At 37.1% G+C, this 50731-nt stretch carries 41 protein-coding genes and 4 pseudogenes; 16 read left to right on the forward strand and 29 right to left on the reverse strand.

Annotated features, from left to right (window positions below):
* Positions 1-56 precede the first annotated feature (56 nt).
* Entirely contained in the window at positions 57-890 is an 834-nt protein-coding gene (locus ACFINI_RS02345; protein WP_375620667.1) for a peptidoglycan-binding domain-containing protein, read from the forward strand.
* Between the two features lie 1749 nt (positions 891-2639).
* Here ACFINI_RS02345 and ppdK read toward each other — a convergent pair.
* The 3 genes from ppdK to ACFINI_RS02360 all read right to left on the reverse strand — a co-directional run bounded on the left by ppdK (position 2640) and on the right by ACFINI_RS02360 (position 6720).
* Positions 2640-5306 carry a pyruvate, phosphate dikinase gene (gene ppdK / locus ACFINI_RS02350; protein ID WP_375645523.1) on the reverse strand — a complete coding sequence of 889 codons (2667 nt, stop codon included), beginning with the start codon at positions 5304-5306 and terminating at the stop codon, positions 2640-2642.
* Between the two features lie 174 nt (positions 5307-5480).
* Positions 5481-6137 (reverse strand): DsbA family protein, encoded by a 657-nt coding sequence (locus tag ACFINI_RS02355; protein WP_375611143.1) that lies wholly within the window; start codon positions 6135-6137, stop codon positions 5481-5483.
* Positions 6138-6219: 82 nt separating this feature from the next.
* Positions 6220-6720, reverse strand: coding sequence for a DUF721 domain-containing protein (locus tag ACFINI_RS02360; protein WP_375645524.1), 501 nt, complete (start codon positions 6718-6720; stop codon positions 6220-6222).
* A gap of 203 nt (positions 6721-6923) precedes the next feature.
* On the opposite strand from ACFINI_RS02360, the gene mutY reads away from it, so the two are divergent.
* Positions 6924-7982 (forward strand): A/G-specific adenine glycosylase, encoded by a 1059-nt coding sequence (gene mutY / locus ACFINI_RS02365; protein ID WP_375620664.1) that lies wholly within the window; start codon positions 6924-6926, stop codon positions 7980-7982.
* A gap of 755 nt (positions 7983-8737) precedes the next feature.
* Here the strand turns inward: mutY and ACFINI_RS02370 are convergent.
* Positions 8738-9826: a site-specific DNA-methyltransferase gene (locus ACFINI_RS02370; protein WP_375645543.1), complete on the reverse strand. Its 1089-nt coding sequence runs from the start codon at positions 9824-9826 to the stop codon at positions 8738-8740.
* Between the two features lie 370 nt (positions 9827-10196).
* On the opposite strand from ACFINI_RS02370, the gene ACFINI_RS02375 reads away from it, so the two are divergent.
* The 7 genes from ACFINI_RS02375 to ACFINI_RS02405 all read left to right on the forward strand — a co-directional run bounded on the left by ACFINI_RS02375 (position 10197) and on the right by ACFINI_RS02405 (position 21034).
* Positions 10197-10892, forward strand: a complete 696-nt coding sequence (locus ACFINI_RS02375; protein ID WP_375620663.1) for an HAD family hydrolase — start codon at positions 10197-10199, stop codon at positions 10890-10892.
* Positions 10893-12875: 1983 nt separating this feature from the next.
* Positions 12876-13232 (forward strand): hypothetical protein, encoded by a 357-nt coding sequence (locus ACFINI_RS02380; RefSeq protein WP_375611139.1) that lies wholly within the window; start codon positions 12876-12878, stop codon positions 13230-13232.
* A gap of 188 nt (positions 13233-13420) precedes the next feature.
* On the forward strand, positions 13421-13786 hold the full coding sequence (locus tag ACFINI_RS02385; RefSeq protein WP_375611138.1) for a hypothetical protein: 366 nt from the start codon (positions 13421-13423) through the stop codon (positions 13784-13786).
* 209 nt (positions 13787-13995) lie between these two features.
* The gene (locus ACFINI_RS02390) at positions 13996-14358 is read left to right on the forward strand and encodes a hypothetical protein (RefSeq protein WP_375611137.1); all 363 of its coding nucleotides are present in this window, start codon (positions 13996-13998) and stop codon (positions 14356-14358) included.
* Positions 14359-14995: 637 nt separating this feature from the next.
* Entirely contained in the window at positions 14996-16393 is a 1398-nt protein-coding gene (gene thrC / locus ACFINI_RS02395) for a threonine synthase (RefSeq protein WP_375611136.1), read from the forward strand.
* An 83-nt stretch (positions 16394-16476) separates the two neighbouring features.
* Positions 16477-17751: a M16 family metallopeptidase gene (locus tag ACFINI_RS02400; RefSeq protein ID WP_375611135.1), complete on the forward strand. Its 1275-nt coding sequence runs from the start codon at positions 16477-16479 to the stop codon at positions 17749-17751.
* Between the two features lie 397 nt (positions 17752-18148).
* On the forward strand, positions 18149-21034 hold the full coding sequence (locus ACFINI_RS02405) for an EAL domain-containing protein (RefSeq protein WP_375620659.1): 2886 nt from the start codon (positions 18149-18151) through the stop codon (positions 21032-21034).
* A 42-nt stretch (positions 21035-21076) separates the two neighbouring features.
* Here ACFINI_RS02405 and ACFINI_RS02410 read toward each other — a convergent pair whose 3' ends face one another.
* The gene (locus ACFINI_RS02410; RefSeq protein WP_375620658.1) at positions 21077-21661 is read right to left on the reverse strand and encodes a YqgE/AlgH family protein; all 585 of its coding nucleotides are present in this window, start codon (positions 21659-21661) and stop codon (positions 21077-21079) included.
* Positions 21662-21732: 71 nt separating this feature from the next.
* Between ACFINI_RS02410 and ACFINI_RS02415 the strand changes: the two genes are divergently transcribed.
* Positions 21733-22611: a protein-disulfide reductase DsbD domain-containing protein gene (locus ACFINI_RS02415; RefSeq protein WP_375645525.1), complete on the forward strand. Its 879-nt coding sequence runs from the start codon at positions 21733-21735 to the stop codon at positions 22609-22611.
* Between the two features lie 26 nt (positions 22612-22637).
* Here the strand turns inward: ACFINI_RS02415 and rnhA are convergent, their stop codons facing one another.
* The 4 genes from rnhA to cyoE form a co-directional block, all read right to left on the reverse strand.
* Positions 22638-23105, reverse strand: coding sequence for a ribonuclease HI (rnhA, locus tag ACFINI_RS02420; RefSeq protein WP_375613021.1), 468 nt, complete (start codon positions 23103-23105; stop codon positions 22638-22640).
* A gap of 5 nt (positions 23106-23110) precedes the next feature.
* A complete protein-coding gene (locus ACFINI_RS02425; protein ID WP_375613022.1) occupies positions 23111-24070 on the reverse strand; it encodes a homoserine kinase in 960 nt (319 codons plus the stop codon).
* Positions 24070-25125 (reverse strand): 4-hydroxy-3-methylbut-2-enyl diphosphate reductase, encoded by a 1056-nt coding sequence (gene ispH, locus ACFINI_RS02430; protein ID WP_375611130.1) that lies wholly within the window; start codon positions 25123-25125, stop codon positions 24070-24072. Before ispH ends, ACFINI_RS02425 begins: the two co-directional genes overlap by 1 nt.
* A gap of 182 nt (positions 25126-25307) precedes the next feature.
* Positions 25308-26243, reverse strand: coding sequence for a heme o synthase (gene cyoE, locus ACFINI_RS02435; RefSeq protein ID WP_375613023.1), 936 nt, complete (start codon positions 26241-26243; stop codon positions 25308-25310).
* Between the two features lie 343 nt (positions 26244-26586).
* On the opposite strand from cyoE, the gene ACFINI_RS02440 reads away from it, so the two are divergent.
* Positions 26587-27126 carry an invasion associated locus B family protein gene (locus ACFINI_RS02440; RefSeq protein ID WP_375628307.1) on the forward strand — a complete coding sequence of 180 codons (540 nt, stop codon included), beginning with the start codon at positions 26587-26589 and terminating at the stop codon, positions 27124-27126.
* Positions 27127-27236: 110 nt separating this feature from the next.
* The gene (gene tldD, locus ACFINI_RS02445; protein ID WP_375611127.1) at positions 27237-28661 is read left to right on the forward strand and encodes a metalloprotease TldD; all 1425 of its coding nucleotides are present in this window, start codon (positions 27237-27239) and stop codon (positions 28659-28661) included.
* A gap of 558 nt (positions 28662-29219) precedes the next feature.
* On the opposite strand, the gene ACFINI_RS02450 is transcribed toward tldD, so the two are convergent.
* The 8 genes from ACFINI_RS02450 to ACFINI_RS02485 form a co-directional block, all read right to left on the reverse strand.
* Positions 29220-30473, reverse strand: coding sequence for a class I SAM-dependent RNA methyltransferase (locus ACFINI_RS02450; RefSeq protein WP_375638051.1), 1254 nt, complete (start codon positions 30471-30473; stop codon positions 29220-29222).
* Positions 30470-31213 carry a TlyA family RNA methyltransferase gene (locus ACFINI_RS02455; protein WP_375613026.1) on the reverse strand — a complete coding sequence of 248 codons (744 nt, stop codon included), beginning with the start codon at positions 31211-31213 and terminating at the stop codon, positions 30470-30472. Before ACFINI_RS02455 ends, ACFINI_RS02450 begins: the two co-directional genes overlap by 4 nt.
* Positions 31214-31229: 16 nt before the next feature.
* On the reverse strand, positions 31230-33137 hold the full coding sequence (dxs, locus tag ACFINI_RS02460) for a 1-deoxy-D-xylulose-5-phosphate synthase (protein WP_375645526.1): 1908 nt from the start codon (positions 33135-33137) through the stop codon (positions 31230-31232).
* 241 nt (positions 33138-33378) lie between these two features.
* A complete protein-coding gene (locus tag ACFINI_RS02465; RefSeq protein WP_375611123.1) occupies positions 33379-33633 on the reverse strand; it encodes an exodeoxyribonuclease VII small subunit in 255 nt (84 codons plus the stop codon).
* Positions 33634-33640: 7 nt separating this feature from the next.
* The gene (gene ribB, locus ACFINI_RS02470; protein ID WP_375645527.1) at positions 33641-34744 is read right to left on the reverse strand and encodes a 3,4-dihydroxy-2-butanone-4-phosphate synthase; all 1104 of its coding nucleotides are present in this window, start codon (positions 34742-34744) and stop codon (positions 33641-33643) included.
* Between the two features lie 15 nt (positions 34745-34759).
* A complete protein-coding gene (aroC, locus tag ACFINI_RS02475; protein ID WP_375613029.1) occupies positions 34760-35848 on the reverse strand; it encodes a chorismate synthase in 1089 nt (362 codons plus the stop codon).
* 147 nt (positions 35849-35995) lie between these two features.
* Complete coding sequence (gene fabI, locus ACFINI_RS02480; RefSeq protein ID WP_273787904.1) at positions 35996-36814, reverse strand: enoyl-ACP reductase FabI; 819 nt, start codon at positions 36812-36814, stop codon at positions 35996-35998.
* 127 nt (positions 36815-36941) lie between these two features.
* The gene (locus ACFINI_RS02485; RefSeq protein WP_375629524.1) at positions 36942-37847 is read right to left on the reverse strand and encodes a DnaJ C-terminal domain-containing protein; all 906 of its coding nucleotides are present in this window, start codon (positions 37845-37847) and stop codon (positions 36942-36944) included.
* A 325-nt stretch (positions 37848-38172) separates the two neighbouring features.
* Between ACFINI_RS02485 and pdxH the strand changes: the two genes are divergently transcribed.
* Positions 38173-38796, forward strand: coding sequence for a pyridoxamine 5'-phosphate oxidase (gene pdxH, locus ACFINI_RS02490; protein ID WP_375628318.1), 624 nt, complete (start codon positions 38173-38175; stop codon positions 38794-38796).
* Between the two features lie 232 nt (positions 38797-39028).
* Here the strand turns inward: pdxH and ubiA are convergent, their stop codons facing one another.
* On the reverse strand, positions 39029-40033 hold the full coding sequence (gene ubiA / locus ACFINI_RS02495; RefSeq protein ID WP_375645528.1) for a 4-hydroxybenzoate octaprenyltransferase: 1005 nt from the start codon (positions 40031-40033) through the stop codon (positions 39029-39031).
* 90 nt (positions 40034-40123) lie between these two features.
* Between ubiA and purD the strand changes: the two genes are divergently transcribed.
* Positions 40124-41398 carry a phosphoribosylamine--glycine ligase gene (gene purD / locus ACFINI_RS02500; protein ID WP_375645529.1) on the forward strand — a complete coding sequence of 425 codons (1275 nt, stop codon included), beginning with the start codon at positions 40124-40126 and terminating at the stop codon, positions 41396-41398.
* Positions 41399-42482: 1084 nt separating this feature from the next.
* Here purD and ACFINI_RS02505 read toward each other — a convergent pair.
* From ACFINI_RS02505 to ACFINI_RS02515, 3 genes are all read right to left on the reverse strand, one after another.
* Entirely contained in the window at positions 42483-43010 is a 528-nt protein-coding gene (locus ACFINI_RS02505) for a DUF6101 family protein (protein WP_375645530.1), read from the reverse strand.
* Between the two features lie 144 nt (positions 43011-43154).
* The gene (locus ACFINI_RS02510; RefSeq protein WP_375645531.1) at positions 43155-44564 is read right to left on the reverse strand and encodes an FAD-binding oxidoreductase; all 1410 of its coding nucleotides are present in this window, start codon (positions 44562-44564) and stop codon (positions 43155-43157) included.
* A 2-nt stretch (positions 44565-44566) separates the two neighbouring features.
* On the reverse strand, positions 44567-45529 hold the full coding sequence (locus ACFINI_RS02515; RefSeq protein WP_375613034.1) for an L-threonylcarbamoyladenylate synthase: 963 nt from the start codon (positions 45527-45529) through the stop codon (positions 44567-44569).
* 278 nt (positions 45530-45807) lie between these two features.
* On the opposite strand from ACFINI_RS02515, the pseudogene ACFINI_RS02520 reads away from it, so the two are divergent.
* Positions 45808-46109 (forward strand): annotated as a pseudogene (locus tag ACFINI_RS02520) (type II toxin-antitoxin system RelB/DinJ family antitoxin).
* 9 nt (positions 46110-46118) lie between these two features.
* Positions 46119-46391: a type II toxin-antitoxin system YafQ family toxin gene (locus tag ACFINI_RS02525; RefSeq protein ID WP_375611290.1), complete on the forward strand. Its 273-nt coding sequence runs from the start codon at positions 46119-46121 to the stop codon at positions 46389-46391.
* A gap of 61 nt (positions 46392-46452) precedes the next feature.
* Here the strand turns inward: ACFINI_RS02525 and ACFINI_RS02530 are convergent, their stop codons facing one another.
* The 8 genes and pseudogenes from ACFINI_RS02530 to ACFINI_RS02565 all read right to left on the reverse strand — a co-directional run.
* Positions 46453-46671: a hypothetical protein gene (locus tag ACFINI_RS02530; RefSeq protein ID WP_375611113.1), complete on the reverse strand. Its 219-nt coding sequence runs from the start codon at positions 46669-46671 to the stop codon at positions 46453-46455.
* Positions 46664-46870 carry a hypothetical protein gene (locus ACFINI_RS02535; protein WP_375611112.1) on the reverse strand — a complete coding sequence of 69 codons (207 nt, stop codon included), beginning with the start codon at positions 46868-46870 and terminating at the stop codon, positions 46664-46666. Before ACFINI_RS02535 ends, ACFINI_RS02530 begins: the two co-directional genes overlap by 8 nt.
* A pseudogene (locus tag ACFINI_RS02540) lies at positions 46803-47029 on the reverse strand (hypothetical protein). The gene ACFINI_RS02535 and the pseudogene ACFINI_RS02540 overlap by 68 nt, the downstream one beginning before the upstream one ends.
* Positions 47026-47380, reverse strand: a pseudogene (locus ACFINI_RS02545) (lysozyme); the annotation flags it as partial. The pseudogenes ACFINI_RS02545 and ACFINI_RS02540, both read right to left, overlap by 4 nt.
* Positions 47375-48387 (reverse strand): annotated as a pseudogene (locus ACFINI_RS02550) (hypothetical protein); the annotation flags it as partial. The pseudogenes ACFINI_RS02545 and ACFINI_RS02550, both read right to left, overlap by 6 nt.
* 728 nt (positions 48388-49115) lie before the next feature.
* On the reverse strand, positions 49116-49592 hold the full coding sequence (locus tag ACFINI_RS02555) for a hypothetical protein (RefSeq protein WP_375611111.1): 477 nt from the start codon (positions 49590-49592) through the stop codon (positions 49116-49118).
* A 180-nt stretch (positions 49593-49772) separates the two neighbouring features.
* Positions 49773-50180: a hypothetical protein gene (locus ACFINI_RS02560; protein WP_375645532.1), complete on the reverse strand. Its 408-nt coding sequence runs from the start codon at positions 50178-50180 to the stop codon at positions 49773-49775.
* Positions 50177-50731: hypothetical protein (locus tag ACFINI_RS02565; protein ID WP_375645533.1), on the reverse strand; the 555-nt coding region annotated here is incomplete at its 5' end. The genes ACFINI_RS02565 and ACFINI_RS02560, both read right to left, overlap by 4 nt.

Genomic DNA, 50731 nt, shown 5'->3' on the forward strand with positions numbered 1-50731 from the left:
TTCCTAATTTATATTTGTTTCTTTGTAAAAAATAAACGCAACTGAAAATAAAAGTAATGGCAACAAAACGAAAGACCTACCGAAAAAAAACTGTAAAACACCGTAAATACTATAGTAGTATTGTTATAACACTTCTTCTTATAATTTTTCATTTTATTTTTTGGAGTGCAAAAACTATTTATTTCTATACACGAAAAAATACTTTATTTTTTGTTGGATCTTTTCTTTTTAGCATTAGTTTTTTATTTATTTCATTTAATGCTTTATTTTCGCAAATGACAACGCATCAAAATATTTTAACTCAAATGAAATTTTCCTCTGTTCAAAGTATAGGTAAGAGCTCTACTTTATCGGAAAAAGAAGAAAAATCACAAGAACTCTCCCGTGTAACTTCTGTACATTCTCAAAGTCATAAGTACACAAATTCATCTTTACCCTCTCAATCAGCAAGCATGCTGGAAAAGCAAAAAGAACTAGCAAAATTAGGACTTTATGATGGACCATTAGATGGACTGGAAGGACCTAAAACACGCCGAGCCATCACTTTGTGGAAACAGCAAACTGCTCAGAGAATGCAAAAGAATGTTCTATCTAATCCCGCAGCAGATGAAATCGCGATATTAATTAAGCAAAGCGAAATAGAAACAAACAATACAAAAAATATGACACACTTAAAAGAAGCTATTTTAGAGCCTTCTGTTGAAGATATTATACAAGTGCAAAAAGCTTTACATATTTTTGGGAATGAGGAGGTTATTGTCACAGGAATAGAAGATCAAAAGACGATAGAAGCCTTAAAACAGTTTCAAAAAATATTTGATCTTCCTGTAACAGGTAAAATTAATCACACAATTTTAATGAAAATGCGTGAAATTGGTTTATTAAATTGAAGCTAATCATAATAATCTCTTAATTTATAATGATAATTCATCTTTCGTTTGTTTAATGCTCCCCTCAAACATTCCTTCATCTCAAGCCCTCTTATTTTCAATCAATCAGAATGGTTTTCTTACACATTACATGTTGAGCCGTATAATTTGCTTCAAAAAAACCACAACCGATTGCAGAAAAAAGAATATTGCAAAATAGCAAACGCGCTTGTTCTAGCACTTTTATTGCCTCTGATGATAAAAGGACACGAAATTTTTGTAGTATCACGTAAACCTTTCATATTATCGAACCACGAATTGTCCATATATTATCGTCAATTTGATCTTTATAAATATGATGCAAAGAATTTGTGCAAACACCTGTAAGGATAAGTAGACGTAAAGCTAATTGTGTTATGGTTGTTGTTTTGCAAAGTGTCTGATAAAAAACCGGCCTTCTCTCTAATCTATTGCTGGAAAGTTATGTGTTTTATGACATTGTCTTCTTAAGAGAGCGTGTGCGTTTAGTATTGTCTATAAATCAACATCCAAACTTACCGCAGCAGTATGTTTGAAAAAAATGTTAAGACAGTTTAGTACTTCTCTCAGCTGTTATAGCTTTTATATGCCAAATGGAGGCAAGAATATTGCGCATCTCTGTTTGTATAATCTCTTAAAACAGGAAAACAGCCTAATTTGGGAAGAATATGAAATTTTAAGGTAAACACCATTTTTCATCTTTGCCATTTCCTTTTAATTCAGCTTTACGCCTTTCAAAGACATCTAAAGCAATATCTTTAAAATAACGGAAATTACCTATTGCCTCATGCTCTTACTTTATCACATGTCTTTTTGGTCTCACTCCCCCTCACCTAAAACAAAATGTCCCAAACGGAATATACTTGGATTGCCATTCACGGGCTTTCTTAAAAAACATCTCTAAAGCACCCAAAACCATTTCGCAACAACACCCGTGAATAATAATAGCAGGCCCCCCCCACAACAACTGCGCGACAGCGCACATCATCTTTACGCTTGTGAAGAAGCAAGCCGGCACCATTACACACTGTACCTACCTTCAATTTGTGATAGCTCTCACTTGAGACGTTTCATAAGAGGCATATCCTTGCTTTATTTTTTTACCTACAGACGCTCATCCCGCCTGTAACATACAAAAAACATGGTTTTGATTGATTCATTATAAAAGAAGTCGAAATAAGAAGATCTTATGATATTTACAGCTTTCATTCAATATGAGAAATAAAAAATTATCTTTATAAATCAATAGATTGTGTAACTTTGATATTCCTTTATAAATGTAAAGATGGGAGTGCATAATGGAGTTTATAAATTTTGGGAAGATTTTTATAAACTTACGGGGAGTTTTACATAATCCCCATTCCACGAATATCAATGTGAAATGGGGCATCACTGAGAAATGTCTATCTCAAACAGCATGATGCGCAAAAAAATGCATTTGTTTGCAGCATTCTACTTTGCGTGAGGAGCTCATTCCCCTATAAAAAAGCAAACGCGTAAATTGACTGCACAATAACACGTTTCTCTCTATCAAGAGGTTCGCTAATAAAAAGTGCATTAATAATACATCTTTGTCTATCCTGTGCTTTATATTTTCTCTCATAAACCTCTAACGCGTAACACAACTTATCGTGCATTTTAGAAGCATTTTTATTCCCTTTATTAAAGAAAATAAAAGAATATATAAAAATTTATTTCAGTAATAACGATACAACAAAAAATATTAACCCATTACATCCTTTTTGCTATTGCGGCCTGAGCTGCTGCTAAACGAGCAATTGGCACTCGAAAAGGAGAACACGAAACATAATCTAGGTTATTTTCTTCGCATAAAGCAATAGAGGCAGGATCGCCTCCATGTTCACCGCAAATTCCCAATTTTATTTTTGCACGCTTTGAGCGTCCACGCTGTGCAGCAATGGTAATAAGTTCCCCTACTCCATCACGGTCAATAGACACAAAAGGATCTTGCTCTAAAAGACCTTTTTGAAAATAGGTTGCCAAAAAAGGAGCTGCATCATCACGGGAAATCCCAAAAGTAGTTTGTGTCAAATCGTTTGTTCCAAATGAAAAAAATTCAGCAGTTTCAGCAATTTCATCTGCTCGAAGCGCCGCTCTTGGAAGTTCAATCATCGTCCCAACCATATATTGAATAGTGCTTCCCTTTTCTTTCATCACTTCCTCAGCAACCTGATCAATACGCGCTTTCACAAAATCGAGTTCAGATTTAAGCGCAACCAGTGGCACCATAATTTCAAGCATAACAGGAGATCCAGATTTTTGGGCAGCTTCTGCTGCTGCTTCAAAAATCGCCCGCGCTTGCATTTCTGCAATTTCAGGATAAGTAATAGCTAAACGGCATCCTCGTAATCCAAGCATAGGATTAAATTCGTGCAACTGCTGAGTGCGTTCAGCAAGCACTTCAGCAGCAACACCCATAGCTGTTGCAACATCAAGAATTTCTGCTTTCGTTTTAGGCAAAAATTCATGTAATGGTGGATCTAGCAAGCGGATAGTAACAGGTAAACCACACATAATTTCAAATAATTCACTAAAATCTGAACGCTGCATTGGCAAAAGCTTATCTAGTGCTTTACGACGACCACTTTCATCATGACTTAAAATCATTTCACGCATGGCAACGATACGTTCATCAGAAAAAAACATATGCTCCGTACGGCAAAGACCTATACCTTCAGCCCCAAAAGAGCGCCCCATACGGGCATCAGATGGTGTATCAGCATTAGCGCGAACTCTTATACGTCGCATCCCATCAGCCCATTCCATTAATTTTGCAAAGTCTCCGCAAAGCTGAGGCTGCAACATTGCAACTTTCCCTTTGAAAATTTCTCCACTTCCACCATCAATTGTGATAACATCACCTTTTTTTAAGCTTTCTCCTGAGGCAAACAACGTATTTGTGTTATAATCAATCCGCACACTGCCAGCACCAGAAATACATGGTTTTCCCATCCCCCGCGCAACAACAGCAGCGTGACTTGTCATACCGCCACGCGTTGTTAAAATTCCTTCTGCAGCATGCATACCATGAATATCTTCTGGGCTTGTTTCTACACGGACCAAAATAACTTTGCGACCTTCCGCCGACACAGTTTCTGCCTCTTCTGAAGTAAAAACAATTTCACCAGTTGCGGCTCCAGGAGAAGCAGGTAAACCACGTCCTATAACAAAACGTTCTGCTTTAGGATCAAGTGTTGGATGCAAAAGTTGGTCCAGCGACTTTGCATCAATACGCATCACAGCCTCTTCACGGTTTATTAACCCCTCCTCAACCATTTCAATTGCCGTCTTGAGAGCCGCACGAGCCGTGCGTTTTCCTGAACGAGTCTGAAGCATCCATAATTTACCTTTTTCAATGGTAAATTCGAGATCTTGCATATCCCGATAATGCTGCTCAAGCTTCTGCGCAATCTGACATAATTTCAAAAAAGCCTCAGGCATAATTTTTTCTAACGACGGTCTATTTGAACCAGCAACAATACGCGCACTTTCTGTAATATTTTGAGGCGTTCGAATGCCCGCCACAACATCTTCCCCTTGCGCATTAACTAAAAATTCACCATAAAGTTCTTTTTTCCCTGTCGATGGATTGCGTGTAAAAGCAACACCTGTTGCCGAATCTTCTCCCATGTTACCAAAAACCATAGCTTGCACATTAACTGCCGTTCCCCAACTTTCAGGAATGCTATGTAAACGGCGATAAGTAACTGCACGTGCTGTCATCCAACTTGAAAAAACGGCTCCAATTGCCCCCCATAACTGTTGTTCAGGATCTTGTGGAAAAGGGGTTCCTAATTTTTCTTCAACATAGGCTTTATAAGAAATAATAACATTCTTCCAATCATCTGCTGTCATTTCTGTATCAATAGTGTAACCATTGCATGCTTTTACTTCATCAAGAATCTCTTCAAAATACGAATGGTCTAGCCCCAAAACAACGTTAGAATACATTTGGATAAAACGCCGATAACTATCATAAGCAAAACGTTCATTATTGGCTTGTAAAGCAATTGCTTTTACAGTTTTATCATTCATGCCAAGGTTCAGCACTGTATCCATCATCCCTGGCATAGAAGCCCTAGCCCCTGAACGAACAGACAGCAAAAGTGGTCTTTGTTCATTCCCAAATTCACGTCCTGTTTGTTCAGCAACGTATCTTAGTGCTTGCTTAACAGATTCCTGTAGCTCTTCTGGATATGATTTGTCATGGGCATAATAAAAATTACAAACTTCTGTTGTCAGCGTAAATCCGGGTGGTACGGGCAAACCAAGATTACTCATTTCTGCCAAATTAGCCCCTTTACCTCCGAGAAGGTTACGCTCACTTGCACTTCCTTCTGCCTTTCCATCTCCAAAACTATAAACCCATTTTTTCACTGTACAAATCCTCCCATATCAGCTTCAAAACATCATTCAACCCAGGCTCACTTAAAAGCAATGATTTGATTCAAAATTGGCTCAACGATATCGCTTCATAAATGCATAATATTAATCCTTACAAAAGAGATAATGACCAAAAGTATCACTATCCATCTTCTGGAAGATTAAGATTCAGTTTTTTAGAAAACTATCAATCACCGAAAAAAATTCTTCTACTTTCATGGCACCTTCATATTTACTACCATTAATAAAGAAAGTAGGTGTTGCTGTGACACCAAGCTCTTTACCGCGTTCAAAAGATGCATTTACTTCATCTAAAATGGACTGATTTTTCAAACACGCAGTAAAACTTTCATCTGTAAAACCAGCCATTAAGCCAATTTTCTTCAATGGTGTTAGAGCATTTTTTCCGAAAGCCCATTCATTTTGTTTTTGAAATAAAACTTCTATCAAAGGAAAATAGCGATCTTCCGGTGCACACCGTGCCAACATAAAACCTGCTGTTGCCCGAGGATCAAAAGCATATTCTCGGAAAATAAGTTTTACTTTTCCTGTTTTGATATATTTTTTACGAATTTGGGGAAGTATATCATTATAAAAATGCGCACAATGGGTACATGTCAACGAAGCATACTCAACAATGACGACTGGTGCATCCGCCTCTCCCTCAAAGCGATCCTTTACTTTACCCGATTGGAGAAGCTCTGCCATATCAACAGTTGCCACTGATTTGGGATCACGCGCTAAAGCAACTGTTACACTGTTTTGTACAATCGTTATGAAGAGAAAAATTATCCCGAAAGATAAAAAAGAACGATATTTTACCATAAATAATACTTTTCTGTTGTTATTAACGAATAGGAATCCAATGCTTTCTCATATATTAAAGAAAAATATATAAAATATCTTTCTATTTATTATTTTTTTCCCAAAAAATGCAACAGCCAAGTTGATAAAGTGCTTGGTGCAAACTTTTATCTTCAATTCCTTCAAGCATTTTTTCCACGCATTTTTTGTCTTGTTCACTCAAAGGCGGTTTTAGAGGCAAGTGATTCATAAAAACCGACATACTCCTTTGCTCAATCTTGATGCGATCAATAGCAATATAGCCAAAAAATCCGTTAATTCTATGAAGTAATTCCTCTGTTTCATGCATCAATTTTAACGCAGCAAATCCTTCACATGCGACAACAAGTGTTGCTGGCTGAAAAACTTCATCTTGATCTGCACGACGTTTCCAAATAATTTTAAGCGGCATTGTATGTTCACTGATATCATAGCCCGCAATCTGTGGCCAATGTTCTATAAGCGCTACATTAAGCCCTGTCCGTTTGCGTAAAACTGGATCAAGTATTTTGTATACCGCCTCAGAAAGAGAATAAAAGATACGTTTTTTAAGTTGTTTTCTCATTTTTAGATCATTGTTCAACCGCTTACTAAATTAAAATCATTTGTTTCATCTAAAAATTGTTGCCTCCTCAATTTATGAAATATCAACAAAATAAAAAGCCTTTTCTCACCAGAGCCTTGACAATAAAAGAGCAAAAAACATGAATTACAAAATAAATAATTTTTTCTTTTGCATTTTATATCTCCCTATGCTTGAAAGCAATCATGTATGAAATTTCTTCGCACCTCCTTGCTTGGTACGATCAAAATCACAGACATCTTCCATGGCGGATTACCCCCGAAAAGCAAAAACAAGGTATCCGTCCTGATCCTTATCAAGTTTGGCTTTCTGAAATCATGCTTCAACAAACAACCGTTGAAACAGTTAAGCCTTATTTTAAAAAGTTTCTAAAACTATGGCCTGATCTTTCCTCTTTAGCAAAAGCCTCCCAAGATGATATCATGAAAGCATGGGCTGGACTTGGTTATTATTCACGCGCACGTAATCTTAAAAAATGTGCGCGACAGCTTGTTGAAAACTACGCGGGACAATTTCCACAATCTGTAAAAGAATTGCGAACTCTAGCCGGTATTGGAGATTATACTGCCGCAGCCATTGCTGCGATTGCTTTTAACCACCCTGTAGCAGTGGTTGATGGTAATGTCGAACGTGTGGTAGCGCGACTTTTTGCTATCACTTCAATATTGCAAAAAGCAAAAGTTGAAATTAAAGAAAAAACACAAAAAATTACTGCTTTAAATCGTCCTGGTGACTTTGCTCAAGCAATGATGGATTTGGGAGCAACAATTTGTACTCCACGCAAACCATCTTGTTATACCTGCCCTCTTCAATGTTTATGCAAAGCAGAAAAGATGCAACAACCGGAGTCTTTTCCAGTTAAAGCCCCTAAAAAAGAACGCCCTTCAAAAACAGGTATTGCTTTTGTGGTCCTTAATAAAAAGAAACAAATTTATTTGGAAAAACGACAGACGCAAAAGCTCCTTGGTGGAATGACCCAAATTCCTAACAATATTGGCATAAACAACGAAAATGGGCTACAAAACGCACCCTTTACTGCCAATTGGCAATTCAAAGGACAAATTACGCATGTTTTTACTCACTTTTCTCTAAAACTTGATGTTTACTATACCGAAGATGTTCATGAAATGAATTGTGAAAATGGTTGGTGGTGTAACATTCAACATCTTGCCGAAGAAGCATTACCTACTGTTATGAAAAAAGCCATTTCCGTAGCACTTCCCAATTCTTTTAGATTTAAATAACCTTCCCTATTCATAAAAATGTTTTCTAATGGAGACTTTTGTATCTCTAGCGATCATTTATTAATCTGTAAAAGAAAAATTTTAAAAAATGAAATAACCAATTTTTTCTACAGACAAAAATTAAGGAGCGATAGAAACGCTTAGAAGCTTTAGATTTAAATTTCAGGATCTATCCTTTTTTCGCTTATGACGGAGCAAGTTAGCACCATCGTTATATTTACCAGCCCCCTCAACATCCCTTGGTACGTGAAACGGATTATAAGAGGTACTTTTAGTTCTTTCGTTAACAATTTTTATTCACACGCCAACCCCGTTTATGACATGCAAGAAAGTAATTTTCATCGATTCAATATGGAACAAATTTGAAATAAGAAAACTTGACGATATTCCGAGGGCAATTCGATATGAGTTGCGCTAAATTATCTTTATAATCAATATATTATATGCACTTTACAGATGTACGTATTCAAAAAAGCACTTAATTTTGAACTTCTGAATGAACCTTTTAATTCTGATATTTCATTTTTATAAGCTTATATTGAAATTTTACTGTTTTGGAACTAAAATGAGAACATAGATTGAAAATTTCTCATTTTAATTTCTTCTAAAAGAAGCATAAAATACTCGCTTGTCGCTTACAAGCGAGATTTAGTGTGTCAATAAAAAACATCTAAGAAAGGCTAAAACACCCTCACGTCCATCTCAATCAAGATCAGGTATATTGGTGGTCAATAGAATGAAGCGATCAGCTTAGTTCATAAAACACCCGTTTTTAACATTTGTGAACGTATGATCATTCTTAAATGATCTATGGACTTCAACCGTCCATTTTCCTCATAATACCAAAAGGTCCAACCATTACAACTCTGCGAATCTTGAGCCTTTCTTCCCATTGCGTGAATTGAGCCCGCTTCACCACCATGCATAATCGTACCATCAGCTCTTACAATAGCAGATACTTGCTTCTTACGATCATACAGAACTTCTCCAGGATAGAGTAAACCTGCTTCAAGCAAACTGTTGAATGCTACGCGCGGTTCTGCTTTTTTTCTATCCAAAATCGCTAGTTCTGGTTGCGCTAAAGGTTGAACCGACGCAATTCTCTCACATGCTGCATCGATGTAATCTTGCTCGCGTTCAATCCCAACAAAATCACGCCCTAAAAGCTTGGCAACAGCACCTGTTGTTCCCGAACCAAAAAACGGATCGAGAATAACATCACCAGGTTTACTAGAAGCCATAATAATACGCGCTAATAACGCTTGCGGTTTTTGTGTTGGATGTAATTTACGCCCCGAATCATCCTTTAAACGTTCAGCTCCAGTGCAGAGAGGGAAAAGCCAATCTGAACGCATTTGTAGATCTTCATTTGCCGCTTTTAAGGCATCATAATTAAATGTGTACTTTTTATCTTTTTGATCTCGCACGGCCCAAATAAGCGTCTCATGAGCATTTTGAAAACGGCGCCCTCGAAAATTAGGCATCGGATTATTCTTGCGCCAAATAATATCATTAAGCATCCAAAAACCTAAATCTTGTAATGCCGTCCCAACCCGAAAAATATTATGGTAAGATCCGATAACCCAAAGTGTTCCGTTGGGTTTTAATACACGACGACAAGCAAGCAACCATGCACGAGTAAAAGCATCATAAGCAGCAAAACTCTCAAACTGATCCCATGCATCATCAACCGCATCAACAAGCGAATGATCTGGACGGTATAAAGCTCCATCCAATTGCAAATTATAGGGTGGATCCGCAAAAATCATATCAACAGAATGTTTTGGAAGTTTTTCTAAAACGGAAACACAATCTCCTTTAAAAATTTTATTGCGCCATGGCATTTGTGAGGGAGTACGAAGGAAATCTTTTTGAAGCTGAATAACTGTCATGAAAAACCCAACAAAATTAACTGAATTTGCCCTATAATCAACCAAAATAGTTTATAGGCCCGCATTACCCATCTATATTTACAAAATAGCGTAAACGTATCGTTAAAGTTCTACAAAATTGATAATTGTTTTTGTTTTTTTAGTAAAAAAACTTTCATATGAATGAAACCTTAATTTTCTTTTTTTCAATGTACTGTTCCCATATCTTTTATTTCGTAAAAGAATTAAGAATCATTTTCAAAGCGTATTTTTATGAAATAAGATCTTCTCAATATCGTTTTCATGAAAGTTGTCCATCTCGTAACATGTAAAGGAGTATCTTATGCCTCAGATAGATCTTATTATTTTTGATTGTGACGGAGTTCTCGTCGACTCTGAATATCTTGCAGCAAAAATTGGATCTCAATTGCTCAAACAAACAGGATATGAAATATCACCCGAAGAATTGAGTGAGCGTTTTGCAGGGCTTATCTTTCGCGATATTCTTAAACACGTTGAACAGGAAACAGAAAAACCTATTTCTGCTCATCTCATAGATCAAATGACTAATATTTTTCGTACACAAATAAAAACTAAATTACGGGCGATTGATGATGTAAGAGAAGCTGTAGAAATTATCCAAACACGCTATCCCTACTGTATCTGCTCTAATGCAAAAAGCGTAGATATAAAAGAGATGCTCACCACGGTTGATCTCTATGACCTTTTTGAAGGTAAAATATTTTCAGCACCTGAAGTTGGAACAAAAAGAACGAAACCGGCCCCTGATGTTTTCCTTTTTGCCGCACAACAATTACAGGCAGAGCCCCAAAACACTATCGTTATAGAAGATTCACTTCATGGTGTACACGCAGCCATAGCAGCAGGTATGCGTGTCATCGGCTTTACGGGAGGATCACATAGCTATCTTGGCCACTCTAATGCACTTGCAGAAGCTGGTGCAGAAACAGTTATTGCAAAACATGCTCATTTAGGAGAAGTCTTAGAAGCAATGGCAGTATGGCGAGATCTATTATAAAAAATCTCTTGAATATATCAATTTGTAAACTCTTGTAAGAAGCATTTTTATTCAAATGTCCTGCTCTTCTCGCTGCTCCTTTTATAATAACTTCAATAAATGCGCAATTCACGACACGGGTGAATTGCATCTCAATGTGAAGGAAAAATATAGCACCTCATTGAGATCATAAGTCTGTTAACCATTGCACGTACTTAAAAAAAAGCAAAAAACAGGGGTGCAAACTCATAAAAATTAAACCCTGCTTATCTATCTCAAATCCAATATCCCACTCCCAACCACAGCAGCCTATCCTGATAAATTATTATATTTGTCAAAAAAGAAATATTACGATGCCTTGCTCGATAAGATGTGAAAATTGCTAACCTCTTTCATCTGATCAAAAAAACACACACTATGGTAAAATTATAAAGGATGTGCATATTGATCATGGAAAAAATATTAAAATTCGCGGAATCTATGGAACACAAGACTTTATTGAAAATGACAAATGCGTCCTTGTTGAGTTACAAAGGCTTATATTTACTCAATCCAAATCTCATAAACTTGTTGAAGGCTTATTTACTTTGCTGCTTAAATAGTATTTTAACAGCATCAATTAGTACAACCTCCCTAAGATTACAAAAAACAAAAAGAATACACTCTTATGAAGATGTGCATTTTATAAAAAACATTTCATACCAAGTAATTTACAGACAATATATTGATTTATAATCATAATTTATCATTATTCAAATTAAGCAAAAAAACCGAATATTGTAAGATTCTCTCATTTCAAACCTAGATATGCTGAATTAAATAAATAAAGAAATAAAAATGCCTTTTAATGAATCATCTCAAAAGGCAAAAATTGTAGCAACATTAGGAGCGAGAAAAGTGTATGGCAATGCCATCTTTCTTCTTTATAAACGTCAAAAATTCTGATGCCCTAAGAATTTTATATTATGGGGGCTTTATCATCATATCTATCATTGCAAAATAGGCTTGAGTACCTTGAGAACGGTTTCTTTAAAAAAGCACATAAATATGAAACATATAATCATGTTAAACAAGCGACAGAGATACCAATAGTTGCTTAAAATTTTCCGAAAGCACTTAATAGACTTTTTAAATAAGCAATGAAATCAGATCTTTTCAAAAGTAATCCACTTTCTAAAAATAAAAGCGGCTTTTCAGTTTGGAAAGAAGAAAGTGTTGAAAATATTATCTAATGCTGATCTTTCGGCACTCATAAATATGTCTAAATTATATTCTTCTATACACTGCCTTGCATCATAGTAATATGCCGTTCACATTAGCGATAAAAAGATAATATCATTTATCTCTATCCAATTCGAGCTCTACTTTACACTATGAGAAAATTGTACATTTTTTAGTATCTATAACATATTATTATCTATAAGATAAATGTATATATTTAATAGTAAATTAAGAATTATTATTCTGCTATCACGATGCAATTAAATAACCATTGAATAATATCTATATAACACACATTATACAATAATGACTATCTATAATAAATACTATAAATAATAAAATTTTATCGTGTCCATTCATATTTTAATTGTTAATAATATTTTTATAACTACATCATAATTTTCATGTTTTCTATTATACTATCGATAATAAATAAATTTTTATATATTTAATAATTAAAAATTTTGATCAATTTTATTATCTATAAATGTATTTAAAAAATATATTAATATCGTTTTATAAAAATTATACGATAAACATATGTTGTTTTATATATAACACATAATAAAATATTGTATAAATTTTTTAAAAATATAATTTGTAATTATTACTGTTACTTTTTTACAATAATGTTTATAAAAAAATTATAGGTATATTTTTATATGTATTTTTATTATTGACTAAAAATACATATTGAACTATATGACTTGTATATAGTGTGAGATACATAAACATTATGTATATTTATTACATATATAAATTAAAAATATTTGAGGTAAAGTTATGGTAAAAATATTTAAAAATTATATTTTAAGCATTTTTATAGCGAGCACTTTTTTTATTTCACAAACTGTAAATGTTAATGCAAACTATTTGAAAAACGATACTCCAAAAGAGGAACTTTCTGTTTTCCCAATGGAACAAGTAAAATATGCGAAATCCGATGTAGTTTCTACGACTGCTTTCTATGCTCCGTCTGTAAATTATCAAACAGAACATAGAACAATAGGTGAAGGAAAATTAGAAAAGGTCTTTGAGCCTATGACTGTAAGAGGGGGACTATTGTACGCTGGATATGCAATAAGTTTTATAGGATCGATAATAAATTGGATAAATGACATAGTATTGATGTTCAAGTAATTCAATCTATTGTAGAAATATAGAATACATAGCTTCATTATGTTATTATTAATTATTATAAATTTATTAAATAATGAAGCTTCTATTACTATAATTATAAATTCTGTAAATTACATCCAAAAATCCAAAGTATAATTTATATACACACACATATATATATATTGAATACTATAAAGTATTTGAGGTAAATGATGATTAATTTTTTTAACAATAATATGTTAATTATTTCTATGATATCTGTTTTTTACATTTCACAGACTGTAAGTGTACATGCCAACTATTTGCAAAACAATATTCATCGTGAGAATATTTTTATTTCTGTAACAGAACAGAACAGAAAGGATGCAATCAGTACGATTGCTCTCTATACACAAAATCTAAATCGTTGTATGGAAAATGAAATTACCGTCGAAGGAAAATTTGAAAAGGTTGTTGAACCTCTTACACTCGGGGCTTTTGGTATGGGGATGGCACTTGGATATGCATCAAGTACGATAGGCATGTTTTTAGGATGGCTAATAAGTAAAATAATATTGTATTTTAAATCTCGTTAAAATTGAACTTTCATCAGAATAAGACCTTCTCATATGAAATATAAACTATGAACATATTCTGTGTTTATCCATTGTTGATGATAAAAACTAATGAATTATCACACTAAGAGTGAAAAAAGCTTTAAATGCTTCTGTTTCTCTCAATGTGCACTAATTCTGCCGATGCATCTATTCAATTCAGATTAAAATAAAAGTATTGGTGGTAAACTATGATTAAAGTATTGAAAACTTACATATTAAATATTTTTATAGCAGTTGCTTTTTTGCTTTCACAAGTTATAAATGTTCATGCCAATCATTTGAAAAATGATACTCAATGGGAAACTGTCTCTCTAATAGAACAAGGAAAGAAAAAAGCTATCGATATAGCTGCTCTTTATGTCCCAAGTTTCACTCATAGAGCAAAAAGTGAATCTGCTTTTGAAGGAAAATTTGAGAAAGTGTTTGAACCAATTACGCTAGGAGTTTTTTCTACAGTAGGAGCTTTGGGTTTTGGATTCTTGACTGGATCTGTTATGGCCATATTTAGTGGGATAATCGGATGGGCAATAGGAAAAATTAAAGGCAAATAATTCAAAGATACTTAGTTATTTTTTTCTATTTAAAATGAAAATACTTTACAGCCTGCTTCCCATCATTTAGCAGGCTGTTGTATGTTTTCTATGGATAACCTTTAGGTTACCATACTGTATAGCACAAATATAATATCTATTATTATACAAAGTAATAAATTAAGCTAAAAAAGATTATTCAAAGTATAGATTTGCGCACGAAATGCCATAAAATTACCTTATAAATCTTCCAATGTGAGTCTTGGGATGTATCATTTTAACATTTCGTTTAGCAGATTTAATTGTTACAGAGTATTAAGAGTATAAAATAACTATGAATGATTGATTTTTATACAAAAGTTCTTCAGTAAATACTATTCTATCTATTTAATTTTATTATTTAAGAAGGTGTACAAGTGAAGATACGTTTTAAAATCTAAGTGAATGAATAATAGAGAGAAATTTTTGACTGTAACAGATTTTCTGTGAACATTTGGCGTTTATATCTCAAAAATAAAAATGCTTAAGGCTATTTCCTTTCATTATTGAGTTAAAAAGAAGAAAAGAAGCTCTATCCATTTAATAATTTAAATATTATGAAAAACGTGAAATAAATAACTTCACCAATTTGCCAGAAATAAAAAAAAGGATAAGACTTATGGAATATATCAGCACGAGAGGTGAAGCTCCTGCTTTAAGCTTTACGGAAACAATCATGACAGGGTTGGCAAGTGATGGGGGACTTTATTTGCCAGATAAATTTCCTCAGCTATCATTTGATGCGTTACGAGCACTTCGTGGTCAGTCCTATACAACAATTGCTAAAACTATTCTGTGGCCCTTTGTGAATAACGAAATCGAATATACAGCTTTTGAAAATATGATCGCTGAATCTTATGCAACCTTTCACCATCCAGCAATCTGTCCGTTACGACAAACTGGAGCAGATGAATTTATCCTTGAACTCTTTCATGGTCCTACTTTAGCTTTTAAAGATGTAGCAATGCAGTTTCTTTCTCGACTGATGGATTATGTTTTGACTGAAAAAAATAGATGTGCAACGATTATTGCTGCAACATCAGGTGATACAGGAGGAGCTGCGATACAAGCTTTTGCTGGAAAAGAACACTCAGATATTTTTATTTTATTTCCTAAAGGACGTGTATCGCCTGTTCAACAACGGCAAATGACAACCAATCATTGTTCCAATGTTCATGCCATTGCCATTGAAGGAAATTTTGATGATTGCCAAGCTCTTGTCAAAGCAATGTTTAATGACCACAATTTTCGTAAAAAAAGAGCACTTTCAGGTGTTAATTCTATAAATTGGGCGCGTATCATGGCGCAAATTGTTTACTATTTTTCATCTGCACTTTCTTTAGGAGCACCTGATAGAGCTGTTTCATTTACTGTTCCTACTGGAAATTTTGGTGATATTTTTGCAGGTTATGTCGCAGCCCGTATGGGATTACCCATTGCTCAACTGGTCATCGCAACGAATGATAACGACATCCTTGTACGTACATTGACCAGTGGTACTTACGAAACACAACCAATAGTCCATACAACATCACCTTCTATGGATATTCAGGTCTCTTCTAATTTTGAACGTTTGCTCTTTGAAAGTGGCAATCGTGATCCAATGTGGATTCGCAATGCAATGGAAAACTTGAAAAAAACGGGGCTCTTTACTCTTGATGAAAAGCAACTCAAAAATATTCGTTCCCTATTTTCCGCTGGAAAAAGCAACATGGCTGCAACAGCTCAAACAATTGATAGTGTCTATAAGGAAAGTGGCTATCTTGTTGATCCACATACAGCGGTCGCTCTTCAAGTAGCGCGTGAAAACAAAAAACCGCATATTCCAATGATCGTTCTTGCCACGGCTCATCCAGCTAAATTTCCTGATACTATTAAAAGCGCTTGTGGCCTTCATGCTCCATGGCCATCTCATCTCAATGATGTAATGAAACACGAAGAACATTTTATAAATCTTGCTAATGATGAAAAAATAGTAAAAGATTATATTTCTTTAAAATCGCGTGCATCTTATTAAAGTTAGCTGCATTAATTTAAATCAAGAATATTCTGATACCCTTACAATGAGGTGTTTAGCTTATTTAATGGAGTTGTAGATACATGGATGTAGATATATGTCGCCTTAGTAATGGTTTGACTATCGCCACACATACAATGCAACAAATTGATAGTGTTGCCCTCGGAATATGGGTTAAAGTGGGCTCACGCAATGAAACCTCCACACAGCATGGTATTGCTCATCTTCTTGAGCATATGGCTTTTAAAGGAACCGAAAACCGTACTGCTTTTCAAATTGCAACCGATATTGAAGATGTTGGCGGTGAAATCAATGCTACAACCAGTATTGAAACAACAGCTTACTTTGCACGTGTACTTAAAAGCGATATCCCACTTGCTATAGACATTTTAGCCGATATTTTAATGCATTCAAAATTTGACGACGATGAACTAGAACGAGAAAAACAAGTAATCTTTCAGGAAATTGGTGCTGCCCATGACACTCCTGATGATATTGTTTTTGATCACTTTACAGAAACAGCCTTTCGTCATCAATCCCTTGGACGCTCTATTTTAGGAACAGCTAAAACTATTCAATCATTTACATCTACTGATCTCCATGATTTCATCAATAAACAATATAGTGCAGATCGTATGATTGTCGTTGCTGCAGGAGCTGTAAAGCACGAAAGTTTCTTGCGAGAAGTTGAAAGTCGTCTTGGTACTTTTCGCTCCCATTCAACCGCACCTCTTACTAATCTTGCAAATTATGTCGGTGGCGACTTTCGTGAATATCGCGATTTAATGGATACACAAGTTGTTCTAGGGTTTGAAGGGCGTGCTTATCACGCGCGTGATTTTTATGCAGCCCAAATTCTTTCAATCATTCTTGGTGGTGGTATGTCTTCACGTCTTTTTCAAGAGGTAAGAGAGAAACGTGGATTATGCTATTCTATTTATGCTTTTCATTGGGGATTTTCAGATACTGGGCTTTTTGGTGTTCACGCAGCTACCGGACAAGAAGGGCTCAAAGAACTCATTCCTGTGATTCTTGATGAACTTTCCAAGGTCAGCAAAAATATTCACGCCAACGAACTGCAACGAGCACAAACGCAATATCGTGCAAATCTGACAATGTCACAGGAAAATCCCTCTAGTCAAGCACATCTCATTGCTCGCCAAATACTCCTTTATGGTCGACCAATTCCAATATCGGAAACAATTGAACGCCTCAATCTCATCACTCCTAAAAGATTAACTGATTTAGCACATCGTCTTTTTACAAACTCCACTCCAACACTAACTGCTGTCGGACCTGTAGGACCCCTTATAAATTTTGATGATTTAACGTCAACTCTTTCATACAAGCTAAAGTAAAAACTTCTTTTCAATGCAACATCACAATAACGTCACATATTTTATCATAAAATTTACCACAAAAGCTCTCCTCATTAAATAAGTTTTGGAAATATTGGGCAAATAGGCGTACAAAACTACCCAATTCATACTTCATGTGATAAAGATTCTAATAAGTGAAGGTATATCCGTGAAATCTGAAAATTCATGGTTTAACTTTGCACTTTTAAATATAAAACTTCATTCGCTTCAGGTTCCATTGAAGCAAATGGGTGTGTGGTCTATTTGTATATAAAATCACATAACTTAAGAAAAAGTGATAACAATTTATTATGTAAATAAATTATAAAAGGTGGACGTTTTTTCTCAAAAGTCGAAATGAAAATTAAACATCCTAAAATATTGAGAGTGGGACATTGTGAAGAGTTTGCGTAAAATAATTGACATCATTTTCATTGTAGTCGTTAGTTCTTTTGTCCATCTTACATCAGCACAAGCAATTGAACCAGTTAAAATTTCTTCTCAAGATGCTGCTCTTGATCTCTCAAAAGCAATTGAAATTCACCATACAAACAACTCTATTTTTCAAACAAGTACAGCACCAGGACCAGATGGTATTGTATGGCGTATTGAAGTGCAGGCAAAAAATGAAAAATTTTCCGGAAATTGGGCAGTTTTTTCTCTTGCAAATCCAACAGATGAACAAGTTGATCGTCTCATCGTTGCCCCCCATTACCGCATGGCACGTTCTGGATTTTTTTGGCCAGACCTTGGATCATCAAGGATTCAATCCATAACGCCAAGCGAAGGTTTTTCCCTCGATCGTCAACTTAGTGCAAACTCTGATATCTTTCGTATTACCCTTAACCCTGGTGCTGTTATTACATTTGTGGCCGAACTTAACTCTGCAAATCTACCGCAAATCTATTTATGGCAACCTGAAGCTTATAAAGATGCAATTAATTCTTATACGCTTTATCATGGTATTCTTCTTGGGATATCAGGTCTCTTAGCGCTTTTGTTAACTGTTCTCTTCGTCGTCCGTGGAACGGGGCTGTTTCCTGCAACAGCGGCAGTTGCTTGGGCAGTGCTTTTTTATATTGGTATTGACTTCAACTTTTTAAATAAATTCTTTGCAGTTACACTCACAACCCAACCAATCTGGCGTGCTGGTACAGAAGTAGCACTTACTGCTACACTCTTCATTTTTCTTTTTACCTATCTCAGCCTTAACCGCTGGCATTATCATTTTAGTTACGGTGCTATCGCTTGGACCATTGCGTTTTGCAGTCTAGGAGCCTTTGCTATTTACGATCCCATCAGAGCAGCTGGAATTGCGCGTTTGTCTTTTGGCCTTACCGCTGTGCTTGGTATAATATTAATCATCTATTTCTCAATCAGAAGCTATGACCGCGCCATTATGCTTATTCCAACATGGTTGCTCATTAGCTTTTGGTGTGTTGGAGCCTATACCTGCATAGCTGGACATTTAAACAATGATATTATCCAGCCAGCATTAGCAGGGGGATTAGTGCTCATTGTTCTTCTCATAAGCTTTACTGTCCTGCAACAAACTTTTTCTAATGACGCTTTCCATGAAGGAATATTTTCCGACCTTGAACAACAAGTACTCGCAGCAAAGGGAGCTGGAAATATTATTTGGGATTGGAATATTGAGCGTGATCGTATTGTTGTACATCCAAACATGGCAACCCTTTTTGGTACTGAAATTCATAACCTCAATGGACCTATGCGCAACTGGATTTCAGCCTTGCACCATGATGATCGTGAACGCTTTCAAGCCGTATTGGATATCATTCTTAAAAATAAAAAAGGGCGCATTGATCAAATTTTTCGGCTTTCTTCCGGTGGTGGTTATTATCATTGGTTTTCTCTTCGTGCACGTCCGGCTATGCAAAAAGATGGAAAAATCACACGTGTCATTGGAACCATTGTCAATATTACTAACCATAAAAAATCCGAAGAACGCTTATTGCATGATGCAATCCACGACAGCTTAACTGGACTTCCTAACCAACAAATTTTCTTTGATAGACTACAAAATTATACCTCTTTAGCGAAAGCAAATATCAAAATTAGACCGACTGTCTTTATGATTGATTTTGACAATTTTCGCCAAATTAATCGCAAATTAGGCATAGCAGTTGGGGATACTGTACTGCTTATAATCGCACGTCGTTTAAATCGTCTCATTAACTTTCAAGACACCTTATCGCGTCTTTCAGCAGACCGCTTTGCAATTATTTTACTCAGTGAAACCGAACCACAAAAAATTGCAGCATTTGCAGATCATTTGCACAAAACAATTTCAGCACCTATTTCACTTTCAGAAAATAAAATAATCCTTTCAACCTCTATCGGATTGGTTACATGGAGTGAAAGCCGATCGACGGCTAAAGATATTTTTAATGATAGTGAGTTAGCGATGATTCGCGCAAAACAAATGGGTGGGAACCATATTGAACCTTTTCGTCCTAATTTTCGCACTTTGGGTCTCGAACATAATACTCTGGAGAAAGATGTTCATTATGCCATAAAACGTAATGAGATGAAAATCCTCTACCATCCTATTCTTAATTTATCAGACGGACATATTATTGGTTTTGAAACAATTGTAGAATGGCATCATCCCACTTATGGAAATTTAAATGTCTCTGATTTCATAAAAATCGTAGAAAATGAACAAATTGTTATGGATTTGTCACAATTTATCATCGATAATGCCATTATTGATCTTATAAATGTACAAGAAAAGTTTTCCCAACAATCTTTCTTTATTTCAATTAATTTACCAAGCGCAGAAATGATTCATCCTCGTTTTATCAGTCAATTGCGTGCCGCTTTGCTTCGCCATCCGCTCCACAAAGGGCGTCTGATGATTGAAATATCTGAATTTGTCTTAAGAAATAATCCTGAACAATCAGCGCACTTTCTTGAACAAATTAAAACACTTGGAATGAATCTCGCACTCGATAATTTTGGAACAGGTTATTCGTCTCTGACCTATCTCGTACGTTATCCATTTGATATGGTTAAACTTGATCGTTCACTTATCTCAATCGACTCTCTTAAGAAGAAAATTGTTCTAAAGTCTATCATTAATATGGCAACAGATCTTAATTTGCAAATTATCGCAGAAGGTGTTGAAAATGAAAAAGAAGCAATCTTCCTCCGTCAAGAAGGCTGTAAATATGTTCAAAGTACACTTGTGACGAAACCGATTGCCATAGAAGAATTAATTACGCTCGTTCAGAGCCATTTCCCTTATAAAATAAAAACATAAGGGATAAAATAACGTGTAAAGTTAAAAAGCTTAGAAAAAACTCTACGCGTGTCCCATTTCAGAAGCAAGATAAGTTGGATCGATACCCATGCGTGTTAAACTTTTATCATACTTGCAGCTTAAATCGCTTTCAAAAAGAAAACTGGGTGATGTAGAACTGATTAGCCAACCATTTGTAGAAATTTCTGCCTCAAGTTGCCCCGCTTTCCATCCAGCATAGCCTAATGCGACCAGTGCATGTTGCGGACCTTGTTCGCAACTGATCGCTTTTAATATATCAATTGTCGCAGTAAAACAGATCTTATCTGCAATAAAAACAGTTTCTTCACAAGTATAATCATCTGAATGAAGGACAAAACCACGCGAAGGATCAACAGGACCACCATAGCGAACAGGAAACTGTTTTATTGGTTCAGAAAGACTTTTTTTTTGGCCACTGTCTATGACTCCCAAATGAAGCAAAAGTTCTGGAAAATCAATATGATGCAATTGATTAAGAATGATGCCCATCGCACCGGCATCAGAATGCGCACAAATATAAATAACAGAACGAATAAAGCGTTTGTCATTCATCCCAGGCATTGCTATGAGTAATTGTCCACCTAAAAAGCCATTACATCGCTTCATTAATCTGTTATTCTCCATAATTTACATGATAAAAGTTTGTTCATTTAGCACACTAGGAAAATAAAACTCCAATGAAAAAAAGTCGTATATTTACAAATTTACAAAATATCGCAACTTTCTTTTATAAAAAGCTTTTAGTTACTTTAAGCTTAACATTCATAGTTTTAGAATTACTTAACATTCCTGTAAATGCTCAAACAGAACAAAAACTCCAGCTTTTCGCAACATCTTGGTATGAATCAGATGGTGGTCGTATCCGATTAGCGATCACTGAACCTTCTCTTTCTGGAATAAGAGAAGGCATTATTGAAATTGAGCTTAAACCAGGATGGAAAACTTACTGGCGTAATCCAGGTAATTCTGGCATGGCACCATTTTTTAATTTCAACCAACAGATTTCTTATGAAATCTTTTATCCTACTCCACAGCTTTTTGAAACAGAAAATGATTGGTCATTAGGTTATAAAGATAAAGTAATATTGCCCTTCAATCTTTCTGGTTCAAGCAAAAATTTAAGTGGTGCTTTCACTCTTGGATTATGTAATAAAATTTGTCTTCCATTTACTGTTAACTTTGATTTTTCGCCATCTGCTCTTAAAAACAAACAGCTTCCTGCTTCCTTCTTAAAAAAGGCGCAAAATTCTTTGCCCCGCATGACGCAGAATGCACTAAAAATAAGTGCTGAAAAAAATAATAGTACCCTTCTTATAAAAATACAAAATAACAACAAAACTACTCCTTCCTCTCTCTTTTTAGATGGAGGAGAAATGCAAATTGGAGCAGCAAGAAAAGTCAGTGATAACGCAGAATATACACTCTTCAGTGCTCCACTCTATTTAACACCAGAAGAAATAAACCAAAAAATTTTTTATACAGTTGCTTTTAAAGATCACGCCTTAAGTGGAACATTCATATTCCATACGCAGCCAACCCCTCTTGCGTCTCCATGATAAAAGAAAAAGCTCTCAAAAAGCAATTATGCTGGAAAACGTCCATTTTCACGATATTGAGTAATTGCTTTGCGAGCAAGGGCATCTGCGCGTTCATTTTCTGGATGTCCCGCATGCCCTTTTACCCAGTGCCATCTAACTGTATGACAAGAACTAGCATCCTCAAGAGCTTGCCATAGCTCCATATTTTTAACAGGATTTTTTGATGCAGTGCGCCAATTATTCTTTTTCCAATCTTCAATCCACTTAGATATACCGTTACGTACATAAACTGAGTCTGTATAAAGATCGACCAAACAGGGCTCTTTAAGCGCCTTTAATGCACAAATTGCCGCCATGAGTTCCATTTGATTGTTTGTCGTATGGATCTTACCGCCATAAAGCTCCCGTTCATGACCATTCCAGCGTAAAATTGCTCCCCATCCTCCAACTCCAGGATTCCCTGAGCAAGCACCATCTGTATAAATTTCAACGACTTTTTGTTGAGTTGCCATAAAATTTAAAAACCTAATTCACTTAGCGAATTTACATTACTGAAAAAACAAAGCTTGTGCCAATACTCCCATGGATCTTTCTTAATAACAAAGCTATTAGGCGGTGTATTAAACCAATCATATAGACGTGTGAGTAAGAAACGTAGAGATGCACCACGAGCTAATAAGACCATCTTGTCCAATTCTAAAGGGATCAATGGTCTTATTTTTTGATAATTTTCCAATAACTTACGTGCTTTGGTAAGATTATAGGAATGATCAGGCTCAAAGCACCAAGCATTTAAACAGATCGCTAAATCATAAGCAAAAAAGTCATTACAAGCAAAATAGAAATCTATCATCCCAGAAAGACGATGATTCACAAAAAAAACGTTATCATTAAATAAATCTGCATGAATAATGCCTATTGGTAAATTACATGGCCAATTTTCCTGTAAAAAAGCCAATTCCAACTCAATTTTTTGTCCAAATTCTTTTAACAATGCATCTTCTTTGGTTTGACAACGTTGCCACAATACCTTCCAATCCATAACAGAAAGAGTATTTTTACGACTGAGTGTAAAATCCTGTCCTGCTAAATGTAATTGTGCTAACCCCGTCCCCACTTCGCCACAATGATCTATATTGGGCTGGCGGATCCACTCTCCTTCCAGAAAAGTAATAATAGCAGCAGGACGTCCTGCTAGTTCACAGATCATCATTCCATCATTTTGAATAACAGGTTGAGGACAAGGAATTCCACGCTGTCCTAAATGCTGCATCAAGCGACAAAAAAAAGGTAAATCATCTTTTGAAATACGCTTTTCATAAAGTGTTAAAATAAATCGCCCTTGTGTTGTCTCTAACATAAAATTAGAATTTTCAATCCCCTCTTCTATACCTTGATAAGACAAAAGTGATCCTATTGCATAACGTGTTAAAAACACTTTTAAATCATTTGGGTGAATATCTGTATAAACGGCCATTATTCTGCTTTCGTTGTAGACATGTCTGTATTCTGATTTTCATTTTTTGCATTATTTGCTTGACCATTAACGAAAGCCATATCTTGAGACGTTAAAATGACGTCGCGTAATTCGCGACTCACTAAAAATTTTTCCGTTTCTACCACTGTTTCAGCTAATTCTATTGTGACATCATAACGCTCACGAAATGCTGAAATAATTTCATCAATAATAATTTCAGGAGCCGAAGCCCCTGCTGAAAGACTGACTATAGAAAGAGATTTTAGGTTTTCAAAATTAATTTCATCAGCGCGCTGAACTAAAATAGCTTGCCGCGCACCAGACTTTTCGGCAACCTCTACTAAACGTCGTGAATTAGAAGAGTTTGGTGCTCCAACAATCAAAAACAAATCACTTCCCTTTGCCGCTGCTTTAACCGCATCTTGTCGATTCGTTGTAGCATAGCAAATTGATTCAGCCGCTGGTGCTGCTAATGTAGGAAAACGTTGTTGTAATATATCGATAATTCCTGCAGTATCTTCAACAGAAAGCGTTGTTTGTGTAACAAATCCTAATTTATCTGGATCATTGGGTTGATAATGCAAAGCATCTTCTATCGTTTCAATAAGCGTCACAACCCCTTCTTCAAGCTGTCCCATTGTCCCTATCACCTCAGGATGACCAGCATGACCAATCAATATAACATGACGACCATGACGTTGATGTCGTATCGCTTGTTTATGAACTTTCGAGACCAACGGACACGTTGCGTCGAGATAAAACAAATTATAGTATCGTGCTTCTTCTGAAACAGATTTTGGTACACCATGAGCAGAAAAAACAACTGGTTGATTGCGATGTTCTTCTGGAATCTCATTAAGTTCTTCGACAAAAACAGCACCCCGTTGCTGTAATCCCTCAACTACGTAGCGGTTGTGTACAATTTCATGACGAACATATACTGGAACACCATATTTTTTTAATGCAAGCAGAACAATCTGGATAGCACGATCAACCCCTGCACAAAATCCACGTGGACCACAAAGACGTATCGTTAAAGGGGGAAGTCCAGACATAAATCATCCTTAATCTCTATAGTTTTAGCTATATATTCAAACAACCTATTATTATACATGAATAAGCAATGTAAAAAAACGTGCAATATCATCTTTTGCATAAGAACACACTCTATCGTGTTTTCTTACAGCATTTTCTTGAAGAAAAGCTCTTTTAAAATTTGCTCTTTCATTTTACGCAACTAAAGAGCGATAAAATACCAAACAAGAGATTCAATCAAAAGAATTCCAAAGATAGCTGCCAAATAAAGTAACGAAAAGAAAAACGTTTTTTTGGCCATCAAAATAGTTTCATTATGTGTATCAGCTTTCCATAAACGATAGGCAAAATAAATAAAGATAATGCTTAAAATTGTTGAAAAAATACCATAAAAAATTCCGCCAAGACCAGTAAAGCAAGGAGCAGCAGCACACAATGCCATCAAAACAGTATAAAATAAAATCTGTTTTTTTGTTGAATGTTCACCTCGTACATTAGGCATCATAGGGATACCTGCAGCCTCATAATCAAGAGATGAAAATAAAGAAAGAGCCCAAAAGTGAGGGGGGGTCCACATAAAAATGATTAAAAATAATAAAAAGCTATCAATACTCACTGTCCCTGTTGTCACGGCCCATCCAATCATTGGTGGAAAAGCCCCAGAAGCACCACCAATAACAATATTTTGTGGTGTGATACGCTTTAACCAAATTGTATAGATAACGACATAAAAGAAAATCGTAAACGCAAGAAAAAATGCCGCAAACCAATTAATGAAGCTCCCCATAACCAATACCGAGAGCATAGAAAGAACCATGCCAAAAATAAATGCCTTTTGGGAGCTGATTTTACCCATGGGAATAGGACGCTTTTTAGTCCGTTCCATCACAGCATCAATGTCAGCATCATACCACATGTTCAGTGCTCCCGCACCACCGCCACCAGCAGCAATACATAAAATTGCTAAAAAACCATACCACGGATTGATAGGAACAGGCGATACAAGCAAACCAACCAGAGCCGTAAAGACCACAAGAGACATAACACGTGGCTTTAATAATGTGATGTAATCACCAATACCGGATTTTGGTGGCGTTGATTTACCATTCACAACCGATAACTCTTCTGAAACTGACATTCCACTCAAAGCCCTTTTCCATTTCTGTCATTCACAAACCCAATATTATCTGACAAATATTATCTAGCGTATGGAAATAACCCATTAAGACCAATCGTATTTTTGAGAAAATATGAAATATCTCTTTCGCACGTATCCCCTAAAAGTAAATGGAAATATTGGCAATAAAAATACATTTTTTCAATCAACGTTCTCTCCACATTACAAATGTATCATAAAAATATATCATATGAATTAATATATTTGGGTAAATACTGATTTTGTGTTATAGTTTTTTATAGGGAATTCATTTTTTATGTAAATCTATGCACGGTTGTGGGTGTTGAGTCGGATAGGATTTTCTGTGATACTTTATAAATTACTCAAAAAAACTTTTTTTATTGGTGCTGTTCTTTACACGCTTTATAGTAGTTTTATCAGTCATGCATTTGCACAAACACCCTATGCACAAGATGTCCCTGCTCCGCAAACCTATGGTGCATGGACAAAAGTGTGTTCTCTACCACCAGGTACACCTAACATACAGTGTGAAGTTGTACAAAACGTTCACACACAAGGGCGTCAAGATATTACCTTGCGCGTTACATTTTATAAACTTCCTCAAAAGCAAGGTGCTTTGATGCGTGTTTTTGTTCCGATTCGCGTTGAATTACGTCCTGGCGTTGGAATTAAAATTGACGATAAAAATATGGGCAGAATGGAATATCGTCGTTGTCTTGGTGATAATTGTGTTGCTGAAGCCTTTCTTAAAGAAGACATATTGCAGCTCTTTTTAAAAGGAAAAATGGCAACCTATTTTATCTTTACAACTCCGGAACAAGGGATTGGAGGTTTTGTTGACCTTCATGGTCTTGGCGACGCCTATGCAACCTTACCGACATGAATGAAATCAATACATTTTAAACAATCAAAATCTCATCGTATATTTTGAAAGATTCTTAAAATTAGATTGATAAAAATCTTCTGAGCCCCCATAAAAATAGGATAATTCTTATGAAATCGCTGATTGATCATTTTGATATTGCTTCCTCTAAAGTGCAATCACTTATACAGGAAACACTTCATCATGCTGATGATGGTGAGCTTTACCTTGAGTACACAGAAAGCGAAGCTCTTTTATTTGATAATGGACAGCTTAAAAACGGCTCATTTCATCAAGATATGGGATTTGGACTACGCGTTGTTGCTGGAGAGGCTACTGGATATGCTCACTCTAGTGAGTTATCAGCTGCTGCACTCAAACGTGCCAGTGAAGCTGCTAAAGCTGTTACCTATAATAATCATGCAGGGACTTATAGCATAGCACCTCAACAAACAAACAAAAGGCTTTATCAACCGCATAATCCCCTTGATGCTCCATCATTTGAAGAAAAAAGTGCTCTTTTGCAAAAAATTGATGCCTATTTACGTGCTAAAAATGATAAATTGCATCAGGTGACTGTTTCTCTTTCCGGCTCGCTACAACATGTTGAAATTTTACGTGCAGATGGTTATTTGGTTCGTGATATTCGTCCCCTTGTGCGACTTTCTATATCTGTGGTCGCAGCTGAAGGCAATCGTCGTGAAAATGGTTTTTATGGATGTGGAGGGAGACAAGCATTTAACCAATTTATTCATGAAGACAATTGGAAAAAAGCCGCGGATGAAGCCTTACGTATGGCTTTAACAAATTTAGAAGCAGAAGCAGCACCTGCTGGATCTTTTGATGTTGTCTTAGCTAACGGATGGCCTGGTGTTATGCTCCATGAAGCCGTAGGTCATGGTTTAGAAGGTGACTTTAACCGTAAAAAAACATCGGCTTTTGCTGGACTTTTAGGACAACAAGTTGCAGCAAAAGGTGTTACAGTTGTTGATGATGGAACAATTCCACAATGCCGTGGCTCTCTCACTGTCGATGATGAGGGGACCCCTTCAGGATATAACGTTCTCATTGAAGATGGAAAACTCGTTGGTTTTATGCAAGACAGACTTAATGCACGGCTTATGGGAGGTAAATCAACTGGAAATGGACGGCGTGAATCTTATGCTTATGCACCAATGCCACGAATGACCAATACAATCATGCTAGGAGGAGATAAAACACCTGAAGAAATCCTTTCTTCACTTAAAAGTGGTATCTATGCTGTTTCATTTGGTGGAGGACAAGTTGATATTACTTCCGGAAAATTCGTCTTTGAATGTACTGAAGCATACCGAGTAGAAAATGGCAAAATTTGTGCACCAATCAAAGGTGCAACTCTTATTGGAAATGGACCGGATGCTATGAAACGTATCACAATGATTGGTAATGATAGTAAACTAGATAATGGTATTGGTATGTGCGGAAAAGCAGGGCAAAATGTCCCTGTTGGTGTTGGTCAACCTCATCTTCGAATCAATAATATGACAATCGGTGGAACTGCGCTTATAGAGGAATAAGCTTGCTCATTCCTTCCCAGTATTGCCTCCTTCTCGTCTATTATGACCATTTTGTGAGGGGGAGATTACAATGAATTGATTTATAAAGATAATCTAGCGTTATTCATATTGTATTAGAACCTTGAATACCGCAAGATTCTCTCATTTTAAATCTGTGTCTGTTGGATCAATCAAAATCATTCGTTTATACGTTACAGGCGGGGAGAGTTATATGGATAAAAACTGTACAAGAAAAGACTAAAGATTCCTCTTATGGGCCGTCTCAAGTACCAAGAGTTTTAAGAAACATTAGGGGATGGCAAATATAACGACGGCACAGGCTTATTCAGACACATCTTTTTCGTAAGATATTAGTCTTTTGTGTGGTTTTTTTGTGTGGGGTAACTTGTCTTTTATATTTCATAATAAAAAAGCTTAAAAGAAAAAAGCACTTTCTACATTCAGTGCTCTTAGCTCAACGAGAAAAAGGTTATTATTATAGATAAATTTTGGAGAAATTTTATAATAATACACAGGTCAACTTTTAAAAAATCTTCATAGTATTAAAAAACTTTCAGGCTAAAGTTTCCAACCTTTCTTTTTTTTCTTTTTGCTCAAAACAGCAACAACTTCGACATGTGGTGACCATAAAAATTGATCAATCGGTATGATTTTTTCTACTGTATACCCCCCTGCAACAAGAAGAGATAAATCACGAGCAAATGTAGTAGGATTACAAGAAATTGCCACAACACGTGATACTGTTGTCTTCGCTAATTCACGTACTTGTTGCTCTGCACCAGCACGGGGAGGATCAAAAACAACACTCTCAAAACATTCAAGTTCCTTTACAGAAAGGGGATGTCGGAAAAGATCACGTTTTTCACAAGTGACCGTTTTTAAACCAGTCGCAAAACGTGCTGCTGTATTTAGATTTCTTAATGCATCTTCATTATTTTCTACTGCATGAACATTCATCTTTTTTGCCATACGCAAGGTAAATGTTCCTACCCCTGAAAACAAATCAACAGCATTCTTTGCTTTTTTTAAATGAGTCAAAATAATATTGCCCATTATATTTTCAGCTTCACAAGTTGCTTGCAGAAAACCACCAGAAGGAAATTCAACACGGACATCTCCAAAGTAAATCTCTGGTTTTTCTCGTTCAACCAAAACTTCACCGTCAACAGATAAACGTATAATCCCATATGAAAGAGCAGCACTGATCATTCTCTGACGAAGTGATTCATGGTGTATAATGCAACCGCTTAAAGCAACATCTAAACCATTTTCAACACATGTTATCGTAACATGAAACCGTTTGGCAGAGCTCTTTAGAAAAGCACAGAGCTCTCTGATATTATGCAACTGAGAAATAAGCTCTGGACGGCTTACTGGGCATTCCTCAAGAGCTACAATCTCATGAGAGAGATAACGGTTAAAACCAACTTTTTGCCCCTGTGGGGTCATGGATGCTGTTAGAGTAATCCGCCGTCGGCTATAAGGTTTACATTCTATTAAAGGCGCAACAACATTATTAAGTCCATACTTTTTAAGCGCCTCAACAACCAATTGTTGTTTCCATACGCGATAAGCATCCATATGCCAATGCTGAAGAGTACACCCTCCACATTCTCCAAAATGCTGACAAAGAGTATCAATGCGTTCTGATGATTTTTCTTTTAATGTTATATATGTTGCATATTTTCCATGAACAGTAATTTCAGCACACTCTCCTGGTAAAGTAAAAGGAACAGAAACGAAGCCGTGAGACGTCTTAGCAATACCATAACCATTTGCTCCGATATGATCGATTATGACATTGTCATTCACTCTTGTTTTTCTCCGAATAGTAAATATTCCACGTTGCCATCACCACCTGTAATAGGGGAAGAAATTAAACCTTTTGCACTCCACCCTGTTTGTGTATTTAACCAAACAAAAAGCGCCTCAGCAGTTTCTTTAGCACTTGATGGACTTAATATTCCTCCCTTACTAAAGTGTTTACGACCAACCTCAAACTGAGGCTTTACCAGTAAAACAGCTTGGGCACCCTTCTTGGCTAAAGACAACACGGGAGGCAACGCAAGTTTGAGCGAAATAAAGCTAACATCTGAAACGATAAGATCAATTTCTCGCCCACCTAAATGTTCCTGTTTAAAATCTCTGACATTCAAGCCTTCTAATAACGTTATAGCACTGTTGCCCAATAAACGTTTATCAAATTGATGATGCCCAACATCAACGGCAATGACATGATCTGCTCCACGCTCTAAGAGAACTTGCGTAAAACCACCTGTTGATGCACCAACATCAATGGCTGTCACTTTGTCCGTTACAATTGGAAATGCATCAAGTGCAGCAATCAATTTTAACGCTGCCCGAGAAACATAATTCTGCGCTGGATCACAAACGGTAATCTCTGCATCATCAAAAACGATTTGCCCAGCTTTAAAAACGATTTCTCCGTTAACTTTAACAGTTTGGCGCATAATTGCATCACGTGCGCGTGAACGTGTCGTAAAAAAGTTTTTTTCAACTAAAAAAATATCGAGTCTTTTTCTGGAAGCCATCTCATACTCGAATTTTCTATCCTGTTCGAATCTCGCGTCCCAAAACAGCAAAAACCGTGTTTAAAATACCCATAGCGTCAAGTCCGACACGTGAAAGAACTTTTTCTGGTGAACCATGATTCAAATATTCATCAGGAAATTTTAGTGTACGAACTTTCAAACCATGCTCTAAGAGCCCTTCTTGCGCTAAAAATTGTAATATGTGCGCTCCAAATCCACCGATTGCCCCTTCTTCAATTGTCACCAATACCTCATGCTCACGTGCCAAACGACGCATCAAATCTTTATCTAAAGGTTTTGCAAACCGTGCATCTGCAACCGTTGTAGACAATTCTTCAGCCTCCAACGCATCAGCAGCTTGCAACACTTCTGACATCCGCGTTCCAAAACAAACCAAAGCGATTCTATTTCCTTCACGCAGAACGCGCCCTTTTCCAATTTCTAATAACTCACCACGTTGCGGTAAATCTATACCAATCCCCTCACCACGCGGATAACGAAAAGAAATTGGTCCCTGATCATAAGCTGCAGCTGTACGCACCATATGCATCAGTTCAAGCTCATCAGAAGGTGCCATAACAACAAACTCAGGAAGAGTGGCCAAAAAAACAATATCAAAACTTCCAGCATGTGTTGCACCATCTGCCCCCACAAAACCTGCTCGGTCAATAGCAAAACGTACCGGTAATTTTTGAATTGATACATCATGAATAATTTGATCATAAGCACGCTGTAAAAAAGTAGAATAAATTGCAACAAAAGGCTTATACCCTTCACAAGCAAGTCCTGCCGCAAAAGTTACGGCATGTTGCTCAGCGATACCAACATCAAACATTTTTTCAGGAAATTTTTTCGCAAAAGAATCAAGGCCTGTCCCTGTTGGCATCGCTGCTGTTATGCCAACAATCTTATCATCATGGCGAGCTTCTTCTATTAAAGCTTTAGAAAATACCTTGGTATAGGGTAGAATATTACTTGATGCTTTTACCTGTTTTCCTGTCGTAACATCAAAACGATTAACACCATGATATTTATCAGACGAGGCCTCTGCAGGTGGATATCCCTTTCCCTTATGGGTTACAACATGCACCAAAACAGGACCATTAGGATATTCACGAACATTTTTAAAAACAGGCAATAAATGCCCCAAATTGTGCCCATCTATGGGGCCAACATAATAAAAGCCAAGCTCATCAAATAAAGTTCCCCCAACCAAAAGGCCACGCGCAAATTCCTCTGAACGACGAGCTTTATCCAAAAAAAACTTTGGCAATTTTTCGCTCAACATCTTTACGCGTTCACGCAAATGACGATAAGAAGGACGAGACACTAATCGTGCAAGATGTGCACTCATAGCACCTGTAGGTGGTGCTATAGACATATCGTTATCATTAAGAACAACAATCAAGCGTGCATTCAAAGCACCAGCGTTGTTCATTGCTTCATAAGCCATGCCCGCAGACATTGCACCATCACCAATGACAGTTATGATATTGCGTCTTGTCTCTGCTTTCAAAGCACTTGCCACTGCCATACCAAGCCCCGCTGAAATAGAAGTAGACGAATGCCCCGCCCCAAATGGATCATACACACTTTCTGAACGTTTTGTAAAACCAGATAATCCGCCCTCTTGACGTAATGTGCGAATTTTTTCTCTACGCCCCGTTAAAATCTTGTGTGGATAGGTTTGATGACCAACATCCCAAATAATCCTATCCTCTGGTGTATCAAAAATATAATGTAATGCAACAGTGAGCTCAACAACACCAAGTCCCGCCCCAAGATGACCACCTGTTACAGAAACCGCATCAATTGTTGCGGTCCGCAACTCATCAGCCAACTGTACCAAATCAGACTCAGGTAATGCCCGCAAATCTTGCGGAAAACAAACACGGTCAAGCAATGGTGTTAAGACCTGAGACAAAAAAAAACCTTTCTATTATCTTAACTCAAGAAAACACAATGATAAAAATATATCTTCTCTACTCTTTTATTTACAGTTTTGCATCTTTTTTACTGAAAAATGCTCTTTTCTATTTGAGATGAGCTATAATTTCCTCATTTTTAACTTATTTTATAAAAAAGAAATCAATAAAACTTTCTGTTTATAAACTAAGGTTATTGCTTCTCTTAAGTCCCACAATAAATATCCAAAAAGATTTAAATTATTTAGCATCAAGTGGTTCCACTCCTTCTGGAAAACCTTCTTCTGAAAGCTGGATTTTTTCAACTTTAGCTTCAGCAACTCTTAAGAGTTTTTCACAATGCTTTTTAAGCGCTTCACCGCGTTCATAAATATCAATGGATTGTTCCAAAGGCACATCGCCACGTTCCAAATTTTCGACAATAACTTCAAGTTGCTTAAGCGCTTGCTCAAAGCTTAAGGTCGTAATATCCCCCTCTTGTATCTCTTTTTTCATATGAACCTCAAAAAATATCTGTTCTGGATATACGAACTCCAAAACCTTCCAAACCTACATAATGATGCTCTTTAGAAGCATAAACAATAACAGAGCCTATCCCTAAATATTTTAAAATTTGTGATCCTAAACCAATTTTGCGCCATTCTTCTTCGCGTTCAATCGCCTGCACATGGTTTTCTGAACTGTTTCTTGTCATGTTTTGAATACCAACAGTTGATTGTATAACAGATCCTTCACGCAAATAAATAAATACGCCACGTTTTTCTTTTTCCATCATACGCCGCATCATCACCATAATATCTGAAGTTTGACAAAAAACGTCACTTATAATGTTTTCATGATGTAAATGCACAGGAATATTCTCACCCTCACGGACATCACCAAAAACAATTGCAATATGCTGAACGACTTCCCAAGGGAGTTGATAACTTTGAACAATAGCGGGACCTACGAATGTTTCAATAGGCATTTCTCCAACATGCTTGATCAATATTTCCTTACGTTGGCGGTAAGCAATTAAATCTGCAACCGTTATAATATGCAACCGATGTTCTTGCGCAAATTTCATAATCTGATCGCCATGTTTAACGCTTCCATCATCATTAACTAACTCACCGATAACACCAACCGGCGGCAAATTAGCTAATTTACATAAATCAACAGCGGCCTCCGTGTGACCTGAACGCATGAGCACTCCCCCTTCATGCGCAATTAAAGGAAAAACATGCCCTGGACGAACAAAATCATCCGCACTTGCATTTGAATTCGCAAGATTACGTACAGCTAATGTACGGTCATGTGCTGAGATCCCTGTTGTTATGCCGTGTTTAAAATCAACAGTAACCGTAAATTGCGTCCCATGTGCAGAGTTATTATCTGGTACCATAGGAGAAAGATTAAACCGTTTTGCTTCTTTTTTTGGCATAGGTGTGCACACAATACCTGTTGTGTGACGAAGAATAAACGCCATCTTTTCTTCTGTACAATGCGCTGCAGCAACAGTTAAATCACCCTCATTTTCACGGTCATCATCATCTGTCACCACAACAATTTCACCGCGTTCAAAAGCTTTAAGTGCAAAAACAATTTTTTTTTCATCATACGCCATTGTTCACCTTTTCAATCACCCAACTTGACCGCGATGTCTTAGATAATGGTCAGCAATAGCACAAGCAACCATCGCTTCACCAACAGGAACGGCACGAATCCCAACACATGGATCATGACGTCCCTTTGTTATAACGTCTATATCATGACCATCAACATCAATGGAACGACGAGGTGTTAAAATTGATGAAGTAGGCTTTACAGCAAAACGCGCAACAATTGGCTGTCCACTCGATATTCCCCCTAAAATACCTCCCGCATGATTTGATAAAAAAAGCGGTTTTCCATCATTTCCCATTCGCATTTCATCCGCATTTTCTTCTCCCCTCAAGCGGGCTGCCGCAAAACCATCACCAATTTCCACACCTTTTACCGCATTAATCGACATAAGTAACGAGGCAATATCTTGATCAAGCTTTGCGTAAATAGGGGCTCCTAAACCTGCCGGAACATTTTCTGCAACGATCTCAACAACCGCACCAACAGATGTCCCCTCTTTACGGAGTTTACTGATATAGTCACTAAAAATTTGAACCATCTCTGCATCAGCTGTAAAAAAAGGATTATTATCGACCTCTGACCAATCCCAACGATCACGATTAATATTATGAGGACCAATTGCTATCACTGCTCCTCGTACAATCAAACCAGGAACGATTTTACGAGCAAATGCACCTGCTGCAACACGTGCTGCCGTCTCCCGTGCCGAAGCACGTCCCCCGCCTCGAAAATCACGAATGCCATATTTAATATCATAAGTATAATCCGCATGTCCTGGACGATACTGATGAGCAATTGCTCCATAATCTTGAGAGCGTTGATCTGTGTTTCGAATCAACAGAGAAATTGGTGTACCTGTTGTCACCAATGTCGTTCCATCGTCTTGAACAACAACTCCTGAAAGGACCTCTACTTCATCTGGTTCTCGGCGCTGCGTTGTGTATTTTGATTGTCCTGGCTTGCGTTTATCAAGATAAGCTTGAACTTCTGCAAGAGTAAAAATAATTCCAGGTGGACAACCATCAATGACACAACCAAGAGCAGCACCATGACTTTCACCCCATGTTGTTACACGAAACAAATGACCAAATGTATTATGCGACATGAAAAAAGATCCATTTCTCTGTCAAATATATACAACGATAACGTATGTTGTGTGCTATACCAAAACAGCTCTTTTCTCCCAAATACTCTTGGACACCTTAAATTTGGTCAAATTACTGCTGTCTAATAAAATCTTATAAACCAAACTTTATTCTTTAACGACAGAAATGTCTGGTGCATCAACTGCTTTCATACCTATGATATTATAACCCGAATCGACATGATGGACTTCACCGGTAACAGAACGAGACAAATCTGAAAGAAAATAAAGCGCAGAATCACCAACCTCTTCAATTGTTACCGTACGACGTAATGGAGCATTATATTCATTCCATTTTAAAATATAACGAAAATCACCAATACCAGAAGCCGCTAACGTTTTAATTGGTCCAGCAGATATAGCATTAACACGAATATTTTGGGGACCTAAATCTACCGCTAAATATTTCACGCTCGCTTCAAGAGCGGCTTTGGCAACCCCCATTACATTATAATTGGGAACAACCTTTTCTGCACCATAATAGGTTAGTGTCAAGATTGAACCACCATCTGGCATCAATTTTTCTGCACGCTTCGTTAGAGCTGTTAGGGAATAAACGGAAATATTCATGGTCATCATAAAATTTGATTCGCTGATATCAATATAACGACCACTTAATTCATCTTTATCAGAAAAACCAATAGCATGAACTAAAAAATCAAGTTTTCCCCATTTCTTCTCTATTTCTCTAAAGACCGTATCAATAGAGACACTGTCAGAAACATCACAATGTCCACAAACAAATCCCTTTAATTCTTCAGCCAAAGGCTCGACACGCTTTTTCATTGCTTCACCCTGATAGGTAAAAGCAAGCTCTGCCCCTGCGCTACTTGCCGCTTTAGCGATTCCCCAAGCGATGGAGCGATTATTGGCCAACCCCAAAATTAAACCACGCTTACCGTACAATAAACCATTACCCTTAGCCATCAGCACTGCCCCATTGTTACTTAAAATTAGTATTATTCACCTGCCTATGACACAGGTCAACTTTTTCTTCAAGCAATTGGTTTAAAATCAAACAAAAACTACGCTTTTATATATAAAATTTTTAAAATTAATCTTGTTGCATTTGCAAAAACTGTTCTAGTGCGGCGGCATTTTCATCTCCCGGCAACATAATGCGAACATGCACATAAAGATCATCTCTTGTACCATTTTTTAAACGAAGCCCTTTCCCTTTCAACCGTAAAACGCGATCAGAACTTGACCACGCAGGAATCGTTAAAACCACACGCCCCTCCAACGTCTCAACTTCTTCTTTTGCTCCCAAAACAGCATGTTTAAGAGAAACTGGTAAATCAAGATGGAGTGCTCTTCCTTCAACCCGAAAATGAGGATGTTTTTGAATCTGAATGGTTATTAACGCATCTCCTGCTTGCCCGTGAGGTACCTCTTCTCCCTGACCTTTTAAACGAATAGTCTGTCCGTCTTCAATATAATCTGGCAGTTTAATTTTTAACTTTTTTCCATTTGGAAAAACAGCTTCCACCTTTTCTGCGCCAACCATCTGCTCTAATGTTATGGCAAGATTAGCACGAACATGTGCTCCTTGTTGGTGACGGTTATAGTGTGTGGAATTCGAAAAGCTACCACCTCCTCCAAACAGATCCCGAAAAATATCACTCGCATCAAAACTTGCACCACCTGAAGAGGAAAAATCAAATCCCTTTGCTCTTCCTGAAAAGGGATTTTGTTTATTGCTAAAATTTTCACCAGCACCATAGGCTTGATAAAGCGGTTTTCCTTCCATATCAATTTCACCGCGGTCAAATTGTGCCTTTTTATCTTTATCACCTATAATTTCATAGGCTTGATTAATTTCAGCAAATTTCTCTTTAGCCTTTGTATCATCTTTATTATGGTCTGGATGATATTTCTTCGCTAATCTTCTAAATGCCGATTTAATCTCTTGCGATTTTGCGGTACGTGCCACACCCAGAATCGTGTAGGGATCACGCATATTGCCCTCTTTTCAATTTCTTCGTTTTCAAAATATCAACTGATACGTTGTTCAATATCCCTTATAGCTTCATCAGTCTATTCTAAAGAATAATTTCTTCTTTTCTCTTTATATGTCTATCAATAAACTAAAATACCAGATAAAATGAGATATTTATTTAATATAGCTCCTTGTAGTCTATGCTAAAGTAAAAATAATTAAATTACCATAGAAATACACGATAGCATTGGCTTTTTGAAAATAAGAAAAAATGGTACTGTGACTTCTTGATGATAAAGTAAATGAGAAAATGCCTCACCCATGCTCACTGATATTTGGAGAAACTATGAGCAAAAAAATACCAACAGATGATCATTTTATGCAAATGCAAAAACCTTTTGAACTTTTCGCAAAGTGGCTTGAAGAGGCAACGATAAGTGAAATAAATGATCCGAATGCTATGGCATTAGCAACAGTTGACGAAACAGGACTCCCTAATGTTCGTATGGTTCTCCTCAAAGACTACAGTCCCCAAGGCTTTGTCTTCTATACCAATTATGAAAGCTGTAAAGGACAAGAAATTTTAAAATCAATGAAAGCATCCTTAGGTTTTCATTGGAAATCACTCCGTCGTCAAGTCAGAATTAGAGGAATCGTTGAAAAAGTAAGTCAACAGGAAGCCGATGCCTATTTCCAATCGCGACCACGTGGTAGTCGAATTGGTGCATGGGCCTCTAAACAATCTCAACCTTTAGACAATCGTTTTGTGCTCGAAAAAGCAATTGCTCAATATACTGCGCGTTATGCTCTAGGCAATATTCCACGACCACCTTATTGGTCTGGGTTTCGTGTTAAACCCCTTTCTATAGAGTTCTGGTGCGATCGCCCATTTCGTTTACATGATCGTCTGCTTTTTACACGGGATTGTGTTGAACACAGCGATTGGAAAAGACAAAAACTTTATCCCTAATCCTTCAAACTTCATCGTTATGAAGATTTTTTCTTCGCAACAATTAAACAAATATTTTTTATTCGAAAAATTCTAAAAGAAGATGATTTATTTAAATAGAAGAATTTTATTTTCACTGTAAAGGTTAATTGGTGATATTTTCTACTGTATTGCTTAAAAATAGATTAGCAACAAGCTTATTAAAAAAAACATACTGTATTCAGTAGAAACTATGATTTTAGCTAACTTATTTTTAGACCGCAGAATAAAATATCATCCATATACCCCCACATACTAAACCAGCAAAAATCACAAAACCAATAAGCGAATTAGATTTGAAAAGCCTGAGGCATTGTGAACTATCATCTATATCAATGACTTTAATTTGAATAAACATATGGATGCTTGCCACAAAAATCCCAAAAAAACTAAGAACAGGAACTCCAGCTAAATAAAATGCTAGACTAACGAACATCACAAAACCACCATACAAAAATACTAAAGCACGCTTGGTTGCTTTACCAAAAAGAAGAGCCGTAGAACGGACACCAACAGTAATGTCATCTTCTTTATCTTGATGTGCGTAGATTGTGTCGTATCCTATGGTCCACAAAATTGATCCCACATAAAGCAAGATTGGTGCCCAGCTTAAACTTCCAAAGACAACAGCCCACCCCATTAATGCCCCCCAATTAAATGCAACGCCTAAAAAAAACTGCGGCCAATATGTTACGCGTTTCATAAAAGGATAAAATGCAACAGCTATCAATGACGAAATACCTAGAAAAAAACTAAACCTATTAAATTGTGATAAAACGACTAAACCAACAAAACATTGCACAAGGATAAAAACTCTCGCTTGAAACCGACTCACATGACCTGTTGGCAATGGACGAGAACGTGTCCTTTCTACCTGAGCATCAATTTTATGGTCAATAAGATCATTCCAAGTACATCCTGCCCCTCGCATAGCAATAGACCCCAGAAAAAAAAGAAAAAGATACCAAACCCAATGAAGAAACATTGATAAAAGAGTATCGTAATGCATGTTATAAGAGAAAAAAGCCATTGTTGTTGACCAAAAACAAGGCCACATCAACAATTGCCAACCGATAGGCCGATCCCAACGCGCCAATTGCGCATAAAACCATAAAGAACGGGGAAGGAAGCTGTAGACCCATTGTTTGGAAGATGCATCCATAACCCGTCCTTGGCTATCATAGGACTGAACATGCGCGATATTTTTATTTTTTTTCATCAAATGATTTACCTTTGGTCTTGCGATAGAGACATTTCATTCTTATGAGAAGGGGATGAGATTAATTATCTTTTATGAGAGGAGCAAGCAATGAATATTCTTCTTATTGGCTCAGGTGGACGAGAACATGCTTTAGCATGGAAAATAGCAGCATCACCACTGCTAACAAAGTTATATTGTGCTCCTGGAAATCCTGCAACAACAGAATTTGGTGAAAATATTAATTTGAACATTGATGACCATCCCCTTGTTATTGATTTTTGTAAAGCACATTCTATTGATCTTGTAATTGTAGGACCAGAAGCACCCTTGGTGGCGGGTATAACAGACTCTCTTAATAGCGCTAACATCTGTGTATTTGGTCCTACTCAAAAAGCTGCTCAACTAGAAGGTTCAAAAGCCTTTACAAAAGATTTATGTCGGAAGAATAACATTCCTACAGGAAGTTACCAATGCTTTAATGATGCCTCTAAAGCTAAAGCTTACATTCAGCAACAAGGTGTTCCCATTGTTATTAAAGCTGATGGCTTAGCAGCTGGCAAAGGTGTCGTGGTTGCAACAACTATGGAAGAAGCGTTTAACGCAGTTGATGCCTGCTTCAAAAGTACATTTGGAGATGCAGGAAACAAAATTGTTGTAGAATCTTTTCTTGAAGGTGAAGAAGCAAGCTTCTTCTGCCTTTGTGATGGTAAAGTTGCTCTTCCTTTTGGATCTGCTCAAGATCATAAACGTGTAGGTGATGGGGATACTGGAGCAAACACCGGTGGTATGGGTGCTTATTCACCAGCGCCCATCATGACCCAAGAAATAGTGAATCGTACTCTCAAAGAAATTGTTGAACCAGCTTTAAAAAGCATGAAAGAAATGGGCGCCCCCTTTAAAGGTATTCTCTTCGTCGGATTAATGATAACACAAAAAGGACCCGAATTAATTGAATTTAACGTACGATTCGGTGATCCTGAATGTCAAGTTTTAATGATGCGCCTCAAAGATGATATTTTGCCAATTTTTCTTGCTGCAGCTCAAGGAAAACTTGAAAATAAGCCTCTTCGGTGGTCTGAAAAAACAGCTCTCACCGTTGTTATGGCTGCTAATGGTTATCCAGACTCCCCCCAAAAAGGTACTGTTATCCGTAATGTTGATCAAGTAAACACTCTTCCCGATGTGAAAGTTTTTCAAGCTGGTACAGTGTTGCGTGATGGAGAACTCATTGCAAATGGTGGACGTGTACTCAATATAACTGCAACAGGAAAAACGATTACGCATGCACAAAAACGTGCTTATGAAGCTGTTGATTTTATTGATTGGCCAGAAGGTTTTGTTCGTCGAGATATCGGATGGAGAGCCGTTGCGCGAGAAAATTAAATCCTTTGAATATTCTTTTTTTACGATTTTCTTATTTTATATAAGAGCATGACACACAAATTTTCTCACTGTTTTACGTTGGCCATAATTTTGAAAAAATAAGTGTGCTTTCCTTTGAACAATCAAATATTGTAAATAGGATATCTACTCATGATAAAATAGGAAAATTTTCTGAATCTGAAGATGTAATATAAAATAATCATTTTACTGTTGTCTTTACTTTAAACGCATTTTCTCATCATTTTTATAAACACTTTCTTTCTTATAAAATCCTGAGGAAAAACGTATATACTATCATTTCTTTTATTTATCGCGTTTTTAGTGAAATTCCGCTTTTACGAAAAATAAAATGCCCAAAAAAGATAGTTATGTTATTCACATACAAATTCTTAAACAATATCTCTCATGCTTATCATTCCCATTTTACGACACTACCTGCAAATAGTATAAATCCATTCTGCCAGCTTTCTGGAATAAAAATAAAAACCTATACCATCATTGTATTTTCCAATTCTCAATATTACGATAACCCTTTCTATCTAAATGATTTTGATTATAAAAGAGAGATGAAATAAGAATATTCTGAAATATTCAAAGCTTTCATTCAACATGGAGAAATGATTTATAAAAAAAATTCAAAAACACTTCCAGTAATCTTCTGGTGTTTTTAATAATGTGGCAAACACCCAAAATTATACCGCAAAAAAACAGTTTCTATTGTTATGAAAACCGTTTTTACCTCTCTGAAAAAAGCGTTCTACATCATCGATTCCTGCTGCCAATGTATGGTGTCAAAAAACTCTCATTTACAATCATTGACTTTCTCTTTGTTTTCAAGAACCAAAAGTCACACCAAATCCCGTCTGTAAAGGTCTGAATTCTCATTAAGCGGGTTCCTCTTGCTTCCCACTCATATGCTGCACTTACACAAAGACCTACAAGCAAACTTAGAATATTCGCCATATCTTCTAAAAACACTTCATGTGTGAAGTTTACATGCCTTATGTTACCTCCCCAAACAACGATGTTTTACAGCACAACAAGATAAATGCTGACGGTCGTACAAAAATGAATGCATATTAATTTACTGGAGTGCAATTCGATTCGCAATCACCAAACGCAAGCCTAACGGATTGCTATAACGAAGTAAAAAATGCTTTTGTTTAGAATGTGCTGTTGTACCAAAAAATCGATGTAAATCAGAACGATCTTTTACAACCAGAATGCGATTATCTTCATTGATCATAAGCATGGGAAGGCCATAAGTATCCGCCCATAACCGCCAATCCAGAAGAACATTATTCAAATCTCTGGAAACCAAAAGCGGTACACAAGCTTCCTCATCGGCATGAAGTAATTCTAATGCAACAGCTCTTTCTCCTGAACGCGTTTTTACGGTACGTGCTGCAATTCCTTGAAAATGATAAGGGGGTATTAAATGCGATAAGCTTGAAGGCATATCCGTTTTAAAAGAAACACCACGCTCATTTAACGAACAAATAACCTGATTACCCGTTTTGGATGAAAAATATGTCGTCGTTTGTGGCAAATGGCACGGATCTAACCGAAATTCAAGCACCGCTTTTGCCTGATTAAAGCATTGATTAGCCATATACATTATCCCAATTTATCTTAAATAACATACACCCTTTAGCAGCTTTTTCTCATTGGATTATTAAAAGTTTGAATAAAAAACAACTGGTTTCTTTTTTGGTTATTAAAATCTAAACAAAAATGCATGATCACCATTCTTGAATTATAATACTTTTCTAGGATTCATTATCCCTAAAGGATCGAGTGTTTTTTTAATCCCTTGCATAATATCCAATGCGACAGGCGATTTAAAAGAACGAAGTTCTTCGCGCTTAAGCTGACCAATTCCATGCTCAGCAGAAAATGCACCTCTATAGTCCACCACTAAACTATGAATGCGATGATTCATTGTTGACCATAACTGCAAAAACACTGTCGTATCAGCTCCTACAGGTTGTGTAATATTATAATGTAAATTTCCATCGCCCATGTGTCCAAAACAAATCACCCGTGCTCCTGGAGCAATATCTTCAACAATAAGCGCTGCCTCAGCAATAAAATCAGGAATAGAAGCAAGTGGGATTGCAATATCATGCTTAATGGACCCTCCTGCTAACTTTTGTGCTGATGATATACTTTCTCGTAATTGCCAAAAAAAATCTTGCTGTTTTAAAGATTGCGCAACAACTGCATCTTCTATCACCGCATTCTTTAAAGCTTCTTCTAAAATAGTACTCAATACCGATAACGCCTCATCATTGCCTTGCAACGATGAAATGTTCATTAATACATACCATTCATGTTTCCGCTGAAGAGGAGGTTTCTCACACATCTTATAATCTAAAGCCATTTGCAAACTGAGATTTCCCATGAGCTCAAAACCTGTCAACATCCCTCCTCCATATTCTTGAGCCAGAGATAAAAACTCTAAAGCCTTCGCCGGACTATATAATCCCACCAAAGCAACAGCTTTTCCTTTTATTTTTGGAAACATCTTCAAAACGGCTGCGGTTATAACTCCCAATGTGCCTTCTGCACCAATAAAAAGATCTTTTAAATCGTAACCGCTATTGTCTTTTTTAACAAAACGCAAATCATCTAAAATACGCCCATCCGGTAAAACAACTTCTAAACCAAGACAAAGATCACGCATATTGCCATAAGCTAAAACAGCTGTCCCTCCAGCATTCGACGAAAGATTGCCTCCTACTTGGCAAGAACCTTCAGATGCCAAAGAAAGAGGGAAAAAACGACCTGATTCATCCACTTTTTTCTGTAAATCCTGTAAAATAACACCAGCCTCTACAACAACAAAATTTCCCTCAAGATTTATAGCTCTAATCTTATTTAATCGCTCCATGGATAAAAGAACGCTCCCTCCTCCTTCATCTGGTTGTTGTCCCCCCACAAGCCCTGTATTTCCACCCTGTGGCACAATCGGTGTGCGCGTTTTGCTCGCTAACTGCATAATCGATGAGACCTCTGCGCAAGAAGATGGACGTAAAAGTAAAGGTGTTTTTCCATGAAAAAGCCCACGCTCTTCAAGCAAATACGGTGCAATCAAAGCTTGATCCGTTATAGCATGCTTAGCACCAACAATTTCCCTAAACCCTTCAATTAATTCCTGCTCCATGTTCATTTCTCCTTTGGAGCCGCAGCCCGTATAAGACGATCATTGATAGCCTCTCCTAATCCGTATGATGGAATAGGTTCTACTGCGATACATCTCACTTTAAATGAATCTAATTCCTTCATATATTGAAATAAATGAGAGGCTGCCTCTTCCAACTTTCCATCTTCGCTAAGGTTTAAAATAGAAACGGCATTTTCAGCCCCCATAACACGCTTTGAACCAAATGCTAAAAGCGCTTCACCATTTTCCACCTTTTCTACATTCAAACGAACCGTAGCATTGGGAGCATAATGTGATTTTAACATCCCAGGAGCTTCAATCGCCGCCCTTTGATCTATCCGTTTTAAAGGCTTCCCCACAACCTCTTCAATTTCATCAGCCGCAAGCCCCCCTGGACGCAAAAGATAAATATTTTCACCACAAATTTTAATAATCGTTGATTCCAGCCCTATTTTAGCAGGCCCTCCGTCCAATATCAAAGGAACAGATTCCCCCAAAGATGCAAAAACAGCCTCAGCTGAAGTAGGGCTAAGACGTCCCGATTGATTCGCACTAGGAGCAGCAAGTGGACGGCCAAAATGTTGTACCACTTCCGCAAAACGACTGTCTGGAAAACGAACAGCCAAGGTATTCAAACCAGAGGTTGTTAAAGGATGGATATTATGCTGTTCCTTTAAAGGCAAAACCAATGTCAAAGGCCCTGGCCAAAATTCCTCTATTAATTGGCGTGAAAGAAAGTCAATTTTAACATAACGTTCCGCCATTTCGATGCCGCTAACATGCGCAATAAGAGGATTAATTTGTGGACGACCCTTTGTAGAGTAAATAGAAGAAATTGCCCTCCCATTGGTTGCATCGCCCGCTAATCCATAAACAGTTTCTGTTGGTAACGCTACTAACTTCCCTTGTTCAAGAAGCGCTATTGCCTCTCTTATCGAAGCACTATCGAGTGGTAGAATCGTCATGACACATCATTTCTATAACACTCTTTTAGTGATATTATGCTCTTTTTTATTCATATATCACATTGATTTATATGTTTTTTTAAAGTATGGGGTTCATAAATAAAGGTTAGGGAATAGGATTTTCCAATATTCTTCTACAAAACATATCTTATTCTTCTAACTTTCTCTAATAATTTTTTGAATTTTGCTAAGTTCTCTTGTGAAAAGCTATTGTTGAAACTCTTGACATAGACTTAACGTGCAGTACATTGTACTACAATTGAATAGGGGATTTAGAAATGGGAAAAATTCAAGCCCGCATACCTGATCAAGTTCAAGAAATTGCAAGTGCAGTTATTAAGTCTACGGGTTTAACTGTATCGGATGCAGTACGCATGTTTATGACCCGCATTGCTAGAGATCGAACATTACCGCTTGGATCTTTCAACCAAATCCGGAAACATTACGAGCTATCGAGGATGCCGAAATGGGATGCGTCGAACGTACATCATTAGACAGCTTAAGGACCATATTAGACAGCTTAAGGACCATGATACGCGAAGATAGAACCGAAATGCGTAAATCTGAAAAGAAAACCTAAGCTTGCTATATTGTCTATACGCGTTCATTCCGGTCTGACCTTAAACGTGAAAGAAAAGGTAGGTATGCTAATACACTAGAGAAGGATTTGCTGCTTGTGGTCAAAGCGTTAGCGGAGAATGAACCGCTAAAAGCGCATTGGAGAGATCATGCGCTAACAGGTCAATGGCGCAATTGTCGTGATTGTCATATCAAGCCAGATTTAGTTTTGATCTATCGAAAGCCGAATACCAAAACACTAGAGCTCTTACGATTTGGTTTGCATTCTGAACTACGCTTATGATTGGATCTCCAATTCATAGTAAAAAGAATTTTTCGAAGTTTTTGCTTGTATGACAGTTTTTCTAATTCTTTGAGAACCACTGCTTCAAATGAGCGAAGATGTTGTCTATCGCATCCATGAGGCGTGCAAAATCAAGAATAAGCAAAAAAAGAAAAAATGCTATCCACTTCATCAAGCGAGACATCATTTTCACGCTTTGATAGGTGATAATCATTTCTTGAAGCATTTCTTTTTCTGATTCTGTAAGCTCTGTGTGTTTTTTGGATTTTTTTCTAACCATGTTTCCACCCACACAAGCGTTCACCTAGATTATTGTGCTTTAAGATCTCTCTTGCTAAATTGGAACTGATGGCGTTCAGATCTTTCTTGTCTAAATAAATTGGCAACCAGCCAACACAAGAAGAAGCATATTTATTTGTCGTGCAACCAGTCAGAGAGAGCAGCACGCATATCAGCATCACTTTTTTGATTAACTTCACTTTCCACCTCCAGCCGTGTTGTGGCTGCTTTTAAAGCTTTTTCTGTTTGCTTTTGTTGCTCTGCTTTTTTCCCAAGAGTAAAAGCTCTTGCTAAGGCAATAAAAAAGCCGCTAAAGCCGCACCTGTTACCATCAAGTTTCTTTTCATCCATAAGATCATAGGCAGTACTCCTGAAAGCGTTTAGCTACAAAGAAAATACCAGTACATGCGGCTAAAACCATAATGGCGGCTAAAGCCCATTGAATGGGGCCATTGCCCACTAAAAATCCACCAAGCCCAGAAAAAGAACCAATAATCGGTGCCAATGCTTCTGCTTTGAACCCCCCGTTGGTGCTTGCGTTTCTACTGTTTGATAATTGGAAGAAACATAAGCCCCTTTCGCCCATAGCCCTGCCTCTTCTACACGCCGGTGTACAAGACCTTGTAAACGTTTGCCTCCCGCTTTGGTCCATTTCTGCAATTCGGTTGGTACAGATTCATAATCCCCCGATTAAGCCTTTTAAGTAGTGTTCTATAGCCTTCTTGAGAGCTTAACGTGCTGCCTATGATTTTCATGGCAAGATCTGGATATTGCGTGAGTGCTTGTGCATCTTCATCGCTATACCCTTTAGAGCGTAAAAATTGCAAAGTTTGTTTATGTTGTGCGCGTTCCTTGTTGCCCTGCCGCATAAGGATAGATGCATTTGAAAAACTTTCTTGTGGTGTCTTTCCTAACGCAAGCCCTGCAAAAAAATCCATTAAATGCTCGGAAAATTCTGATTTTCTAAAACGCTCCCATAAGCTACTTGGATTTGCTCCTGTCTGAACAAAGTTATCAAGTGACTTGATATAATCTGTTTTTTGTTCAAGATCACCACTTGCTTTTAAATGCTCCTCTTCTGGTAAGTGTGCATTCAAATGTTTTTCTTCTCCTATAGGTGCATCAAAAAGCTTTTCCTCATCATTTCCAGAATCGTTTTTCAAAGAGTTTTCCGCTATAGATTTCTCATTAAGTTGAGCAATATAATCCATCACATCTTTTTGCTGTCGCCCAGCTTCATCCCCACTAGACTGATCAATGTTCCCAACAAGTGGAGATTGAGGAATCATTGATGCAACACCTCTCTGCTCTGAAAAGTCATGTTTTTGTTGCTCTGGTACCTCTTGTATCTTAACAGTATCCTTTGAAACATCCGGCAATGGAGGCATTTGGCGTTTTAAATCATCCATAGACATAATCAATTCTGCTGGCGTTTTTTCCCAGCTTGTTCTGTCCCTGCTTGAGAACCGCGAATAAGCTCTGTAAGACTCAATTTTTGCGGAGTATTATCCCCATTGCTCGCATCAAAAGGGTCTGTGCGACAAGCAGCCCGTTCTAAAAAACTTGGCTTGTATCGTCCTTCCAACGGCGTGCTTGGAGGCATCGAGCGTTATTGCAATAAATATCTAGGTAACTGCGGTATAACCTGATACATTAAAGGACGCAAAAATTTTGGATCAAACAACTTTAAAAGAGAATTTGTGTTTTCTTGTTCCATCACTGCACCCTTTCCATCTCACAGCCACGCTTGCTATAATCTACATGCAAAAAACCTATCGCCTTATGCAAGAAAACAGCTTCAGGTTTTGACTTCAAAACATCTTGTGCCATCACCCCGCGATAATGCTCTGGATAGCCCCTGTAGTTATACTCATAGAGTTTGTATCCATCTCGCTGCCCTACTCGTACGATATTTTCTTTCGCTCTGATGTTGCTAAGCCCAGCAAAAGTACCAAGGATAGTTCCAACATTTCCAACAATCTCCTACGGATTAGTTTTTTTTATATAACAAAATATTGATTTATAATAATAATCTAGCGTTATTTATATTGAATTAGCCTCCCGAATAACGTAGGATTCTCTCATTTCAAATCTGTTTATCTTGAATCAATCAAAATCACTTGCTTGCACATCATAAGCGGGGCTGATGTGTGGGTAAAAACTATAGAAGAAAGGAGTAAAAATGATTCTTATGAATCGTCTTAAGAGCCAAGGGCTGTAGCAACACCCACGAGCTGGTTTTGTACACTTTCAAAAATGATATCTTTACCTTCTCCCAAGGTGATATTCCCGCTCTGCTCACCATTTGCATAAACAGGATTGGTCCCAGCGATAATATCAGCGCCAACACCATGAATGCTGCCTTATTTAAAGTGCCACCCGCTTGAATAAAGAAGGAGACGGCTTTGATCCCCTACTTCATTCGTGATTTTATCCAACGACCTTTTAACGATGGGGAGGACGCTTTGGTGATCGCTTTTGTAAAGCTTTTTGCTTTTGCTGACGTTTTCTTTCATCCTCAAAATGCGTTAGTAAAGCCCGTTCCTGTTTCGTTTTGTTGGTCACACCAAAGGTGTCATTGTCCATAAATTGCTGATATCCTGCTATCATTAAATTGCTTAGGAATGAGCCACTTTTGGGAGGTTGTGTAAAATAGAGCCCTTTTGAATCTTGCAATTTATACCGGAAACCTGCTTTTTTCATGCACTCATAAACTGAGGCAAATTCACTCGCATACGAATTCATATCACTAGAAGAAGCATAAACCGGTTTCCAACCACATTTTGATAAGGATTGTTGGATCATCGCTTTATCGACACCTGGTTTTTCCCATAATGCTAAAGTTGATGGAGGAGGTTGGTTAACACATCCAGCTGTATTTAAGAGAGCTATGCAACTCAATAGTTTTAAGATTTTCTTCATTTTTCCCCTCTTTCAATGGATTTATTTACTATAAAAAAGCTCATAAGCCTGTTGATATTTTCTGTCACCGCTGCTTAAAACAACGGTGAACAATATTGAGATGTTAGATTGAGAAAACAATCGCGCCATTCCAAGCGAAGGCAAAGATGGCGGATTGTTGATCGTCACAAACAGCAAAACTTAAGGTTGGCATTCATCCGCATTTTTGTACTTTTTACAAAACGGGCTGTTTAAGCGCTTTTCGACACTTCTCTTCGGGATGACAGCACCAGGCTGACAAATGGGGAGGTTTTCCTCTTTAAAAGTATAACACGGACTCCCTCCCCCTTTATAACGGAATCCTGCTTGAATCATACATGTATAAGTTGTTGCTTTTGCATTGATGCTCTGCTTTCTATTTTCTGAATCAGGATCGATAAGACTCGGCATTCCACATTCTAATAAGGCTTTTCCTACCTCAGTAGAATCCGCACCTGATTTCTCCCACATACTCACGTACCCTGGAGCAGGTTTGTCAATGTTTTCAATGTCACATCCAGTAACCGTTAACAAAATGAGCAGGCTTAATAAATTAAAAAACATTTTCATTTTTTGTTCCCTGTTCTCCTTGAATAAAGTTTTTTAAAATCAAATGAACCGTAATTCCATCTACACGCATCACTCGCATCAGCATAACAATTATGGGGGCTCGGGTTAAGGCCCAAGACCGCTCTCCCCATCTCTCTGAGAGGATTAGTTGCTATAGTAAATAAACTGTTTGCTGCAAATATCGTCATATAAAAAGGATTTTTTATACCTTTCTCCAAAAGTGAAAAATCTAGATTTAAAGGTGCCTTATAAGCCGTAGGCCAATTGTAACCAATCACTGTACTAATGGGGTCTAACATATGACCTTGTATGTAGATATAATTTTTTTCGCCATCGCTTAGATAATCTACTGTATTGGCCATCGATTGCATGTGAGCAGCCGCTCCAACAAGATAGAAGTCTGTTTTCTTGGCTACACTGTGGATACCATGTTCTTGCAAGTCATTTGCTCCATTGCTTACTGTTAAGGTACCACGGCTATGCCCACTAACAATAGCATTGTCATTGCCATAACGATAGATAAAATCTTGGAACTTCTTGGTCGAATTACT

The sequence above is a fragment of the Bartonella sp. AA56HLJMS genome (assembly GCF_042197145.1).
Lineage (GTDB): Bacteria > Pseudomonadota > Alphaproteobacteria > Rhizobiales > Rhizobiaceae > Bartonella.

Coding starts and splice junctions, on each gene's coding strand:
- ACFINI_RS02345 (WP_375620667.1), top strand. CDS start 57: ATGGCAACAAAACGAAAGACCTACCGAAAAAAAACTGTAAAACACCGT.
- ACFINI_RS02355 (WP_375611143.1), bottom strand. CDS start 6,137: ATGGTAAAATATCGTTCTTTTTTATCTTTCGGGATAATTTTTCTCTTC.
- ACFINI_RS02360 (WP_375645524.1), bottom strand. CDS start 6,720: ATGAGAAAACAACTTAAAAAACGTATCTTTTATTCTCTTTCTGAGGCG.
- mutY (WP_375620664.1), top strand. CDS start 6,924: ATGTATGAAATTTCTTCGCACCTCCTTGCTTGGTACGATCAAAATCAC.
- ACFINI_RS02370 (WP_375645543.1), bottom strand. CDS start 9,826: ATGCCATGGCGCAATAAAATTTTTAAAGGAGATTGTGTTTCCGTTTTA.
- ACFINI_RS02375 (WP_375620663.1), top strand. CDS start 10,197: ATGCCTCAGATAGATCTTATTATTTTTGATTGTGACGGAGTTCTCGTC.
- ACFINI_RS02380 (WP_375611139.1), top strand. CDS start 12,876: ATGGTAAAAATATTTAAAAATTATATTTTAAGCATTTTTATAGCGAGC.
- ACFINI_RS02385 (WP_375611138.1), top strand. CDS start 13,421: ATGATGATTAATTTTTTTAACAATAATATGTTAATTATTTCTATGATA.
- ACFINI_RS02390 (WP_375611137.1), top strand. CDS start 13,996: ATGATTAAAGTATTGAAAACTTACATATTAAATATTTTTATAGCAGTT.
- thrC (WP_375611136.1), top strand. CDS start 14,996: ATGGAATATATCAGCACGAGAGGTGAAGCTCCTGCTTTAAGCTTTACG.
- ACFINI_RS02400 (WP_375611135.1), top strand. CDS start 16,477: ATGGATGTAGATATATGTCGCCTTAGTAATGGTTTGACTATCGCCACA.
- ACFINI_RS02410 (WP_375620658.1), bottom strand. CDS start 21,661: ATGAAGCGATGTAATGGCTTTTTAGGTGGACAATTACTCATAGCAATG.
- ACFINI_RS02415 (WP_375645525.1), top strand. CDS start 21,733: ATGAAAAAAAGTCGTATATTTACAAATTTACAAAATATCGCAACTTTC.
- rnhA (WP_375613021.1), bottom strand. CDS start 23,105: ATGGCAACTCAACAAAAAGTCGTTGAAATTTATACAGATGGTGCTTGC.
- ACFINI_RS02425 (WP_375613022.1), bottom strand. CDS start 24,070: ATGGCCGTTTATACAGATATTCACCCAAATGATTTAAAAGTGTTTTTA.
- ispH (WP_375611130.1), bottom strand. CDS start 25,125: ATGTCTGGACTTCCCCCTTTAACGATACGTCTTTGTGGTCCACGTGGA.
- cyoE (WP_375613023.1), bottom strand. CDS start 26,243: ATGTCAGTTTCAGAAGAGTTATCGGTTGTGAATGGTAAATCAACGCCA.
- tldD (WP_375611127.1), top strand. CDS start 27,237: ATGAAATCGCTGATTGATCATTTTGATATTGCTTCCTCTAAAGTGCAA.
- ACFINI_RS02455 (WP_375613026.1), bottom strand. CDS start 31,213: ATGGCTTCCAGAAAAAGACTCGATATTTTTTTAGTTGAAAAAAACTTT.
- ACFINI_RS02465 (WP_375611123.1), bottom strand. CDS start 33,633: ATGAAAAAAGAGATACAAGAGGGGGATATTACGACCTTAAGCTTTGAG.
- ribB (WP_375645527.1), bottom strand. CDS start 34,744: ATGGCGTATGATGAAAAAAAAATTGTTTTTGCACTTAAAGCTTTTGAA.
- aroC (WP_375613029.1), bottom strand. CDS start 35,848: ATGTCGCATAATACATTTGGTCATTTGTTTCGTGTAACAACATGGGGT.
- fabI (WP_273787904.1), bottom strand. CDS start 36,814: ATGGCTAAGGGTAATGGTTTATTGTACGGTAAGCGTGGTTTAATTTTG.
- ACFINI_RS02485 (WP_375629524.1), bottom strand. CDS start 37,847: ATGCGTGATCCCTACACGATTCTGGGTGTGGCACGTACCGCAAAATCG.
- pdxH (WP_375628318.1), top strand. CDS start 38,173: ATGAGCAAAAAAATACCAACAGATGATCATTTTATGCAAATGCAAAAA.
- ubiA (WP_375645528.1), bottom strand. CDS start 40,033: ATGAAAAAAAATAAAAATATCGCGCATGTTCAGTCCTATGATAGCCAA.
- purD (WP_375645529.1), top strand. CDS start 40,124: ATGAATATTCTTCTTATTGGCTCAGGTGGACGAGAACATGCTTTAGCA.
- ACFINI_RS02505 (WP_375645530.1), bottom strand. CDS start 43,010: ATGGCTAATCAATGCTTTAATCAGGCAAAAGCGGTGCTTGAATTTCGG.
- ACFINI_RS02510 (WP_375645531.1), bottom strand. CDS start 44,564: ATGGAGCAGGAATTAATTGAAGGGTTTAGGGAAATTGTTGGTGCTAAG.
- ACFINI_RS02515 (WP_375613034.1), bottom strand. CDS start 45,529: ATGACGATTCTACCACTCGATAGTGCTTCGATAAGAGAGGCAATAGCG.
- ACFINI_RS02530 (WP_375611113.1), bottom strand. CDS start 46,671: ATGGTTAGAAAAAAATCCAAAAAACACACAGAGCTTACAGAATCAGAA.
- ACFINI_RS02555 (WP_375611111.1), bottom strand. CDS start 49,592: ATGAAGAAAATCTTAAAACTATTGAGTTGCATAGCTCTCTTAAATACA.
- ACFINI_RS02560 (WP_375645532.1), bottom strand. CDS start 50,180: ATGAAAATGTTTTTTAATTTATTAAGCCTGCTCATTTTGTTAACGGTT.